Genomic DNA, 57,032 nt, shown 5'->3' on the forward strand with positions numbered 1-57,032 from the left:
TGCGGAGACGCGACGCCATGCTGCGGCCGTTTCTGGCGTGTGACCCCCATGGATACGATCCTCGTCGTCAACGCCGGATCGTCCAGCCTGAAATTCGAGGTGTTCGCCATCGAAGGAGGTTTGAGAAAGCTGCTCCGGGGGCAGATGGACGGCATCGACACGACGCCGCGGCTACGCATCAAGGGTAGCGATGGTAAAGTGCTGGCAGACCAAGGTTATCTGCCGGCGGATGTGCCCGATCTGCCCTCGGCCATGCGAATTGTCGGTGCTTGGCTACGAGAGAGGCATGAGGGCCGGCTTGTTGCAGTTGGCCACCGCGTCGTTCATGGCGGCCCCGACTATGACCAGCCGGTGCGGATCAATGCAGAAGTCCTTAGCGACCTGGAACGCTACGTGCCGCTCGCTCCACTGCATCAACCGAACAATCTTGCACCGATCCAGGCGGTGCTGGATCGACGGCCGGACCTGCCCCAGGTTGCGTGCTTCGATACGTCGTTCCATCGTGGGCACAGCCTGGTAACAAACCACTATGCAATTCCCGAGCACTTCTTCGCCGAGGGCGTGCGGCGCTACGGCTTTCACGGCTTGTCTTACCAGTATGTCTCGGGGCGTCTCTGCGAAATAGCCCCGGAGATTGCGAACGGACGGGTTATCGTCGCGCATCTCGGCAGCGGCGCGTCCTTGTGTGCCATTTCGCAAGGTCGCAGCATCGAAAGCACACTCGGCTTCACCGCGCTCGACGGCTTGCCGATGGGCACGCGATGCGGGCAGATCGATCCGGGCGTGATCCTGTACTTGCTAGAGCAGCGGGGTATGACGCCGCACGAGGTACAGGACCTGCTTTACAAACAGTCCGGCCTGAAAGGCCTTTCCGGCGTCAGCAATGATGTACGCGACCTCCTGGCAGCCTCAGACCCTCGCGCGGCATTTGCCCTCGACCATTTCGTCCATCGCATCGGTCTTCATGCCGGCGCGCTCGCCGCGGCTCTCGGCGGCCTTGATGCATTCGTCTTCACCGCTGGTATTGGCGAGAATTCACCCGCAATGCGGGCGCGGATCGCGGCGAGACTAGAATGGCTCGGCACCAGATTGGACGCTAAAAGGAACGCCAGGGGCGAATTGTTGATATCCACGCCGGATAGCAAAACGAGGCTATATGTCGTGTCGACTGACGAAGAACTCATGATTGCACGCCATACGCTCAAGCTGATCGGCGGATAGAAACCAGTTCGACTTGTGCCTGCTGCCAACCGCATTGATAGCCAACGATCGCTCATCAGGGGACCACTGCTGCCGAACTGGGCGAGGCCTCCGAAAATGAGCCCGCGGACCATAGGCGCCGGGGCCCTGTTTGGTTGGCGGCATCGGTATCGTTCGCGAGAACATGGATCGAGAACCAGCCATCGCTGTCTGTCCAGACTTTGATGGGCCGCCAACCGGCCTCACGGGCGAGCGCCCGGAAGGCCTCCACGGTATATTTGTAGCTGTTCTCCGTGTGGATCGTCTCGCCTTCCGCGAAATCAAACGAATGGCCGTCGATCTTCACGCGCTGAGCTGCGCGGCTTACCAGATGCATCTCGATGCGCGAGTGGCCGCGGTCGAAAAACGCCCGATGCTCGAATGAACCGAGATCGAAATGGCCGTCGAGCTCCCGGTTGATACGGGCAAGCAGGTTGAGGTTGAAACGGGCGGTCACGCCGGCAGCATCGTTATAGGCAGCATGGAGGACGGCCTCGTTCTTTACGAGGTCAACGCCTACGACCATCACCGCATCCTTGCCGAGGCTCTGGCCGGCATGATGAAGGAAACCAGCGGCATCAGGCGGTTCGAAATTGCCGATCGTCGAGCCTGGAAAGAAGCCGACCCGCGGCATCGTCCGAACGCTCGTCGGCAGGTCGAAGGCTCTCGTGAAGTCGGCGGCAACGGGCAGCACATTCAGGGACGGAAATTCGAGCCGCAGGGCTTCGGCCTGTTCCTTCAGAAACTCGGCGGCGATATCGACGGGCACATAGGCCGAGAGCTCTCTTGCCGCACGCAGAACAATGCGCGTCTTGGCACTCGAACCATTGCCGAATTCAACGAGCGCCTTGCCTGCCGGCAACAACTTGGCAATTGCCTCGGCATTCTCGGCGAGGATGCCGCGCTCCACTCGGGTGGGGTAATACTCCGGGAGCTGCGTGATCTCCTCGAAAAGACGCGAGCCGGCTATGTCATAGAAATATTTCGAGGGGATGCGCTTCGGCCTTGCCTGAAGGCCCGCCACGACATCGGCCGCGAAATCGAAGGCCGCCCCGTCCTCCATTTCGGCAGGGCGGGCCTTTCGTGCGGGGCTCGCTATCATTGCGGCATTATCAGGGTGATCGACGAGGCGCAGTCCGGTGAATTGCCAGCGCGCCTGGGGGGAGAAGAAGTTGCGGTAGCTATATCGGGCGTGACCTTCCGGCGTGGCAAGCGAGCTGCCGCGCAGTACCATCTGATTGACCATGAACTTGCCGTTATATTCACCGAGTGCACCGGGCGCCGCACGATAGCCGGGATAGGGCAGGTAGGCGCTGCGCGTCCATTGCCACACGTGGCCGAAGGCATCGTCGAGCATGCCGCTCCGCGCCGCCACTTCCCATTCCGCTTCGCTCGGGAGATGCTTGCCGGCCCAGCGGGCAAAGGCGTCCGCTTCATAGTAGCTGATGTGGCAGACCGGCAGGTCGGGATCGACGGGCTCGAGACCGGCGAACGTCAATCTGAACCAGGCGCCGTCGACCTGGCGCCAGTAGCCGGGCGCTTTCCACCCTTCCGCCTGGACCGTCGTCCAGCCGTCCGAGAGCCAGAGCGTCGGCGTCTCATAGCCGCCATCGGCCATAAAATGCATCCACTCCCCATTTGTGACAAGCCCACGGGCGATCCCTATCGGACCGACCAGCACCCGATGCGCAGGACCTTCATTGTCATAGGAAAAGCCGTCGGCATCATATCCGATTGCGTGGACGCCTTCCCCGAGTTCGGCGAACGCGCGGGCCTTGCCGGCAGTCACCGGCCAGCACCAGCCGGATTCATATGCTGGGAGCACCGGATTTTGCGCAAACGCGTGCAGGATGTCGGTCAGCATCAGTTCCTGATGCTGCTGCTCATGATGAAGCCCGATCTCCAGAATCGGACATACCATTGCAAACAGCTCACTATCGGCCGCGGTGATGAGGGCGCGGACAGCCGCGTCGACATGCTGTCGGTAAGCGGTGACCGTCTCGACATCCGGGCGGGTGATCAGTCCCCGTCTCGGCCGCTCGTGACGCGGCCCGGCGCTGACGTAATAGGAATTGAACAGGAAGGGGAAGCGCTCATCGAAAACGCAGTAATTTGCCGCGTATGGCACGAGCAGAAACTGCTCGAAGAACCAGGTGACATGGGCGCGATGCCATTTGATCGGGCTTGCATCGGGCATGGACTGGACGATTTGGTCCTCGGCGGAAAGCGGCGCGGCGCGCCGCTCGGTCTCGGCCCGAACGGCCTCATAGGCCGCTATCCAGTCGGCGCGTGACGCGGAGGCTGATAGCTGCAGGATAGGCGCCGATGTGCTCGGCGGATCGGATCGCTTCAATACGCGAGATGTGGCGGCAGGCATCAGCACCTCCGGGTCGGGTGAACGCTTCGGCGGTCAGCAGGATTACAATGGCTCCCAAAAACATCTTGTCAGGAGATGGCCCGGCTGCCGGTGCATGCGGCTACGCTAGCGGGGATCGTATTAAGCTAAGGCAGCCGGCCAATCTGTCCAGCAATGTGTGCGTTCTCCTCACGAGAGCGTGAGAGGTGAGGTGATCTGCGCTGATCAGCTTGAAGTTGGGCGCCGGGCCACGGCGATCTCCTCCCGGGCGACCGCGCCACTTTTCGGCCTTCTGCACCGTAGCAAAAGCACGTGTCCCTTCTCCTCAGGCCTTAGAGCTTGGCGTTTCCCAAGCTAAAAACTTAACCGCCGGCTTATCTGGCGTCACCGATTTCATCAGTAAACAACAGAACCGGAAGCCGCCTGGCAGCGCCCGGTCGAACACGAAGCGGCAAAACTCATGCTGCGGGTCGGAAACGAGTTTCGAAAAGGGTTCATCGGGGAGCAGCGCCTGCGGTGCCGCAGAAGCGTCCTGACGAGGGAAACACGGGCGCGCTGACCGCCCGACAGCGTCGCAAGATCTCGGTTCTCGATGCCTGAAAGGCCGGCCTCAGCCAATGCCTCGGCAATCCGCGCCCGCCGGTCAATCGAGGCGCCATAGGGCGATACAAGACGTTGACCGGCGCCGCCACAGAGCGCGCCATCGGCCGCCGGGCGCGCAGCCTTTTGGATGCATCCCGGCTCTTGCGCGGTCCGGCGCAGCCGGCTGGGCCGGTCAGTAGCCTATCGCGGCGCCCGCGACCGCACGGCTGTCGATTGCACCGTAGTAATGCGCGCCGGTGCCGGATTCGATCTCCTTGAGGTCCTTGCCGCCGACGAGGATGCCGGCCGCCTCACCCCAGACCGTCCAATCAGGGTCGACGCCGACATGGTAGCCCATCCCGGCAAGCAGGCGCAGCGTGTCGGGCGACAGCGCATGCGGCTCCATGTAGACCTTGTCCGGCAGCCATTGATGGTGGATGCGCGGCGCGTCGATCGCCTCCTGCAGGTCCATGCCATGGTCGATCACGTTCATGATGGCTTCGAGCGTGATGGTAATGATGCGCGAGCCGCCGGGGCTGCCGATCACCATGAACGGCTTGCCGTCCTTCGACACGATGGTCGGGCTCATCGAAGACAGCGGCGACTTGCGCGGCGCAATCGCATTGGCCTCACCCTGCACCAGGCCGTAGAGGTTCGGCACCCCAGGCTTGACGGTGAAGTCGTCCATCTCGTTGTTGAGCAGGATGCCGGTGCCCTCGGCCACCTTGCCCGTGCCAAATGAGCCGTTCAGCGTGTAGGTGACGGCGACGGCGTTGCCGTCCTTGTCGATGATCGAATAGTGCGTCGTCTCCGTGGACTCAGACCCGCCCTTGACCTTCAGCTCCTTGCTGACGCCAGCCCGGTACGGGTCGATGCGGGAGCGGATTTCCGCAGCATAGGCTTTGCTGGTCAGCTTGGTGACGGGATTGTCGACAAAATCCGGATCGCCAAGGGCGGTGTTGCGGTCGACATAGGCATGGCGCATGGCCTCGACCATCAGCCGCGCGGTCTCGGCCGATCCGTAGCCGAGATAGGCAATCGGGTAGCCCTCGAGCACGTTCAAAATTTCGCAGATGATCAGCCCGCCGGAGGACGGTGGCGGCGAGGAGACGATGTCGTAGCCCCGATAGGTGCATTCCACCGGTTTCAGCTCGCGCACCTTGTATTGCTCGAAATCCTCCTTCGCCAGGATGCCGCCATTGGTCATGCTGGCCTTGACGATCAGATCGGCGATCTCGCCGTTGTAGAAGGCGTCCGTGCCCTTGTCGGAAATCGCCGTGAGCGATTTCGCCAGATCGGCCTGCACCAGCGTGGCGCCCATCTCGAAGGGCTTGCCATCCTTCAGGAAAATCCTTGATGCCGCCGGGTCCCTCGCCAGCATGTCGTTGCCTTCGGCAAAGGAGGCGATGTCGCCCTGTTCGAGCACAAAGCCGTCCTCGGCCAGCCTGATCGCGGGCGCCAGCAATTCCTCGCGCTTCTTCGAACCGTATTTCTCGCGCGCGGTCTCGAAACCGGCAACGGAACCCGGAACGCCGACCGCCAGATAGCCGTCCGTGCTGGCACCGGGGATCGGATTGCCAGCCTTGTCGAGATACATGGTCTTGGTGGCGGCGAGCGGCGCGCGCTCGCGGAAGTCCAGGAAGGTGGTCGTTCCGTCCTTGAGGCGGATGGTCATGAAGCCGCCACCGCCGAGATTGCCGGCGGTCGGATAGACGACGGCCAGTGCGTAGCCCACCGCAACGGCGGCATCGACGGCGTTGCCGCCGCTCTTCAGCACGTCGATGCCGACTTGCGACGCCAGATGCTGGGCTGTCACCACCATGCCGTTCTGGCCCTCCACCGGCGCGGGCGATGCCCCGAATGCCGGCGCAAGTTGCGCTGCACCCAGAAAGAACACGACGGTGAAGGAAAGCTGCTTCAGTCTGAACTGCTGCATGACGTCCCCCGGTCCGGAGTCCTAGACAGACATTTCGAAATCTATTCTAGCGGACAAGCAGACGAATTTCCATGATGACTTTCTCGATCTTCCAGGAGCAGCCAGCCTGGTGCTCAATTGAGACGTACAAACCACCTGTGATAAAACTTAGCTTCCATGGCCAATCATGGCGAATTGGGCAGCCGCGACAACTCTTGTTCCGCCTTGGCGCGGTCGGGATCGTAGACGAAGCCATGTCTGCGGCCGATTTCCTTGCGCGCCTCCAGAAAGATCCGGCCGATCTCGAAGAGGCGCTGGGTCGGCATCAAGAGCAACCGCCGACGATCCTTGGCGTCTGGCGTGCGGACGAGCGTACCGGATGCAACCATGTCGTCGATGTGTCGGGTAATGGTGACATTGCTGGTGAAGGCCTCGAAATAGGTCGCCACCTCCTTCACCGTCAATATTTCGCCCTGCAGCCATTTGTGGCCGATAAGGGTGAAGATCATGTCCGCCTCGAAGATGCTGCGCCATGGATGCTTGAGGAAGCCGCCCTTGATCATCTGTTTGCGAAACTCGGCGCGGTATTCAAGCCATGACACATCCGAAGCGAGCACGGCGCGGTGCTCCTTGTCGAGCGCTACCTCCGAATGCAGTTCGATTGACAGCACTTCATCAAATACTTCTTTCGGTGGCAGTGGTGCTTTCCTATTCCCCATAAGACGATTTCCTCGTTACGGCCTGGAACTGTGTCTATGCTTCAAAATCCAGGCACGGCAACTGCCCGTCGGTGCGTTTCGCCATCCACGTGCGTGATGAAAAACACTTGCGTGTGGTTGGCTGTTTGGACCCCGATCTCGCTGGCGCTGTATCGGCGCGCGGCTTAACGCCTCCCAAATTAGCAGAAGAATTGTAACTAATCGCCCCTTCGGCCTCTCTGCCAGGCCCGCTATAGCTCGATGAGATCAGTCTTCGTTGCGAGCCTTGCTGTGGCTCAAAAGAAGGGCCGTCAAGGGATCTTGTGGGACATCTGCTTCGCACCTGCGCCGTGGGCAGGACGACGAACATCATCAGATATTTCAAACCGCGTCATGGGATGAGTTGCAATGAATACCAGATGGCTTTTCGCTGCTGTGCTCTGTCTGCCTGCTATGGGTTGCAGCAGCAGCGATGCACGGATGACTGCGCTGCGGACCGACATGGCCAGTCGCCAGGCGGCTGCCGAAATGGCGGCCCGCCGTCCCGATGCCACGCCAGAAGATATGGAACGCGCCAAGGGTTATGCCTCTGCGCAATCGTGCATCGACAAGCTTCAGGCGCATTCGCGAGCCGTGCAGGCGCAGGAAATGGCAACGAGGGGCGCACTGGCTGCCGTCAGCTTCGCTGGGCCAGGTGGCGCACTGGCCGCTCGCGCGATGGGCCCAGCAAACAGCATGGCGATACGTGGCCAGGGCCAATACAGAGTTGCCTGCTATTAGGCGACACTCGAAGTGAGGTGGGTTTAGATCATGTGTTGGAACGGTCTCATCACTCGTGTTGTCCTCGTATCACTAGCAGTATTTGAGCTGAATGCATGTCAGAGTTCCCAATCCAGTTTCCAGGGTTCGAATTTTTCTGACGAAACGAGAACATTGGAAAAACAACTCGATGCGGAAGCCTCGGCCCTTGGCGCGGCCCAAGGCGCAACAAGCCTGGCCGCATCTGTCGATCCGACCGGCATATCCAGCTTTATCAAAGCTCCAGTTGGACTTGCTGCACGAAACGCATTGGCGAAAAGTGCTGACGCGCGCATGGATGCCCAACTGGCACGCGATGAGCAGGCTCTCTACCGCCTGTACGGCATGAACCCTGATGGCACACCTTCTGGTAAGAAGCCTGGCGCCAGCGACTGAAACAGGATCCGCTGCTTGGTCGGCATCTTCGCCAGGGCGACCATCTCCACGATGTAGGTCGTCATGGTTTGGCCGCTCGAGCTACTGTGGCGCCTTGGCGCTGGGCCGGACACGGATTCAGCGCTAGGATTGAATGTCTGAGCCAGGGGCTTGTCCGCGCATCGAGACCATGCCGCTGGAGCGGATCGCAGAGGCCTGTGGCCGCATGAAGTAGAGAGACGTGAAATTCCTCATGGTACTGACGATGAAATGGCCTGAGCATGCGCATCAATGACGATCTGACCAAACCGGTTTTCGTCGACACGGCGAAGCTAGAGTGGGTTCCAAGCCCTGCCGCGGGGGTGGAGCGTCGCATGCTGTTTCGGGTCGGTGATGAGGTGGCGCGCGCCACGTCCATCGTTCGCTACGCGCCGGAGTCGGCCTTTCCGCGACACGTCCATGGCGGTGGCGAGGAAATCCTCGTGCTGGAAGGGACGTTCCAGGATGAGCATGGTGACTACCCGGCAGGAACCTATTTCCGCAATCCGCCGGGAACCTCGCATGTCCCGGCCGCGAAGGATGGCTGCACGATCTTCGTTCGCCTGTGGCAGTTCCGCGAGGGCGACGACATGCAGATCGTGCGAAGGCCAGGAGACGGCGAGCGTGACGGTCAGCGTCTTGGCGCATCACAGGCTGTCATCCTCTTCGACGACGGCCACGAAGAGGTCCGGATCGAGACCTGGCAGCCCGGCGCGACCGCTTCCATTGGGAACGAACGGGGGTTGGAGTTCCTCGTCCTCGCAGGCACCGCAACGATCAACGGTGAGACGCTGGGCCCTCAGAGCTGGGGCCGTTTGCCGGCAGGCATGGACCTGACCGCCAAAGTCGGCCCCGAGGCAGTACGGATCTGGCTGAAGCACGCTCCGCTGCTCCATCCGGACGTGCTTGAAATGCCCGCACCAGCGTAAAGGTAGGCTTTCTAAGGCGTAAAGTCCGCAAGCTGCCGGTCCCTTCCGGCCCCCGACACTTCTTTTGGCGAGTTGCAGAAGGAGCGTCGATCGAGGCTGAGTAACAATTGGGTCTGAAGTTCGAATTCGTTGATCAAGGCAGGCGCAGGACGTTTCATCTTGCCATGAAATTCGCTCGCCCCTGAATCAGGGCGCCCCGCCGAGGAACTGTTGCAACGAGACGGACAAAAAGGCGCATCCATGATCGCTCTCACGGCGAAGCTGCTATGAAAGACATTTCCATGATTCTCCGTGCTGCCGCTGATGACCGCCACCGCCCTCGAAATCCTCAAGACCGTTTTCGGCTATGATGCGTTCAGGGGACCCCAAGCGCGGATCGTCGAGCATGTTATTGCTGGCAATAACGCCTTCGTGCTGATGCCGACGGGCGGCGGCAAATCGCTTTGCTACCAGATTCCTGCGATCGTCCGTCCCGGCATGGGGCTCGTCGTTTCGCCGCTGCTGGCGCTAATGGCCGATCAGGTGACGGCGCTGCGGCAGGCAGGGGTGCGCGCGGCCGGGCTCAACTCCGACCTTGCGCCCGACGATCGCCGCACCCTGTGGCGCGACATCCGCGCCGGCGAGCTCGACCTGCTCTATGTCGCACCCGAAACCTTGCTGCGGCCGGACGTGCTGGAGTTGCTGGACGGTGTGAAGCTGTCGCTGATCGCCATCGACGAGGCGCACTGCCTGTCGCAATGGGGACACGATTTCCGTCCTTCCTATCGTCAGCTCGACGCGGTCGTGTCGCGCTTTGCCGGCACCCCGCGGATGGCGCTGACGGCAACCGCAGACGAGCCGACGCGCGCGGAAATCCTGTCGCATCTCGAAATCGACGAGACCGACGCCTTTATCGCCGGTTTCGACCGGCCCAACATTCGCTACGCCATCGAGGAAAAGGACAATCCGCGCGCGCAGCTCAAGGAGTTCCTCAAGCGCTACGAGGGCGAGAGCGGTATCGTCTACTGCCTGTCGAAACGCCGGACTGAGGAAACCGCCGCCTGGCTCCGGGGCCTCGGCTACGATGCGCTCGCCTATCACGCGGGCATGGACAAGTCGGCGCGCGAAGCCAACCAGATGCGCTTCCAGCATGGCGAGGCGGTCATCATGGTCGCCACCGTCGCCTTCGGCATGGGCATCGACAAACCGGACGTGCGCTTCGTCGCCCATATCGACCTGCCTGGTAGCATCGAGGCCTATTATCAGGAGACCGGTCGCGCTGGGCGCGACGGCCTGCCGTCCGATACGCTGATGCTCTACGGGCACGAAGATATCGCGCTGCGCAGCCGTTTCATCGAGGAGTCGGAGGCGCCCGACCAGCGCAAGCGCATGGAGCGGCAGAAACTCGATGCGCTGCTGGGACTGGCAGAGACGGCGGGCTGCCGCCGACAAGTTCTGCTGTCCTATTTCGGCGACGATTGCGAACCGTGCGGCAATTGCGACACCTGCTCGGAGCCGCCAAAATTGTTCGACGGCGCCATTGCAGCGCAAAAGGCGTTGTCATGCATCTACCGCACCGGCGAGCGTTTCGGGCAAGCCTATGTTGTCGACGTGCTGCTGGGCGTGGAAAACGAGCGCATCGCCCAGTTCGGCCATGACCGCATCTCCACCTTCGGCATCGGCACCGAGCACGACAACCGCACCTGGCGGGCGATCCTTCGCCAGCTGATCGCGCTACGCTTCGTCGACGTCGACCTCGCCGGCCATGGCGGCCTGTCGATCGCGCCCGCCGGCCGCGAATTCCTGCGCGACAAGCCTGTGCTGATGCTGCGTGTGCCGGCGCCGACGCGCGCCAAACGTGGCAAGGTCGTGCGCAGTGCGGCGCAGCCTGTCGTCGCCGATGCGGACAACGACCTGTTCCAGGCACTGCGGCGGAAACGCACGGAAATAGCGCGCCTGCAGAACGTGCCGCCCTATGTGATTTTCCACGACAAGACCCTGATCGAGCTGGCAGCAGTGCGACCTGCGTCGCGCACCGAGTTGGCGAACGTGCCGGGTGTCGGTGAAGCCAAGTTAGAACGCTACGGCCCCGCCTTCCTCGCAGTGATCGCCGAGCACGCATGACGAGGTGGGGGGAGGGTGAGGCGCTAGGCAGCCACGAACGGGTAGCTAGCTTTGTTCACATGCTGGCGCATTGAACCGCGCCAGCTTTGTCGGAGACCCTAACTCGTGAGAAGGTAGGGTCCATGACAAGCAAGACAACCAGCAAATTTTCGCCCGAAGTCCGTTCCCGCGCCGCGCGGATGGTGCTGGAGCATGAAGCCGAGCATCCGTCGCGATGGGCAGCGGTTTCCTCAATCGCGGCGAAGCCGATCCGTATCCCCTAAAACACATTTCAACCGGCACAAAGATTTGTGGCGCAGCCTGCGCTTACAGCCAGGACAGGCGATCCGTGAGGTGTCGAAAAAGCTCTTCGGCCTTGCAGTCGGTCACGACAAGGCAATTTGCCTTCCGGCCATCGAGATGGCGTTTGCTTACGGCGGCGACGACCGAACCTCGTGTCTCCAGCGGATGGTTCAGCACCTGGACATGGGCTTCGACGCCTGAAAACAACTCGGGCGCAAAGTAGTAGAGCACCGCGCAGGGATCATGCAGGCAGGGGTCATTGCTTCCGTAGGCCCGCAGCATTGCTGCGGTCGTTGTTGAAGCAATGTTCCCCGCACGCTCCAGAGCGGCGATGTGTTGTTCCTGAATTTGCACCTTGTTGGTTACATCGAGCCCGAGCATGACGAGTGGAATGCCGGCGGACATGACTATCTCGGCAGCCTCCGGATCGACGATGAAATTGAACTCTGCGCGGGGGCTGGAGTTGCCAGGACAGAAGGCGGCGCCGCCCATGAACACGATCGAGCGGATATGCGGAACGATGTCCGGCGCCTTGACAATGGCAAGCCCGACATTCGTCATCGGGCCAATCACGCAAAGGCTGATCTCACCGGGCGACGACCGCACCTGACGGATAATGAAATCCACCCCATGCTCGTCGGCCAGGGCTCCCGACGCGCCCGGTAAATCGAGATCGCACAAGCCGTCGGCGCCGTGAACGGATGGCCATTTGCGATGATAAGGACCCATCATCGGGCGGGGACAGCCGGCATGAACAGGGACGTCGGAACGGTCGGCGATCGCACATACCCGCAGCGCATTTGGTGCGGTGAGCGAGAGGTCCTTGTTGCCGGCGACGCAAGTGATGCCAATCAGTTCGATCTCGGGAGACGCCAGAGCCAACAGGATGGCAATGGCGTCATCGACGCCTGGGTCGCAATCGAGGATGACGCGTTGACGGTCTTTCATGGAACCTCTCATATGGAGCTGTGCCGCCATCAATGGCGAAGCTGTGCCGCCAGTGCCGTCTCTATGCGTTGGGCATAGCGCGACACCGAAAAGCACATGGTGAAGTAGATGAGGGCAGCGAAGACATAGGCCTCGCGGTAAAAGCCAAGCCAGTCCGGATCGGATAGAGACTGCCTGGACGCGCCGAGCAGGTCGACCAAGCCGATGATGGCAACGAGCGACGAATCCTTGATCAGCCCGATAAAGGTGTTGGTAAGCGGCGGGACGCTGATACGGAGTGCTTGCGGCAGGATTATCAAGCGCATGCTCGCCCAGTAACCGAGCCCGAGCGCGTCCGCTGCCTCGCCTTGCCCCTTGGGGATGGCCTGGAGGCCGCCGCGGATGACTTCCGCAAAATATGCAGCAATGAACAGGATGATCCCGACCTGCGCCCGTATCACCGCGTCGATTTCAAAGCCGCGCGGCATGAACAGTGGCAACATCACCGACGCCATGAACAGGACCGTTATCAGCGGCACACCGCGCACGAGTTCTATGTAGCCGGTGCAAATCCAGCGAATGAGCGGCATGTCCGAGGTTCGTCCCAGTGCCAGTATCATGCCGAATGGAAGGGCGAAGGCGGAGCCAATGACGGCAAGCAGCAGCGTCAGCGGCAGGCCGCCCCAACGGGCTGTCAGCACTGGCGTCAGCCCGGCAAAGCCGCCGGCCATGATTGCCAGGACGGCGGCGATGGTGGCTGCCCAGATCGCGGCCAGCCATGATCGCCAGAAGCGCCGGTTGGTGCTTACCAGCAACAGTCCCACCATCAGCACCACAGCCAGGAACGGCCGCCACTGTTCATTGTAGTCATAGTAGCCGAACAGGATGAAGCGTGATTTCTCACGCACGAATGCCCAGCAGGCGCCCTCGGCGGTTCTGCACAATTCGGCTGTCGGAGCACTCCAGACCGCGTCGAACACCAGCCATTGCGCCAGCGGAGGGACCGCCTTGTACGCAGCGAACAGAAGGATCACCGTGATCAGCGTATTCTGCCATGTGCTGAACATCGAATGCAGCAGGCTGTCCCGACGGCCGCGATCAGCGGCCGGGCGTGGTGCCGAAGCCGCGCTCATCGGATCACCAACGCCATGCGGCGGTTGTACCAGTTCATGAAGGCGGATATCGCCAAGCTTATCGAGAGATAGACGATCATGAAGATCGAGACGACTTCGATCGCCTGTCCGGTCTGGTTCATCGTGATGTTGCCGATCGCGACCAGGTCGGGATAAGCAATGGCGACACCGAGCGAACTGTTCTTGATCATGTTGAGGTACTGGCTGGTGATCGGCGGAATGATGACGCGCAATGCCTGAGGCAGCACGATGAGCCGCATGAGCAGGCCGGGCCGCAGCCCGAGCGAACGACCAGCCTCGGATTGCCCTTTTTTGACCGCAAGAATGCCGCCACGCACGGTTTCGGCGATAAATGTCGCGCTGTAGGCGGTCAAACCGAACAACAGTGCCGCATATTCCGGCGAAAGGCGCATGCCGCCCACGAAATTGAACCCCTGCAACCGCGGAATGTCGAATGCGGTGGGCGCGCCGCTGAAGAACCACACCGCGAGCGCGGGGCACGTCAGCAGTAGCAGGATCGGAACGGCGGTTTTCGGCCTTTGGCCACTGGCTTGCTGTCGGGAGGATGCTTTTCTCCTCACGATGAAAGCGCCGATCAAGCCTGCCGCGAAAGCCAGTGCTGCCCAGCCGAATGCTGCATGCGGCACAAGCGCCGGCAGGATGATGCCGCGGTTGCTCAGAAACACGCCGTCCAGGGGATTGAGCGCGACGCGGGGGTGCGGCAGAGTGATGGTGAGCAACCCGTACCAGAACGAAAGCTGCAAAAGCAGCGGTATGTTGCGCAGTGCCTCTACATATCCGCCGGCAACCGCCGCCAGCAGTCGGTTGCTGGATAGTCGCGCTATCCCGACGGCGGTTCCTATGATCGTTGCCAGGACGATGGCGACAAGCGCAACCTTGAGCGTGTTGAAGAAGCCGATCAGCAGTGCGGCGCCATAGCTGTCGGCGGCGGAATAGGCGATCACGCTTTCACTGATCTCGAAGCGAGCTTCGCGCCCAAGGAAGCCAAAGCCGGTCGCTATTCCCTGTTTCGCGAGATTGCCAGCCGCGATGTAGGCGAGGAAGCCTATGAAGGAGACGAGAGACACTGCAACGACGATCTGGAAAATCCATCGCCGCAGAGTCCGGTCACTCAATCGCAGGGTCAAGCCTGATGCGGGGGGCAAGGTTGCGCGCGGAATAGCCGCTTCTGATGACATGTCCGGCCACCTTGCCTGTTCAGGTTTAGCGAGCAGGCGGTGAGTAAATCAGGCCGCCCTGGTTCCAGAGCGCATTCATGCCGCGCTGCAAGCCAACGGCCGTGCCGGCGCCGACATTGCGCTCGAAAATCTCACCGTAGTTGCCGACTGCCTTGATGGCGTTCAGAGCCCAGGTCTCGTCCAGGCCAAGCGCCTGGCCATTGCCCGGGGAAACGCCGAGCAGGGCCTGGATCGTCGGATCCGGGCTCTCCTTCATCTGATCCGCGTTGGCCTGCGTGACGCCTTTTTCCTCGGCCTCGATCAACGCATTGCCGACCCAGCGGACAATATCGCCAAACTGCTGATCACCGTGCCGAACCGCTGCGGCCAGCGGCTCCTTGGAAATCAGCTCCGGCAGAATGATGTAGTCGGCCTGGTTCTTGGCCAGCGATGAACGCCAGGCGGCCATGCCGGACGTATCGCCGGTGTAGACGTCACAACGACCGCTGGTAAAGAACGCGTTGTTCAGTTCGTTGACGTCCTCGATGGCCAGCGGGCTGAACTTCTTGCCGATCGAGCGAAAGAAGTCCGCAACGTTCAATTCGTTCGTCGTGCCGGTCTGCATGCAGATCGTCGCGCCATCGAGATCCTTGGCCGAGCTGATGCCCATCGTGGCCGGAACCATGAAGCCTTGCCCGTCGTAGAAAAGTATGGCGCCAAAATCCAGGCCAAGCGATGTGTCTCGCGACAGCGTGTAGGTGGTTACGCGCGACAGCACGTCCACTTCCCCAGACTGCAGCGCCGTGAACCGGTTCTGCGCGGTGAGCGCCTTGTACGTGACCTTATTGGCGTCACCGAGTACGGCAGCCGCGAGCGCCTTGCAAAAATCGACGTCCATACCTGACCAGACGCCTTTGCTGTCAGGCGCCGAGAAACCCGCAATGCCCTCGCTGACACCGCAGACGAGCGAACCGCGCGCCTTGATCTGGTCCAGCGTCGCGCCTGCCATGGCAGCGGAACACAGTGCGGTGGAAACCGCAAGCGTCGTTAAAAATAGCCTCATCGTCATCCCCTCCTGAAAACCGGGTCAATTCCCGGGTCGATGCTCGCATTGAAGATTACTTGAGTTTGAGTGGCCCTCTTTCGCCCTGATCTTTCCGGGAAATTCATTTCCGGACACGTGGCCATCGCATTGCCGTCGAGACTGCAGCTTCCCAGCAGGTCGTGCTCGAAGACAGGCTGTGCCGGAGCCCGTCGTCGTGCGACATCTGAGACCGCCAAGCTACATACTGGCGCTCCTGTCGCATTAGGAATGGTAATCATTCACCAGGTCAAGCGACCATGACATGGCTTTCTATTTAGTTTTTCTGATGTATTTTACCGCAACACGGAGTTCCGCCATGTCTACTCGTCTTCCGGCGTTGCGTGCCTTGCAGGCCTTTGAAGCCATCGGGAGATTTGGCAGCGTGGCGGCGGCCGCGCGTGACCTTGGCGTGTCGCCGGGAGCCATAAGCCAGCACATCCATCGCCTCGAAGAGGACGTGGGCGTTTCCCTTTTCGAAAGGAAGGGGCGAAGTCTGGTGCTCACATCCTGGGGGCGTCTCTATCTAGAGAAGGTCAGCGCTGGATTCGACCGCTTGCGCTCGGCGCACGATGTGCTGCAGAGAGCACGCCTGAAATCGGGAATTGTCGTAAGCGCGCCTCCGTCTCTCACGATACGCTGGCTTCGTCCGCTCATGCTTGACTGGCAACGACATTCACCGGGCATGAGTGTCCGGCTGATCGGGGAGGACGACGAACCCGTCTTTGAGGAAGAGCAAGTCGACTTTCGGATTTCCTACGGCACAGCGCGCCATCGTTATACCCACTTCACCGACCTGTTTCATGACTGGGTGGTTCCAGCCTGCTCTCCTTCCTTCCTGGCCCTGCACCCGGTACGGACCCCGGCCGATGTGTTGAAGGGGCCGCTTATCGGCATCGAGTGGGAAAACCCCTACCAATCGCCGCCATCGTGGTCGGAATGGGCCAGTCAGTTCGGCCTTGCCCCACCGCAACAAGACTGTGAGCTGTCCTTTTCGCTGTCGAGCGCTGCGATCGACGCGGCGATACACGAGGGCGGTTTTGTCCTCGGGCAAGCATCGATGATTGCGGACGAACTGGCCAAGGGAAAGCTGGTCGTACCGTTTGATCGCTCATTGGCACTTTCGGAACCGTACGCCTTGGCGTGGAACCCCGCATCGCTTGACCGGCCATTCGGCCGGGAGTTTCGGAGCTTCATCATTCAGGCGGGGCACAGGTTGGCAAGGGCGACGCGATAGCGAACTTCCGCCGATTTCTAGGCGCCACATCAACGATGGCGTTCCCGTGAGTCGAAGGCTCGAAGGACGACCTGACCTGCTGCCAGTTCTGTCGACGCCTTCCAGACGGCGCTGGAAATCGGAATTGTACTTGCCGAGATCGTGAAACAGGCCAGAAATGTAGGCGGCGCGCTCTTGCCGCATCATTGGCCTGGGACCAGGCCTCTATGCGCTTTCGGTCAGCCGTTGCGAAAAACCCATATAAATGCTTCCCGGCGGGATGGCAGATTTTCCCAATGTCCAGCGCCTGCATAACAGACTTGCCGCAGATCCTACTGTCCAGAAGGTTTTGGCCGTCGAAGCCGGCAAGCGCTAATGCCACGTAGCGCCTTTAACCTCGATCCTTCCAACCGTGCATTGGTCATGTAGTGCCAAACGACAAATCCGGCTGCAACTCTCTTCAGTAGACAGAATGTGCATTGCCTGCTCGTCACATGTCGTCATGGTAACTTGACATGGCCGTTCCAAATAAAATAGGCCGCAATGACTGTTTTCTGTCGTTAGCAGCTATTTTTTTGTTGCCGACGGTGCCACCTTCATTAAGGTAGTACCTTGGAGTTTGAGTTGCTATCGATAAAAAAGCGGCACGCTCGGACATATCTTTATGAGAATTGTCTAATTTGCCGTGCAGTGTTGTATGGGGCGAGCGTCAACTGCGTTTCTCTAGCGCTGGAGGACGATATCGGGAGGGGGCGAATTTAGTTCGCCTTGATGTGCAGTGGCAGATGATCATCCGGTGACGAGCGCTGATCTGCGTTGTTATTTCGAATTGCAGCCCCGATGAGGATTGCGCTCAGGTCCCAGCTGGCGGGTCGCCCGCCCAGGACGGTGTCCAGCTTCGCGTCCTGCACCGTTGGACCTATTCGCCCGCTTCTCAAGAGTTTGATATTTATCGGTTTGCTCGCCGGTTGCACAAGCACCACCGACGTGCTCGACGAATTCAGTCTCGACGTCCAGCCGCGCCTGCAGAACGGCGAGGCCGAACGACGGGTAGCGGCCATCAACGACGCCGCGTTCAATCGGACGGCGATGAGTGCGACGATCGCGCCTTACCAGGGGTTCGTGGGCTCGCTACGGGTGACCCACAACGGCGACCGGACGGAAATCGCGAACGACCTGCGTACGCTTGGCAGCGTCGTTCCGGTCAACTTCGACCCCAACGAACGCGTAACGATTGAATTCACTGATGCGTCTCTGAACGATATTCTGACGCAGCTTCTCGAGGGGGCGCTGGGGATCAATTACGTTGCTCCCAGCGGCCTGCCGACCGGCATCTCATTCCGTACGGAACAACCTGTCCCGAAGAGCCGTGTGCTTCAGATCGTGAGGGATGTACTGGCCCGCAATGGTCTGATGATGCGGTTTTCCAACGGCGTCTACCAGGTCGGGTCCCCGGCCGAGATGGCTGCCCTGCAGGACGGCACGGCCGTCGGCAGGACCGGCGAGGAGGTGACCCGGGTCGTCAGGCTCGAACGCGCGAATGCTACCGACGTTATCGAGCTTGCGACGCAACTCGTGCCTGCAAACGTGCGTGTCTTGGCCACAAGCACGGCCGATAGTGTGGTCATCCAGGCCAATCCGAACGACATAGGAGCCGTCGAGCAGATGGTGCTGACACTGTCGCAGTCGACGGTTGGCAGCGACAAGATTGCGATCATTCCGCTCCTGCGCAGTGCGCCGGAGGCCGCCGCTACCCAACTCAACCAACTCTATGCGCCGTCCCTGCGGCCCGGTGAGGGCACGGTAACGGTGGTTCCCTTGCAGAACCAGCAGGCGATTCTCGTGCGGACCTCCGATCCGTCCCTGATGGCTGGTATCCAGCAGGTCGCGCGTCAGATCGACCGCTCCGTGACGGATGTCGCAGATTTGCGCGCCATCGCGCTAACCAATCTGCGAGCGGTCGACCTTGCGCCGCAACTTGCGCAGATATTCGGTTCCGTTCCGACATACGCGGAGGCGTCCCCGGAAGCCTCTGCCGAGGATGTCCAGGCTTCGCTGGGTGTCCGATCGCGCCTGCGAGCTCCAAAAGTGAATACGCCATCCGACAACGAGGACGGCACGGAACTGATGGTTGGCGCTACGCCAATAGCCGCGGCGCCCGGCGACGACTTGTCTAAGGGGAACGCGGGGGCGCCCGTCCTTGCCGCGCCTCAAGATGGGGAAACCCGCATTGTTGCCGATGCACGATCCAACGCCATCCTGGTTCACTCTACCTACACGGTCTACAAGAGGATGCGCGAGGTCATTCAGACGCTGGACGTCGCCCAGGCTCAGGTCATCATCGAGGCGACGGTCCTTGAGGTCAAACTCAACGATCGGCTTGAGACAGGGGTTCAGTTCTTCCTGCAGAGCAACGGGATTGTTGTCGGCTCGGGGATCCCCGCCGGCAACCAAGTGCCCCATGCCGGTGGCGTACTCGGCGTCAGCACCAGCATCGGCACGGTAACGGTCGATGCCTTGGTCAAGGTGCTACGCGGCGTGACTGCGGTGAAGGTTGTTTCGTCGCCCTACCTCACCGTTCTCGATGGCGAGACGGCACGCCTGATGGTTGGCGACCAGATTCCCTTCGTGACGACGTCTCAGACGTCGGACAATGGCGGCAATGTCACGGTGACCCAGAACGTGGATATTCTCGACACGGGCGTCGTTCTCCAGATCACGCCGCGCATCCATGCCAATAATTCGGTCGACCTCAACATCGTCCAGTCAGTTTCCACGCCCGTGCCCCAGTTAGGCAAGGACAACCTGACCCCGACCATCGCCACGCGTGACATGGCCTCGCGAATACTGGCTCAGTCGGGACGCACGCTTCTCCTGGGTGGTCTGATCCAGGACCGGGTCGAAAAGAGCGAGACTGGCGTGCCGGGTGTGTCGCGGTTGCCTGTCGTCGGCAGGCTGTTCAAGCAGAACACCGCTTCCGCCCAGCGCACCGAGCTTCTGGTCCTGATCACCCCGCGCGTCGTGCGCAGTTCATCCGAGATCGAGGGGATCACGCGCATGTTGCAGGGCGCGAAAACTCACATGCAAGTCATGAATTCGCTGCCAGATCTGAAGTCTCCATAGAGCGCCCGTCTGATTGCGAGGCGCCGCCCGCGGGGCAGGTTCGTGGCCGCTTTGGTGGCGGAGCCGCCGCCGCCGTCATTCGACGATCGTTCATGCTGGACGTCAGGGCATTTGCTCGGCGTTGACGCCAGGCGTCCATTGTCATCGCAACAGTGCAGAAGCCGCGCCCGGTAGGCGCAAGCATACCTTGTCATCTTTGCGACATTTGCCGCGCTGGTTACCGCTTAAGCTCGCTACCGACACTACAATATGGTCGCAAGCGAGGATTGAGGGGTTCAAATGAACATGCCTGACATGGATGCACTGATGTCTGAAGTTGGTGCACTGGACGATACCATCGTCGCCTGCATCAAGACTCCCAACCACGACTATGCCATCCGCTTTGACGACCTGGACGTTCTTGTCGAGGTCGAGGCCGATCGCGGCCGCGTCGTTCTTTCCTGCGAGATTGGCACGCCACTTCATGCGCGTGCCGCTGAAGTCTACGAGACGATGCTGAGCTACAACCTTCTGTGGCGCGCTACCGGCGGTCTCCGCCTGGCCTTGACCGGGCGCGGCGGGGCCGCATTGCAGCTTGCGGATCTGGCGGGCGAGGAAATCAACGCAAGGCAAATCGCGACCGTCGCGGTCAATCTGGCGGGCCTCACGCGCATCTGGCAGGCCTATCTCGACGGCGAAGCAGACGACAGGAGCCTGCCGCTGCCATACGACCTTGCCACCGCAATCCGGGCGTGACGGAGCGAGATCATGAGCATCACGATCAACCAAAACACCAGATTGCAAGACCTGACGCAGCTGACCCAGAATGCGGCCGATGCCGGCAAGACGCTGCGTGCGAAGCACAACGCGCAGGGCGATCTGGTCCTTTATGCGAAAGACGGCAAGTCCAGCGTCCTGGACAAGCTTCTCGGTCGCGCCGGGCGTCGGGAAGAGCGCGCCAAGGAGGCTGTGAAAACCGTCTTCGGCAACGAACTCAAGGCACTGGGCGGCGTCAAGGATAGCCTGGGCTTAAAAGGCCTCGGGAGATACGTGGATTCCCAATCCATCTTGAGCGCTCAGGGAGCCCTGACCGTCGGTCACATTGCAACACTCAAACAAGGGGTCGAAGGGGTTGCCCAAAGACTACCCGATTCCAATCGATCAAACCCTGGCAACTCGCCAGACAACCGATCTGGCGTTTTGGGCCCGAGTTTGAGGGACGTCGGGCTTTCACCGGTAGGCATCGAAATTTCCCGCACGGCACATGGCATCATCAATGCGTCCGAGAACAATGGCCTTGATACAAGCAAAGGCACGATCGCTGACAAGCTGGGCGATGACATCGTTGCCAGCTTCAAGGGCAAGCAAGGCACGGGAAAAGACGATTGGGAGGCGCTGGGCCGGTCGGGAGCAATGAGGCTCAGAGACGAGTTGACTGCGGCCATCACGACTGAACTCGGCGCATCCGGATCGTCAATTCCCGGAAACCTTCGCGAGATTGTCGATCAGGGGGTCAATCGCGCACTGTCGCAAATGCTGCCGGACAAGGTGGTCCCTGACTCATTCAAGACGGTTCCCTTTTCCAAGCAGAGCCTGCCCAACCTCATGATCGGCGGAAAGGAGTATTCGCCATCGAAGTTGCTTGGGGAAGGAGGTTTTGGCGTCGCATTCGAATACAAGGCTGCCGATGGCGACAAAATCGCGGTCAAGTTGCCGAAAGACGAGCAATCGGCTGAAAAACTCGCCACGACAGTCGCCGATTTTGCGGCGGAAGCTGCCATCCAAAAGCGCGCGGCAGGGAAGGGCTGCGATCAGGTTCTAGGCATCAAGGGAGAAGTCCGCTTTCCGGACGGACGACTGGCAATCGCTATGGAAATCGCACCGAATGGCGATGCAGATAAACTTTCTGTTGGCATTCGGGATTTGGTCAAGAATGGGACGCTGTCCGAGGGTCAGGCGAATGTACTCCGCCTGACCATGATAAAGGACATGGCGCTCGGCTTACAGCAATTGGCCGACCAGAATATGCTTCATCTTGATTTCAAGGCGCCGAATTGCTTCGTTGGCTCTGATGGCACTGTAAAAATTGCGGACTTCGGCACGGGAAAAGTGTCTGGCAAGGCTCATCTGCATGACGTGGATGGAAATCTCAACGCGTATTTTCTGTCCCCAGAAATTCATGCTGCCAGGCATGTACTCGAAAATATAGAAACTGAAGAAACCACAAAAGCCAAGGCGACACTCAAAGAACATCTGCCGCAAGCTAAGGCAGGTACTCTGAATGTTCTTTCAACGAGCGTGATGGCTCCCACGAGGGACGGGCTCGAGGCGGTTAAAGAATTTCCATTCATTGGGAGATCTGCCGATGTGTGGGGGCTTGGAACTGCAGCGCTTGAGATGTTTACAGGAAAATTGCCGGGTGAGATATCAACGTTTCAGTCAGATGCCGGCAACCTCCTGGCAAGTTTTGCCACGAGAGGTGGCGAGCCGTTGGCCGACCGGGCTGACGACAAGGGAATTCCGCTGAACGGGGCTATCGGCGTGAAAACCGGCCATAGAGAAATTGACAGTCTGTTGACGGATTTGCTTCGCGCTGACCCGAAAGAGCGCGCCAAACCTCGGGATGTGCTGGACAGTCAGGCGTTGAAGGCTCCGGGTGTAGGCAGCGCCGAAGCGAAAGCATTGATCGCTGCCATAGGCAGCGGCGATCCTCAGAGAATTGACGACGCAAAACGCGATCTTGTTGCTTTGGCGGCTCGGATGGCACTGTAAAGATATCGCATTTCGGCGCGGGAAGGTCATTTGGAGACGGTGATCTGCAAGACTTGCGCGGAAATGCAAATATATTGCTTTTGACACCAGCTAGGCGCTGCGATCTCCGGGTGCAGGCAGCGCTGAAGCGAAAGCATTGAGCACTGTCAGACAGGCTGGTCATCCGCGGTCAGCCCGTTTGCAAGGCTTGTTGTATTGACGTAGCGCAGTATGTCGCAACAACAACGTTGCCTGTCGTCCACTTCGGCCCGGCAGGCTGCCGCGGTGCCAAATCTCCTCACACCTGGAGGACCACCACTGGCGCCCCGATGGGGACGCGTGAATACAGATCGATCACGTCTTCGTTCAGCATCCTGATGCAGCCGCTGGATGACGCTGTCCCCACCGTCTCCGGCTGGTTGGTGCCATGGATGCGGAATAGAGTGTCCTTGCCATCACGGTAAAGGTAGAGTGCGCGCGCACCGAGAGGGCTCTCGGGGCCGCCTGGAATGCCGGCGAGATGCGGTCGATAGCGTTCGGGATCGCGGCGGATCATATCGGCGGTGGGATACCAGGCCGGCCATTCGGCCTTGCGGCCAACGACCGCGTAGCCTTCAAAGGTAAGACCCTCCTTGCCAACGCCGATCGGGTAGCGCGCTGCTCGTCCATTGCCAAGGACGTGGAAAAGGTACCGACCTGCGGTATCGACGACGACGGTTCCCGGTTCAAAGGCTTGGGAAAAGTCGACTTCCTGGCGGCCGCGTATCGTACTCGACTGCCGATCCGGCCGGTTCGCCCAGAAGGGAAAGGGATCGTATGGACCGACGCCCGCGCTTGGGGCGAAATAGGGCTCCGGCTTGCAGCCAGCCAACAATAGCGGCAAGCCAATCATGAGATCGCGGCGGTTCACCATACTGTCCTGATCACTCCGGTTGGGGACGAGCCGGTGCCTGATGCACTGCTCATTGCAGATTGCAGCTATTGCGTCAGCCAGTTCAGTGTGTCGTCGAAGATGAGCGATGCGTAGCCAGACGGCTGCTCAAATGCCATGCCGAGCTCCCCGACAGTCAGGATGCGGCTGCGTTCGTCCGGTGCGGCACCTTGCTTGAGCTTCAAGCCCTTGCGGGTCTGGACGTAGCGGTCGCCTGTCAAGCTGGCCCCGGTCACGTCGAGCGAGAAGCTAGTCGTGTCCCGCAAGACGTGACGGACAAAAGCGGGATTTTTCTGCACCTCGCGGAGGTAGACCGAAGGAGGAGGCGTTCCGCTTTTTTGCTCGACGCACCGGCTCGTCATTTCCGGATTGAGCGCAGCTTCCAGCATCAGTTCCTGGAAATGCACATCGAACCAGGTCAGAGACAGCTCGTTGCTCACGCTCAGCAGGTCCAAAAAGAACAATGTCGCCAAGGCATCATCGAACGTCAGCCGCGATCCTTTCCAGCACGACTGCCCATCCGACGGCCTGCCGCGCAGGCTGGCCAGCATGCGATCATAGTGTGCAGGCACAGATGCGGGATCGTCCGATCGGTCGTCGAGGCGCTCGTTTGCAAGTGTTTGCATCCCTTTCATCAGGGGCGCTACACCGTTCACCTTGTCGTCGAGAGTGCCTTTGCCCCAGTTCTCGATTAGCCGTTGCGCCATTGTGGTGACCGGACCATGGGAGGGGGGAGTGCCTGTAAACTCTTGGCCACCGACTGCGCGGCTATCGGCTACACGCGGCGCGCCTCCCAGTGCCGGAAGGTCAGTGGCCTGGATGCCGCCGCTACCCGCGCCAGCGTCAAGGTCGATGACGCGGACCTCGCGGACTGGATGGAGTTCCGGTTGGAGGTTGCCGTTGTTGCCGCCTAGAATTGTCGCCAAATCAATGATGCCGTTAGAGCTGCTTGCACCGGGACGCGTGAACCCGACAGCCGGATCGGATGCGGGATTTCGCGCCATCGGCACCGAAAGACCATCGGCACGTGCCTGGTTCGGCTGGCCAACGAAAATGTCCGAGAGGTCGAAACTGCCGGCCCTCAGTCTGCTCACGTCCACGTTCAAATCGTCGCCCTGCGCTTCAGTGGAGCCAAGGAGCAGCGCCTTGCCGCCCCCGTCAACAACCCCTTGCGGTTGAGACGGATCCTGGAGAACAACGAGGGAGCGCAGGGCAATAATGGGCGCGAGCTGGGTGGAATAGGCTTGCAGGAACCCTGCCCAGGCGTCGATCTTGTCTATCGGAATCACGCCGCTGGCCTCGATCAGCTCGCCGTCACGGCGCAGCAGGACCAGGGGCAAGATTTGCGCGCGCTCGGCCAGCGCTTGGACATCACGCAGCAGGCTCGGTCCTGTCCGCACTTGCGATGTGATCGATGCGATGCCGATGATGCGCTCACGAATGGTTTCGGTCAGTTGATCGTGGCGGTCGGCATCAAGCATGGTTCCGGTCAGGGTCAAGTCACCCGTTTCAGAAAGATCGAAGCTGAGGTTTGTGCCCTCGGAATCCAGAAAATTCGAGATTTCGTTTCTGATCAACTCGGTCACTGATATCCGGATTTTCGCCGGGACCCCAGTGTCACGGATTGCCGCGAGCACAGCGCGGCGTTCAACCGGCGTGGTGACGTAACCTGTCACGAACACGATTCCGTCAATCTCTTTCCGGCTCGACAGGCGATTTGAAAAAGCCAGCTTGCGCAGCGATGCGTCGACGAGTTCAAGATCGGTCTTGACCGACTCCTGCGTTTCCGGCTGCTGGTGGATGCTGAACCGGTAACTCACGGCAAATATCGCGACGGCAAGAAGAAGAACGATTGCGACCGGAAGCACCGTTCTTCTGTCAGTCAGCGCGACCACCCTGGCGAGACTGTCAAACCTGTTTGATCTTGGAGGCGCGGCGGGAAACGGCTGCGACAAGCCGCCAACATCCACGATAGAGGTCCAGTTCGCCGTCATCGGGCCGAGTGCAAAACGCGAGGCGCCGGCCGTGACGATATCCAGGGGCTCGATTTCCTGGAAGTCAGTGCCAGCGTCCAACGCGATGCCGTTGCCCGTTCTGAGCGAACCCGCCCCGCCTGCGACCTCGATTTTGCCTTGCCTGATTGCGATCCGCATATGGGCGGGGGAAAGGCCGACGTCGAAGAGCTGAATATCGTCATCGTCGCCAGAGCCAAGCGCATACTCGCCCTCGGCCAGGACGATATCAACGCCTGACTGGACACCGCTCAGTATCTTGAGAACGATGTCAGCAGATCCATTCGCGGCCATGTCCAGCCCCCCCCTGGGCAACCGGTTGCCATCTTCCGCAAGGGTCACTTCCGTCCGGCAACCAGGCTTTATTTAGCTGTATCTAATAGAATTATTTCACCACAAAGTATAGCTTCATCCGATAGTTACCAGCTTCGAGAGGAGCCGGATAGTGATAATACGCGAATACATGGCGCTTATTCGATTTATGACCTACTGCAGTTGTAGACACAGTAGTCCATAATATGTACGATTGCGCCGCAGACTCCAAGCCGTGCAAAATCGGTGATGTTGCTGCGATGACTGTCTAGTTCCTGAGTTATCCTCGAATGGGATCGGGTTCTGGAAGCAAAATTCGAGAACCAGATGCATCTTGATTTCGGAGGTCCGCGCCGTGTCCTTTTTGGTGGCTGTAGAATAGGCCCATGTTTCAGGCTGCTGCATCGGTGATGCCGAACCGCCTCAGGCTGCTGCCACATTTTTCAGCGTCTGCCTTTGGCTCGCTGGGTGATGATGTTTGCCTGGCGCTTGAAAATGCGGCGTCCTATCGGATGCTGGCCGCGAACGAATTCATCTATCTTCAGGAGGACGACGCCGACTTTCTTTATTTCGTGCGCTCCGGCCATGTACGCCTCTCCTATCTCCTTGAAGACGGCTCCCCGATCCTTTTCGGCGTGCTGCCGCCCGGTGAGAGCTTCGGAGAGCTGGGCGTGTTTGAAGGCGGACAGCACTACGACATGGCAACGGCCATCGGCGCCGGCTCAATATATTGTATTCCCGCCACGGTGTTCCACGCCCTTTCCCAGCGTTATCCCGACCTCAATCTCGCGCTCGCGCGGACGATTGCGCAACGTTACCGCTCCTATATTTCCCTTACCCGTATTTTGGGGCTCAAGACGCTTCAGTCGCGCTTGTCACAATGCCTGTTGCGGGTTGCCGACGGTCTCGGCGACCGGACGGAATACTTGAACCGTACAGTTTTGCGCGTGCGCGCATTCATTACCCAGTCCGACCTTGGGCTAATCGCGCGCGGTGCGCGCGGCAATGTCAACCGGGCCTTGAAGGGGTGGGAGCGTGACGGGCTCATTGCGATCCAGGATCGCAACATTCTTATTCTCGACCGTTCAAGTCTCGAGGCCATCGCTCTCGAGGATGATCTGTCACGTTTGAGACACGGCTGATGAAATGGATGCATAATTATGACATTTGAGACCGACGCGGAATTCAGCTTCACCGATCTGTCAGACAGGCTTTCTGGAAAAGGCGGGGCAGAATTCGCGGACAGCGCTCTCCAGCGCCTCGCCGCTCTGAAAGAGCAGGTCGAGCGCAGCATTGGCGGGGGGCTTTCCAAGGAGGACTACGAGCGTTTCAGCGCGGTTTCGGAAGCACTTGGGTCTGCGGCGACGGTCATGACGCTGCTTGTAAAATCACGCGCATCCGCCATGCATAGAGAATTTTAAGCTGAATACAACAGGAGGAAATAGTGGCAGGTACATCAAGCATATACGTCGATACAGTAGACGGCACTGTAAAGACGCCTGGTGCGTCTACCTATTCTTTTGACCCGCAAAACTATGTAAACAAGAATGGCTTCGACCTGATTTGGCGCCAGCAGAAATTGCAGGAACAAATGGGCGCCATCGAGGAAGACATCCGTAAGATCGAGCAAAACGCAAATCTATCGGATACCGAAAAAATGTTCTCGATGCAGATGGCGATGAACACATGGTCGGCGGTCAGCAACCTTCGCACCAACATGCTGAAGACGGTTGCAGACACCCTCAAGAGCATAGCGCGCAACGTTTCCTGAAGCCGATTTGCCGCGGCTATCGATATGCCGGCATGGGTCATGCATTCGATGTGTTGGGTGCCGGGGGTGAGATCACGCCTGGCCAAAAGGGCGTTGCCAGCGCCGTCGTGCGTCCAATTGGACGCACGAAATGCTTTCCAACAGTTTCATAAGGTATCAAACGAGACCGCTGCCCGGGTTCATTTTTCGGCCTGATCCTCTCGCAGTAAGCTTTGAACAAGTTGTCCGTTCGAAGGTTGCGGAGGAGGGACCGAAAGTACCGGGGTCCAGCTTTCCTGCAGCGCCCCACATGAACAAGCACCGGGATGCATGTCTGACCATGCTCTGGTCAGGCGTATGATCGGACCAGGCCAAGCCATTGGGCCTTTCACCGGTGATTCCTGTCACATTCATGACTTTGCCCACGCTGCCGGATGATAGGTTCGTTGAACTGAAGCTTACTGGAGCCGTCAAGATGTCCGGAGCGATTGAAACGCTAAGACAGAATCTGGCAGCATTGAACGTGACATCGCCTGTAGGCGCCGAGGTCGCTCGAGAGCGCCAAGGCAACTACCGCGGCGAAGCCGTTGCATCCTCGTCAGCGCAATCGCAACTCCAAGATGCCGCTGAAGAGCTCGGGATGTCGGTGGCCCATCGCGCGGACAAGCGAAGCCTCGACCGCCGTGAGGTGCGCCAAGGACAATCCGCCAGCCTGGCGGCTTTGGCACGCATCGCAGATTATTACGACAAACTGCCGGATATGCCCAATGAGGATCAGCTCCGCAATCTTGTCGAAGGCTTTCAGTCCTACGAACGGCTGATGGAAAAAGGTGGTCATGGTCGCAGCACCATCACCAAGGACGACATCCTCGCGATGTTGCAGAAGTTCGATCCTGATGTAACCCACCAGTTCGCGGCTCTCGACATCGCGCGCGAGTTTTTCTCCGCCACGCATGCCGGCGAAAATTTCCAGATGCTGCTGGGAGAGGCCCATGCGGAGTACGACAAGGGCGATCTCGCGCGCGAGGTTCGCGCCGGCTTCGTCGGGTCCGAGGCCGCGATGTCTCTTGACACCGACCCGGCCGCGGCCCGCGAAGCCTATCGGTCCATGCTGCGTGAATCGCATAACATGGGCCAACTGTTCGCGACGTTCCGTAAATTCGACATCCTCAGCAATTTCAATGATACCGTGGGCACCTTCATGGCTGCTGCCGGCCGCGATCTGGCCAGTACAGGCCCTTCGACTGACCCTGCGTATCTGCACGCTTTGATCAGCGAGTTGGCGCAACTCAAGAAGATGCAGAGCGTGGTCGAGGTGTCGCTGACCCTGATGCAGACCACCGACCGCCTGTTGCAGAAAGGCGAACAGCCGACAGGCGACGCGATCGATCTCGCAGGAAGCGTCTTGACCTTCGCCTCCAACGCCGCCGCCGGCCCGATGGATGCGCGCGCCATGCTGTCACGCTATGACCAGTGCACGATGGCAACCCAGCTTGCCTTTGCAAACGGTTTGAGGGCGCTGCACAGCGAGATTCCGGACGGGATTGTCCCGTCACCGCAGGCGCGCCTTCAGCAGGGCGCCGCCATAGTCGGCATGCTGGATACGCTTGTTCGCGCGGAAGAGCGAGAATTCGAAAACAGGTCGGTTCATTGAACTGAACGGATTGACGGCAGGACCTGGTGGCCAGCCCGTGCGCTGGTCAGCATGATCGAACAGGACAGGGGCAGCAGGCGTGGCATTCTCGCGGCAAACGGTCAGTACCATCGATGAATTTGCAGCGAGCATGAACGTTGTGGCGCGCCCCGCTGTCGACGGAAGCTATAGCTTCGTCTTCGAGCGTTCGGGGACATTGACCTTCACGTCATCGCCGTCGGGCGATGCGACGCTGCTCAGCCTCCATGTGCCACTACGCGCTCTCAATGAGGACATGGAACTTCGACTTGTACGGTTGGCCGGCCCCGAAATTTCGACCGACCGTTTCTTGTCGGTGGGCGTCACTCGCGACGGCGGCGCCATGCTGGTCGTGAAAATCGGCGATGATGAGATGAGCCTGCCTCAGTTGGAGACCTGTCTGCAGCAACTGCTTGCAGCACGGGCGGCGCTCCCTTGAGTGCAGTGGGTCGATCAATTCGGATACGCCTGCGGATCTTCACGCGTTCAATCGAACGTACGTAGGAGCATCCAGATTGAATGATCCGATAGTCGGATCCCGGTTTTCGATCTGACGCACCGGTCTAAAATTGTGTCTTGTCGTTGGGTTGCGTGTACACGCTGTTGGCAACGATATCGCCCGCAGGATCGAACTCGGCGCTCCGCTGCGCCTTTTCAAGCGTAGAGATGCTCGCCTGATTGAGGTAGTCCTCGAACCTGTCCGCGCCGGCTTCGGTGTTCGCCGACTTGACCTTGTCATCCACCTTGCGATGCTCCGCAGGCGAATTGAGCGGCAGCGGGGACTGTGTTCCCCTCGCTGTCACGAAATCAGGGACAGGAAGGCTGCTTGTGCGCTGAACAGAGTCAACCATTGGCCATCTCCAGCTTTGGCGCGACCTGTTCGGCCGCAGGGCTTCGTTGTGGGCGCTTGGCAGGCGCCAGCGTCCTCGTCACATTAGGACGGCCTGAGTGCGTCATCTGTCACGTATGGCACCGAACCGACTTCTCTCGATCCATGCAACGCAGGCCAATCCAGCTATCGGAAAGAAAAGCTGGCTGAAGTGCTTCATCCATTCCCTAATCCGCTCGACAACGCCCGGTGGCTCGGCGTCCACAGTGGATTGTCTTGTCGGCGCAGCCTGAGCGCCGGGTATCGGGTCGGCGGTGCCTTGGAGCAAAGCGGCAAGCCCGATACGGAATGCCCTTGGGTCGCTGGCTGTTTCGCCAAGCTGCAAAAAGGCAGGGGCCCAGGCCAGATCTGGCCTGTCCGGATCGCGCATGGCCGCTGCGACAGTCAGTTCGGTGAATTCGGTTCCGCTGTTTTCGAGCTGACCGACCAACTGATTGTAGAGCGCATTGGAAAACACTTGTAAGCGGATCGGGACGTTGGTGCGCGCAAGACCAGCGGCCACGGCAGAGAGGTCGTTGGCTGAAAGGCGGCGCGACTGTCCGCCGCCAGGCTCTCGGACCTCGATCCGATCGGCAAACAGGTCGATACTGATGCCCTGGCTGGCCTTGCCGTGCACAAACAGCTGGTCGATCATGGCCGACGGCCCTAGCGCACGCTGCCGGGTCAGTGCGAACGCCCGCGTGGCCTCGATCGGAGGCGGTTCCGCTGGAGTCGTGTCATGCCTTTGGACAAGGCTAAGGAAAACCAGCAGGATCATGAAACAGGCCGCGAACATGCTTGCGGACAAGTCCGTCAGCACGGTCATGCTTATGCGCCATGAGATCATGGCCCGATCACTCGCGGCCTCGCGCCCCGGCATGAGCGGGCAAGCACGGCGTCACGGACATACGTGCATCCCGCGTCAATGCGGAGCTGGTAGAAATGGTCGACCCCGAGCGACCCCGCGAGCGACGAGAACAGGAACGCGCTCTCTTGCCCCTCCGGTTGGATGACCAGCAGGATGTTCCCACTCTGTGCCGCTGCTCGAAGGCCTTCCGACAGGTCCCGATTTCGCAGGATCTCGTCGAGCCCGATCCGGGCATCGTTTTCAACGACCAGGATATTGGTGTCGGCTGCGACGTAGAGCGCGGGTGTCTTGCCCTCGATGACGACGTTGCTCCAGTTGAGCTCAGCCGCCTGCGGTGACGCAAGCCCGCCCGGCGTTCGGATCGCTGGAAGCAGCGAAAGCAACATCAGAATGACGACAGCAACAAGTGCGAGGAAGATATCCGCCATCGATGCCGGCAGATCCAGCGGGCCGCTGTCGTGATCAGACTGATGGTGGCTCATCAGGAAGCATCTCGACCAGATGGAAACATTCGGCTGCGATTTCGCCTTCGCGCTTTTCCAGCAATGCCAGCAGCAGAGAGGCCACAAGGGCTCCAGCCAGCCCAAGCAAGGTCGTTTCGAATTTCACTGCGAGACCAAGCAAGCTTGCACCGATGTCAATATCGCCATTTCCAGACGCCTGTAATTCTCCGGGCAATCCGCCGACTGCTGCCGTCAGGCCGATCACCGTGCCGAGAAAGCCCAAGAGCGGGATGAACGCGAGAAGTGCACGGATCAAGTGTCGCGATGCCGCGTGGAACGCCACAAGCGAACGCGCGGCTGTTGGGTCGACCCGATTGCGAACGGCTTCGCGCACGAAATACATGGTGCGGGTATGCGCGTATTGCGGCAGAGCCGCGTTTGCTGACCGCTCGAGTTGCGCTTTGCTGACGTCACCTTCATCCGCCAACTGAGCGCGACATATATCGCGCAGCTTTCGAAGCACCGCGCTGTCCTGATGGGCGAGCAGGGCGGCATCGAGCGTGGCCGCGACAACGACGAAGAACAGCAGCACGATTGCCACATGGATGATGGTGGTGCCGGTAAAGGCGCGGACAATGATGGCCAAAGCATCCAGTCGCTCAGGTGCAACCGCGATGCTCCCGGTCAACTGATAAAAGAGGAGCGTGAAGCAGCTTCCAAGCAGCACGGCGGAACTCATCGACTGCGTGCGTGCATTCCCGCTTCCGAGCGGATTTCGCCAGAGCGCTCCGAAACGCTGTTCACAGGATTCGGCAAGCACGCGCGCGGCGAACAGTAAAACCAGAATTTGCGGCCAGACCGGTCCTTCGTGCACAGCGACAGCCAACGCCTTGCCGGCCAGCACCTCGCCGGCGAGAGGAACCACGATAGCCATGATCCCGGCACACATTGCGGACAGGCGCACGAGAAGATGCAACCGGCCATCCATAGGCGCCAGGATGAGGGCTGCCAGCAATCCCACGAGGATCAGCACGCAAAGCCCGAAAAATCGGACGTCCTGAGTGAAGGCGTTGGCGATGCAGTAAATGGCGAAGGCCACGACTAAGAACAGAAGATATGCCCGCAGCCTGCCGTTGTCGGTGTCCGGTTGCGTCTGCTTGGCGCCGTGTTCCGAGCTTGGCGACCAAACTCCAGTCATTCGGCAGCGGCCAGCTGACCCTGCTGTGCCATCCGGATCCGTTCAAGCGGCTGGATATTGGCACTTGGCGTCAGCTCCTGGTAGGAGAGTACCGCAAGCTTCGGAAAGTCCCGCTCCACGATCTTGCGCATGAAGCGCCGAATGTCCATCGGCGCAAGAATGACAGGTATGGAACCGGATGTGGCGCTCTCACGTATCCCCACCACGTTTTTGATGCTGGCCACCAGCTCGCGGTGAATATCGGGTGACAAGGCCAGATAGGATCCTCCGCTCGTCTGCCGGATGGCGCCACGTACGGCGTCTTCGATCTCCTTGGAGAGCAGATATGCCGGAAGGATGTTCTGTCCGCCCGAGAATTTGTGTGTGATGTAGCGGCTCAGCGCGCCCCTGACATGCTCGGAGAGGATGATCGCGTCCTTCTCGCGCTGCCCCCAGGTAACGAGCGCTTCCAGAACCGTGCGCAAATCCCGGATGGATATTTCCTCGCTGACCAGGCGCTGCATGACATCGGTAATCGTGGTGATCGGCAGGAGGCGGGTCGCCTCGCGGACCAGTTCGGCAAAATTCTTTTGCATCTGATCCATCAGGAACATTGTTTCCTGGACACCGATAAAGTCCGGCGCATGCGACTTCAGGATATGCGCCAGATGGTAGGTCAACATGCTGGACAGGGTCATGACCTGCATCCCAGCTTTCTCCAGAATAGGAAGGTGCTTCGTCGACACCCAAAGACTTGGCGTGTTGGGCAGGAAATCCTGACCGCGCTCGAACGGGATGTTGAACATAGCAAGATTGCTCTCGGTCTCCCGCACGATGACAAAGCCCGGACGGGCAAGGCCTGCGGCGACCGGGACCTCGTTGACGAGGATGCGATATTCGCCGTCCTTCAGGTTCTCGTTCAGGCGTAGGTGGATTCCTGGGAACGGAACTCCCAGATCGAAATAAAGGGCTCGCCTGACCCGGGCGACCTCGCGGTCGAGCTTGTCCGGACGGATCGAATTGCGCACGGTCGCCGCGATGTCGACGATCAATGGCACCGTCAGAGCAAAACTGACCGTTTCGATCGGCGTTGTGTCCTCCTTGTCATCCGGCAGGGTAGGGGGTGCCGACATGGCCGCAAGGTCGCTGGCGAGCGAGGGCATTTCCGTAGATCTGCGGCTGCTGTTTTCGCGGGTCTGCTTGCGCGACAGATAATATCCGCCGAATCCAACGATCGCCGAGAGGATCAAGAAGACGTGCCAAGGGAAGCCCGGAACAACCGCGAAGATTGCAAGGATTGCGGAGGTGATCATCAGTGCCTTCGGCTGATTGACCAACTGGCTCGTGATATCGCTTCCGAGATCGCCATTGTCGTCGGAGGCAACGCGCGTGACGATAAACCCGGCGGTAATTGAAACAAAAAGAGCAGGGATCTGTGCGATCAGGCCGTCGCCGATGGTCAGCAAGGCGTAGAGGTTCAGGGCTTCGCCCCCTTCAAGACCACGCTGGAATACGCCTATGCTTATGCCGCCGATCAGGTTGACGAAGATGATGATGATGCCGGCGATCGCATCACCTTTGACGAACTTCATGGCGCCATCCATGGCGCCGTAGAGTTGGCTTTCTTGTTCCAGCTTGTTGCGGCGGCGCTTTGCTTCGTCCAGTTCGATCAGGCCGGCGCGCATATCAGAGTCGATCGACATCTGCTTGCCCGGCATCGAATCCAGCGAAAACCGCGCCGACACTTCCGCGACGCGCTCCGAACCCTTGGTGATGACGAGGAAGTTCACGATCGTCAGAATGAGGAAAACAACCATGCCGACGACGAGGTTGCCACCGACAACGAAATTGCCGAAGGTCTCGACGATATGCCCCGCATCACCCTGCAAAAGGATGAGGCGTGTAGTGGTGATCGACAGCGCGAGGCGGAACAGGGTGGACAGCAGCAAAATCGAAGGGAAAGCCGAAAGCTGCGTAACGTCGGTCAGGTAGACCGCCGCCATCAGCAGAATGACGGTAAATGTGAGATTTATGGCAATCAACACGTCTACTAGCGCTGTCGGCAGCGGCAAGATCATCATGAAGATGATACTGACCAGCAGGAACGCCAGTAACAGGTCGTTGCGCTTGGACAGTTTTAGCAAAAAGCGCTGCATTCGGCACCTTAAACATCGCCCCTATGCTAAGGGCCGAACCGGAGGATCCTGACAATCAGAAACAGATAATCACGTCGTCTGCAATTCTTACGCCCGGATATTCTTGGAAAACCTATGTGCAGCTCTTCGCGGACAGGCGCGCAGCCCCGGTTCGCGACCGATTGAGACCTAGATATCGATGCGGAAGCGATTGGCGACGGTCGGCACGGTTGGGGCGTCAGTATCAATTCCGGACATCACGCCGACGATTGTGGCGAGGGCGCCGAGCAGGGCAAGCGCCGATTGCGCGATGTTGCGGCTTCGATGCTCGTCTTTCAGGTCTGCAAGGCGCAGGCGCGTCGCTTCCAAAGCTGCGTTTGCCTTCTCGCCGACAACCCCCAATTCGCGCGTCAGGGATTCGAATATCTGGTCGATAGCCTTGTCGTGACCGGCTTCGTCGACGTCCTGCTGTTGGCGGTTGGCTTGGTAGGCGGCGGTCAGGTTTGCCGCGACGGCCGCCGCCTGCAGGGTCATTTCTTCAAGCTCCCGGATCTCTGTGGCAAAGGATTGCTTGTGCTGATCAACGCGGGTCGCCAGTGCGCTGGTGGCGCTCTGGAGCGCGGCAGCATTGGAGTTGGAGAAACTGTTGCGTATGGCCTCGGTCTTTGGCCCGTCGATGAACGTTGAGCGCTGGCTCTGCGCGGCAGCGAGTTGATTGCGCAGCGAGGCAAGCAGCGCCTCTTGCTCTTCGGCCTTTGAAGAGCCAGGTTTCATTTTTTTCAACATGGCCTCGGCGTCCGAGACTTGCTGTTCCAGGCTTTCAATCCGGGCATTTGCGAGTTTGATGTCGATCGTCTCGCGGCTTGCTAATGCCGTGCTCAGGCCGTCACGCGCGGTGCTGAGTTGGGCCTGCAGTTGCGTTCGCTCCGCTCCGACGACTGTCGGGTCGGCTAGCCGTGCTTCAAGCTGTGAAATCTGGCCCTTGAAGGTGTCTATCCTGGCATTTTCGGTGTTGCGGGCAGACACGAGCGGATCTGTCTTCTCGCGAACGTCAGCCAGCGACTTGGCCGATGTGTCCCTTGCCTCGCGCTCATTTTCCGCGGCCTCGCGCTTTGCCTCCAATCCAAAGGCAGAGAGCGCGGCTGCAAGGCTTGCCAGGCTGGCCAGCGTATTTTGCTTCCGGCCTTCCTCCATGGTGAGTTCGAGGGTCAGCGACACCCTGGAAAGAAGCGCGGCGATATCACCGGGGGCGTTGGGCGTGCGGATGCCGAGATGCTGAAAAGCGTTCTGGCTTGTGGTGCTGCCGATCAGCCATAGGGGTGTATAGCTCTGCTGCGTCGCGGGCGCGATCGTCTCGGCAGCGGGTTGCACGGCACCGGGCAGCTGACCGGAAGCTGGTTGAAGTGATGGGACGATCGTCGACATTTAGCCTCGATTTCCGCGTTGCGAATATTCGTCGATGGCAACCTTTACCGAACATTGCGGGTGCAGCTGTGTCGAAGATGACTGACACATGCAGCCGAGAAGACGACGCCGGCTAGCTGAGATCGATGCGCCGTCGGTTGCCTGGCGCCGGTTTGGTCTGCAACTGTCCTTCGACTGATATATCAGCGATGAACGACTCCAGTTCTGCGCTCAGCGCCCGCACGGCCGCACTGAGATTGCCCAGCAAACAGGCCAGCGCCTGCGCCAAGCCCGGACCGTCTCCGGCCCGTTTAAGGGCCTTAATCAGCTTTTCTAGATGCTGGAGGCTTACGCCGAAATTTGCCAGGTAGGTCAACATCTCCACCTCGCTCCTGCTCAGCGTCTTGTCGAGCGCGACGACCTCGACGAATGCCTTGGCCTCCGGGTTCGCGAACGGGCGCGCGGGCGGCCAGCCAGGCAGGAAGTGTGCGTTCAGCACAAAGGACGCGATGACACCTGCCCGCTCCGGCGCAGCAGTGATCACGCCGGCGGCCATCGAGGTGAGGTCGAGCTCCACCAGACCCCTTCTGATCATCTCCGCCTGGACGGAGGCGTCGGCGACCTCGCCAGGCAAGGTCATGATCGGTGCGGCGTTAGCCAATGTCGCTTTTTCTCCGGCGCTGATGCGCGGTGTTTCGGCACGAGCCTCGGCAAAGGAGGGACGTTCCCAGTTCACCTCGGAACGTTGCGGTTCCGGGCGCAGGACGAGCGAAACATCCATGCCGACAGGCTGCCGAGCGCCGGGGCGCTGTTCGTTGCCGGGTCCAAAGAATTCTGCAACCGACCCTTCAAAACCTGAGGCCGGGCTGTCGACAGTGGCTACGCCGAGCGTCGGCTTGGCCCCACCCGCGCCTGCCGTGACAAAGTCCGCCAATGGTTGCGCGAGCGTCGGCTTAACCCCGCCCGTGCCTGCCGTGACAAAGTCCGCCAACGATTGCGCGAGCGTCGCTGCCCATTCCTGGCCAACACGCTGCGCTGGACCGGCGAGTGGGGCACGGAGCGCCTCCATCATGGACGAAAGTGCCGCCGCGCGCAGGCGTTCGGGGCTATCGGTCGGCAGGCTCGAACGATCGGCAGGCGGCGGCGGGATACCCTGGCTGAGCGGGTCGGGGAGCGTCAACGACGCAGGCTTGCCAGCTGACCTCTCCACGGCAATAGGCGTCGCAGCGATGTTGCGGCCGATTTCTCGGATGAGGTCCCATTTTTCAGCGAGAAAGCCGCCGCCAATGGGGTCGACGCTCATCTGGCTATCACACTTGGTTTTGCATTGCTTGCGGATGCGGTGTGGCGTCCCAGCGCAACTGCCATGCGGGCGGCTTCCTGCCGCATCCGCTCCGGGATATCTTGATCTGGCGCTTCGTGGAATCGGGCGAGATAGCCGCGCGCACCGCCGTAGTCGCCAGTTTGGATCGCCAGTTCGGCCGCGTGGAATGCGGGAACGGCCCAGTGCGGCCGCAGCCGCGCGGCGGTGCTGAAGGCGAGGGCGGCCGCGTCCAGACTGCCGCGCAGGCGCAGGCATATGCCGAGCCCGATCCAGTAGTCCGCGCTCTGACCGTCAAGCACGCACAAGGCGCGAAACAACGGTTCTGCCCGATCGACCCGGTCGACCATGAACCACCGGTGTGCGCGCGCATACAAAAATTCCGTCAGTTCCGAGGGAAGACCGAGTGCCGCCCCGACGTCGTCACCTTGCTCAAGCCGCGCAAGGAACTGGTCGCCACTTATACCAACTTCCTGCAAAAGGCCGCTGCAAAGGGCGACCATCATCAAGGCATCCTGCCCTTTCAGCCCGAATCGTGCGCCGATCGTCGAAATGTCTTTATCTTCGGGCACTTCTTTCGTCCCTGTAGGGCTCATTGGTGTCCCTGCCTGCTCTCGGCTCTGGGGCCTTAGCCCAACGCCGGCATCGAAATGCGGTCCAGCAGGAGCCCAACCTCCTTGACCACGGCACCATTGCCATTCGCATGTTTCAGCGCGTCATTGAGGTCTTCTGTGGCTTCGTCCATCTGGCCCAACATGATGCAACTCCGGCCAGAAAGGAGATATCCACGCGGGTCGGAAGGCGCCAGCATGATGACGGCTGATGCGGCTTGCAGGGCGACGCAGTGTTCTCCCATCAGATTGGCGCAGTTTGCAAGACCGACCTGGAAGTCGACATTCATAGGCTCACACAGAACAAGACCGACATAGACACGCATCGCCTCGCCATACGCGCCCCGCAAAAGGTGGTTGGAAGCTACTGTCAGGCCGATACGAAGCGCCTCGGTTGAGAGCCCAAGTTCAGCGCCAAGCTGACCCGACAGAAATGGGACGCTTGTGTCACTCGAAACCGGTTCTTTCGCCTCCTTCAAGGATGCGTAACTACTAAGTTCTCCCAATGCGCTCATCGATGTGCCCCCTCCCGTAGCACGGTCATTCTTTTGTTATCATGGCTTGAATATTACCGGAGCATCAGCTCCGTCGAATTTTGGTGCGGCAGGTCTTATCGTCGCATATTCTGTTTTGAATTCCGACGAGTAGTACTCTGTAAGTCGGACAACGTCTTCAATTTTTTTGACTAGTATCGCCGTCGAGTGCGATTTGTAGAGGAATCGCGCTTGCACCAACAGTGATATGCCCTGATTTTTCAGGGATTTTACGTATACTGACGCATCGCTATCGAGGAGAAATCCGAGATTTGTTTGAAGAATCTTGCGGATTTGCGCGGCTCTGGTGGTTTGTTCCGTCGCCACCGTCCCCGCCACACCCTCGACGATGAGGGCGCCGCGTCCGTTGTCGAGCAGGTTGAGGGAGATGCTCTCGACACGCAGTTGGATATGCCCGGGCTCGGTAAACTTCGGCGCGGGCAACCCCAAGGATTGCCACAGCGCCTCGATAGCTGACCTGAATTCCGGCAGAACGGATTGCATCACTGTCCTCAGACCCGTGTCAGCGCACGCATTGCTTCGACTTCTGCATCTTTCAACTCCTTGATGAAGTTGATGATCTGCTTGATCATGTCATTCATCGTGTCCTGAACTTCCTTCTTGAGCTCGGCTGTCTGCTGCGCGAACTGTGCGTCTGCGGCGTCGCGCATACCCTGCGCTTCTTGCCGCTTGGCATCCGCCTGGAGTCTCGCGTCCGTGGTGGATCCGGCAGTCTTGACGATTTCACCCGACGAAGTGGCCAATTGGCCTATGCCCGCATAGACTTGCGTTGCCGACTGCGCTTTCGCAAAGGCATTGCTCGCAAGCGAAGTCGCCGCCTCCTGGGGGGTCATACCCTTCATGCTCTGTATCGCAGTCGACATCTTGGAGAGCTGGCTCAGGCCGGAAACGGCGGTGCCCAGGGATCCGGCGATCGAGATCGCACCGCCGATCACGCCCGCGATCAGCGCCGTGAGCGCGCCTTCCGTCATTTTATCGGCAGCCTTGTCCATGCTGTCGGCCTGGTTCATCAATTCGGCTTTCGCGGTTTCGCGAGCGTTCATCCGGTCGGCGAGGGCGTTCTGGCGCTGCTCCCCTGCCATTTCGATCATGGCTCGCGCTAGGAACTTCGCAATATTCCCCACGAAGGCGGTGGTCTCCGGCGGCAGGTCGGCCAACAGTTTGGCTGCATTTTGCAGTGAGGTAAGTTTGGCCTCGAGTGCGCCGGGGGCGGAGACATCGCCCGGCGCGAGATTGTACACCGCCGCAAGGAGCGCTTCCTTCTGAGCCTGCGGAATGGTCTCCAGCCTTGCCTGCACGCCAAGCTGCACCTTGTCGGCAAGAGCCTTGTCCACCGTCAGTGTCTTCTGACCATCGACTTCCGTGTAGAAGGACTTCGGGAGCATATTGAAATTGGTATCGATCATTTCATTCTCCTGCGTCTAGGCGATCGAATTCGGGAAGGGTTTGTCACCCAGCGAACCGTGCTCGGCTGAGGGTGTTGCTGCGGTCGTTCATAGCCGAGGTGATTTCATCCAGGATGGCGTTGAAGCGCTCGCTCGATGCCTGAAGGCGCGACAGGGCCTGGTCGATCATGTCGTCGAGGGCCTGCATGAAGGCTTCGTTGACCTTGGCCTGAGCCTCGAGTCGCTTCGCCTCGGCGCGGAGGGTGGTCGCCTCGCTCTTTGCAACGGTGGCGGCGACACCCACGGTGGCGGTGCCGGCGGTGGTCACGGCTTGGGTGACCCCTGCGGCGTTTTGGGCCAACTGCGCACTTTGGCCAAGGGTGCTCGCCGAAGCCTGCATCGAAGCCGAGAAGCCCTGTTTGGCAGCGGAAGCGATACTCTTTGCCATGTGTGCGATGCTCTCTCCCGCCTTGTATGCGGTCTCACCGGCCCTGGCGCCGGCACCAACCGCCGATGACATGGCCGAACCGACACCGGCTCCACCTGCGGCAACCGCAAAAACGACCCCCAAAACGGCAACGCCGATCTTGAAGCCCATATCCGCCTTGGCGATTTGCTCCTCAGAGGCGCCGGCGGCCTTTGCGATATTGCCGGCAATGCCAAGGCCCGTTGCCGCCGTGATGGTGGAATCAATGGCCATCACAAGGGCCGTAACAGCGGCCGCGAGCAGCAACACGCCCACGGCTGTACCGACGCCCGTTGCGATCAGCACGGCAGCGACCGCCGCCGCGATGAGCGCTCCTAGCCATTCGAATGCGAGCTTGATCTTGTCCCAGATACTGCCGTTCTGAGCTTTTTCCAGCTTCTTGGCGGATTCCTCGAGCTTGGCCTCCTTCTCCTTCATCTGGGCCTTTTTGGTCTCCTGGTCCGTATTGATCTTGCTTTTCTGCGTGGTCGCTTCCGTATCGCGCATGGCGACGGCGACCTGAACAAGCAGGACCTCGGTATCGACGGAACCTGTGCCAGTCATGAAGGCGGCGAGACTTTTTAGCGCCTTGGCAAGATCGGGTTTTTCACCGCCGTTGTCGCTAGGTGGCACGATCCCATTTGCAAGGGCACCTTTGCCGGTAGCGCTGGCGCGTGGGTCCTGTGTTCCATTGATGTTGGACAGATCGGTAGTGTTGGGAATGACCTGTGATATTCCAATGGTTGACATGATCGAGTTCCCCAGGCCCAAAATGGGCTTTCATTTGTGTTGTGAGCAGTAATCAAGACTTGGACGGTTTGCCGGCTGCGGCGACTTCCGGTATCGCGAGCATCGCGAGCGCTTCCTGGAGCGCTTCCGGATCACCGGCGCCCTCCTGTGCGAAATTCCGTGCCGCTTCGAACGCGACGTAGGCGTCCGAATATTCCCTAGCGGCCATCAGGCATTCGCCAAGACGCAGGTACCCAGCCGGGTTGGTGGCATCCAGGGCGAGGAACTGCAGGTACATGTGGGCGGCTTTCTGAAGCTCGCCGCGGGTCTGGCAGGCAACGCCAAGCGCGTAATACGCGCGCTCTTCAAGCGGATCGAGCTGGTTCAGGCGCATCAGGACGTCGATGGCCTTGTCAGTTTCTCCGACCTGCAACAGACGGCAGCCCATGTCGAGGAGGGCAGCTTTCTGATCCTTGGTGATGCCAAGGGCATCTCCCAGCGAACTGCCATCGCTGGTCAGCTCGATGATATGCCGCGTTTTGGCATCGAGATGGGGCATGGCTTCGCGCGTCATGTTCTGCGCGAAACTCATTGCATCTTCCATAGCCTTCTTGTTGCTGAAAACGCCATCGAGGATGGACATGAAAAACCCCTCTTCGCTTTGTGCTGAAACCATTCATAGCGACTTCAGCGGAAGGGTTTGTACTGTAGATGACAGCTGCCGATACTTGGCGGCATCTGTCTATTCCGGCTGTTCGATCCCTTCTTCTCCGTGGCGCAGATAGGCGTCAAGCGCGTCGCGCGCGCGCGCGGTATCACCCAGTTCAGACAGGCACTTCGTCTTGATGTAGCGCCGCGCGCGCTGCTGGGCGTTGAGCCGATACGTTCCGAACCGCTCGATCGGGCTGAAGCGGTCCAGCACGTCAAGAACGTTCAGCGCCCCCTGCCAGTCCTGTGACGCGAAACCCAGAACCGCGCGCGCCAGATGTACGCTCGCACTGTCGTCGCCGAGTCGGTGCAAGGCTTCCGCAAGCGCTCGCGCCCGTTCGACATAGCCATGGCGCAGAAGCACGAAGATGTTGAGCAGAAGGAAATCCCTCTGACGCTTGGTCAAGGGTGGTTCCGCCTTGGCGAGCGCAAGCGCACGGCGCGATCGGCGGTCGTCATCAGCGCTCGTCATCCGCGTAAAAGCATCGCGAGGGCGGCCCGCGTTTCGCGGTCGAAAAACGCGTCGACGCCGAGCAGGTCGGCGGCCGACTGGAAAAGTACGGCCGTCTCGCCGTCATGCGCGGCCGCGTGTTGCGCAAAAATCTGCTGGAGCTCGGTGCGGGTCTGGGACATGACAGAAGGATCAAGAAGGCCGGGATCCAGATTGGTTGGCTGCAAGACTTCAGGCAGGCGCTCGTCAAGCGAGGGTCTTCGCAGCACCTCGTCGAGCGCGGCTTGCTGGGGAAGAAAAACGGGGAGGCCGGTTCCTTCGCGTGGCAGTTGCAGGTCGTCGCCGAGGTTCCAGCGTGTAACCCGCTCGACGCCAATGTCCAGATTTCTGATACGCATCGTGCCTTTACCCGTGCCGGCCGCGGCCTATGTTCGACTGATGTTCGCCAGTATTTCGTTCATCTTGGCAAGCGCGTTGTTGGCGAGTTCGAAGTGACGGTTGCGCTGCTTGTCGAGCGAATTGATGTCGTTCATCTTGATCTGACTGTTCTGGTTGATCAGCGTCACGGTTTCAGAGAGACGGGTCCCGATCGTGCTCCACTGAGGATGTGTCATCCTCACCAAGTCGTAGTTTTGACCGCTCTCATCATTTTTGTCCTGATGAAAAAAATTGCTCAATGGCCTGCTGATGCCGCGGAGCCGTTCAAGCGGATGCTTTTGACGGCTGCCCAGGACGTCTTCGAACATCGCGATCATCATCTTTTGTTCGGTGGACAAGGAGGGATAGTCGTCAAACTCCGTCTTGCCGAGAATGAACTTTCCTCCCTCGTCGGCTTTCCCGAAGAGTTGCAGCGTCCGGTTGATGATGTCCTGCATTGCCGCATAGGTCTTCAGCAGGGCGTTCTGCTGATTGATCTCTTCGGTTTCCATGACGACATGGGCTTCCAGCGTCAGGTTGTACAAGCTCTGCAATTTGTAGACGAGGTAGGGGACGTCAAGCTTTTTGCCAAACAAGGAACCGTCATTGGCCGCGACCGCATTGCGCGCCTCGGCGAGTTCGGCGATGCGCTTTTCCTGGGCAATGAAGATTGCATAGCCCTTGTTGATTCCAGACATGTCTCCATTTGGTGAGATTACATCGTAATAAACAGTGATAGGATCGCTGTATTTACCTCCATTCTTGTCGCTGTTGTTCATATATGCTGTCGCTTCTTGGGGGGCTTTCACGTCAAAAAATTCAAATGCTCTTTGGTATCTTTCCCGTAATTCCTGGACTTTGTTACCGACATCTGCTGGCGAGACTAGGCCGGAATTTTCTATTTGGCCTTTCAGTATCTCAAGTTGTGTCAGGAAGGGTTTTTGATCGTCTGCGGGTAATAGCGAAGCAGGTGTTTTGTTTTTTGTCTTATTTGCCGCGATTGAATCATCCGAAATACGATCGATGACACTCTGCACTTGGGCGACGAGGGTGGCTGTATTACTGCTCAGTCCAAGCGCTTTGACCAAAGCACCGCTCACGTCCAATCGGACAACTTCGTCCTGATCGGCCTTCGACAAGGTTGCGATCGCATTCTTGTCGAGCGATTGAAGAATGTGGTGTTCATTTGGATTTGATTTGGAGATGAAGGCCGTCAGCAATGGGTTGCCCGATGCATCGGCGATGCTCAGCGCGCCGCCCGTGCCGTGGGTCTTGATGTACTCCAACTGGTAGGCGGAGTGCCACGTCGAGAAGCTCGCCAGGAATGCTCTCTTTGCGGCATCGGTGGTCAGTGCGCTGGGAGGCGTGTTGAAGTCTTCCGGGCGGAACTCCACGGGCATGATGTTGTTGACGCCGTCAAGCGAGGGGAACAGAGCCTCGGCACTCGCCGCGATGATCGACGATGGAGACCCGGCCGCGCCTCCGTTCAGATAGTAATAGGGAATCGGCTGATCGTCCCCTGACGTTCTCTGGATGACGCCGGCGCCTGATTGCACGTCGGGCACCGCGCTGGCGAAGATTTTGCTTTGCCCGCCGCCGATCGTGACGGGTTGAGTTTTGCCTTGAAGATAAGCGACCTGGTCCTGCTTTTTCCAGGAGAGGAAGACGTCGGGGGCGAGCAGAGCGGGACTGGTCGCAAGTTCGGCTGGCGTGGCGTCGCGTCCCGTGCCGTTGACCGCAAATTCCTTCCCGGGGAGGGCGCCTCCGGGCGTTGCCGGCAGTTGCAGAAGGACCGTCTTGGTGTCTGCAATGGAAACCCGCATTCCGTTCGGTGGTGTGCCGAGTTCGAGTGATTTCGGAGTGCCGGCACCATGCTCGTTGATATAGGCAACCTGGTTGGCGCGAGGCCAAGCGAGGAACGTGGCCGAGGCAAGGGCAGCGGGCGCTATGTCGAGATAGCTGCCGACGGGAGCGTTCCAGCCGGGTTGGTTTGATGACAGTCCCAGCGCGCCGCCCCAGAAATTCGAGATGACCATGACGTTGCCCCCCTACAGCCTGATCAAAGTGCGCACCGCGCGCGGTCGCTGCTCAAGCGACGACATGTTCCCACCCGTGTCCGCACCCGATTTGCCCTCTGTCGCTCGAATATGGTCTGCAAGACGGGAGAGTTGCCGTACGATGTCTTCCATGGAGCCGCTGCGACCGATCTCGTCGATGATCTGCGCGGCGAGCGGCGAGCGGGAGCGCCATGCGTGCTCGACCTTTTGCATCTGCAGGCGCAGCGTCTCGAACACGGCTTCATGGTCCTGTGTTTCCGGCAGCCGCGCCGCGAGCCATTGGTCGATATGCAGGGCGGCCTGACGCCCGTCCATGCCCACATTGCCATTTGCGACATGGTTGCCTTCGCGGTTGAAGAGCATTCGCCACCTTTGGATTCATCCGACTGGACGCTCTTTCACTATAGCCACCACAGAAGGCTCCACTGTGCCGTTCGATACAGTCGTGCGGGCGCATTTATGTGAGGTTCCCGCAACAGCTGCGCTGCCAAGGGTTTGGGTGGGGCGAAAAAGGGTTTGAGTCGATGCGGGTGCTGAGCCCCAGGGAAGAAATTTCACGGACGCTTCCCTTCATACCTGCCGGTCCGGCCGGAACGCAGGCTGCAATGAGCGACGATGATGATGCGCGGCGGCAGCTTGTGGAGCTTGGCCTGACGACGCTTCGCCGGCGGGCGGTTGAGAGGGATAAATTGGCGGCGGCGGTCCTAGCGATCGCCGGAGATGACATGGATGCAGCACACAAGGCGTTTGAACGGATACCCGGCGCAACCGGCTCATCGCCGGGTAGCGACACCCTTGCATTGTCCTGCATGGATGACGTGGGGCCGATCGGCGGCCTCTACGGCGCCGCTGTGGTTGCTGATTCTGAATTACGGGAACAGCATTCGGCTCTGCTGCTTGCTGTGCGGGCGGGCACCGATGAAAGCGCGCACGAAGCGCTTCTCGGCCTCGCCGTCCTGGCATTGCGGCGCAACCTATTTAAGGAAGCGGACGCACTGGTCACAGCCTGTCTCTCGGACGAACCGATGCATCCGCGCGCGGGTAGCATCTTCGCCATATGCGAGTTGGAACGCGGACATTCCGCTTCGGGGCAGGCGTATCTGGCCGCGGCATGTCGGCACGCACGACGGGCACGCTATTTCCGCAACGAATTGCAGATCGCCCAGCGGGCGCTTCTCTTGATACATCTGCAGTAAGGAATTGGGCCTGCTCGCCCGTCACCATGTGACGACAGGCGAGGCGGCAGTCGGGGACGGATAGATGGTGGAGTTGATTGAGGCCGACGATGTTCGGCTGCTTGTGGAATTGGGGTTCATCGCGCTGTCAGCGGGCCTGAACCAGGAATCGGAGCGGATTTTCGCAGGGGTCACTGCCGCACGACCAGATGCGGAAGCCGGCTTTCTGGGGCAGGCGCTTGTCCAGATTGCGCGCAACGATCTCGATGAGGCGATTTCGACGTTGAGGGCGCTGCCACCTAGCGATGCTGCAATGACTTATTTGGGACTGGCGCTTGCGCGGGTTGGAGACAGGAACGAAGCGCAACGCGTTTTCAAGCTCGTTGTGGAGACGGCTCCCTCCACCCCGTTTGCGGCGCTGGCAGCGGCTGGATTAAAAACCCTTGAAGGTTAAGTTTCTTGCGAAAAAATTGGCCAGATGATTATGTGCGATACCGTTTGCAAATAACATCCACGAATCGCGATGCGCCCCGTTTCGGGTTACGTGAACTGCAAAATGTATAGCATTCAGAATCTTGCTTGATTGCGGCGTCGCGCGTTCAATATTGAAGCTCATCTGATGCGGCTGGAGATGCGGACATGATAACTGGAATTCCTCTTGCGGCAGCCGGCACGATTCCAGCTTCCGACGCTGCTCGCACTATTCCTGCTCAACAGGTAGACGCCTTCAAGGACGCGCTTCAGCGCCAGGCGGTTGATCAGCCGGCTGCGACCCAACAGTCTGGGCCAGTGGCTGTATCCGCATCCCCGCCAGCCCAGGCCGAGCTTGATGCCCAGGCGCGCGCGCGCCGCGGGCTCGGTCTTGAAGGCGTGGAAGGCGCGTCCCGATCCGAGCCCGGAGACATGATCCTTGACGGTCTTCAGAAGCTGCGTGGTGTCTTCGATGCGCGGGAAGCGCGGGTGTCGGAGCTGATGAAGAGCTCCAGCGTCGATGCGTCCATGCTGATGGCAGTGCAGATGGAAATCACGAATTTCACCCTTCTGGTGGATATCTCGTCAAAGCTGACAGGTAAGTCCACACAGGCGCTCGACACGCTCATGAAGGGGCAGTGACGGTTGTGGGGCCAATTTCTGAACGTCGCATTTTCGATCATGACCGCTGGTGCAGGCCGATGCGTGCGCTCGGATTGACCCTTGTCCTACTTTGCGTTTTCGCTCTGAGCGCATGCAAGGTGGACCTCTATTCCAATCTCAGCGAAAGCGAGGCCAACGAGATGCTTGCCATCTTGATGTCCAACGGCGTCGCCGCGGAGAAGACCTCGTTCAACGAAGCGTTTGTCCTGCGTGTCGAAGAAGGTGAGATGGTGCGGGCGATCACGATCTTGACCGGCAAGGGTTACCCCAAGATCACTCGGCAATCGATCGGGTCGGTATTCCAGAAAGGGGGCATCATATCCTCGCCCTTTGAGGAGCGTGTTCGTTACATCTACGCACTTGGCGAAGAAGTTGCGCAGACGCTCAGCCAGATCGATGGCGTCTTGACGGCGCGCGTACACGTGGTTCTGCCCGATCAGCCGCAGCTTGGCCAACCGGTCAAGCCGTCATCGGCGGCGGTCTTCATCAAGCACGAGCCGAATGTAGATCTTGAGTTCTTTGTACCCCAGATCCGTCGTCTCGTTAGCAGTTCGATTGAAGGAATGGACTATGCCGCCGTCACTGTCGTGCTGACTGAAGCGCTGCCGTCGGAGCTTTCGGCAACCGCTGTCGACGCGCAGATGGTCAGCGTCATCGAAGGTCTCGCAGTAAAACAATCCGACGCGTCCTATTTCTGGCAGCTCGTATATGGCGCCTTGGCGTTTATCGTCGTTCTGCTTGCAGCCACGGTGGCAAGTTTGATTGCGTTGATTGTGGTGAAGCGTCGGTCGCGTACCCGCAATGTCGCGCCGTTGGGTAGCGGGGAGACGATCCTCGAGCCGTCCTGAGGTGCGGCTACGCGTGTCTCCGGCGTGCCGGACGCGGTTTTTAAGTCTGGATTGGCGAGGGGGACCGCTGTGCCGGCGTGGTACGAGGGGCTCGCAGGGGGAGAATGATGGAGGAGGCCAGGAGCGGACCCGCGAACGGGCGTGCTTTCGGTGAAATTGCTCGTGTAGCGAGTGCGCTCGCGCACGTGCTTGACGGTTTCGATGAAAGTGCGTGGATCGACGCGACGCTCGTCCCGGCGGAGATGCGCAAGCTGTCGGTTTCGCCGCATTTCGGGCGCTCGATCCGCGCCATCGCGACACGCGCGGTGACTGGAGCGGACTTCAACGTCTCGGCCACCCAGTTTTTTGCACTCGCCGCAGATCCCAGGGGGCGGCTTGCACTGAAACTCGTCAGCGCCCCCGCTGAGGAACTGGAGCAGGTCTCTCTGCTGGTCGCTGCCGCCATCCTGCACCGCGCCATACTTCATACGACGGCGAAAGCCGAGCGCCAACGCGTGCGACTTGCGCTGGGCCCTGCTGCTTTCATGCTCGCAACCCAGGAAGCGCCCGTGCTCTATGCGGGACTTATGACGCCCGATGGCGACAACCTCCTCCTTTCGATCCTCTCTGCAGGCGCGGACGAGAAAGACGTGCAGCGCGGTTTCGTGCGCTTCGGCCTGGCAGCACTCCTGCGACTGACGGAGGCGGTGGCGCCGGGCATCGAACGACTGCTTGAACGCCGCCTGCCACCCGATCTGCGGCCTTCTTTGAACGGAGCACCCCCTGAACTCGATTGCAGCCTGTTCGTGAAACTCATTCGCCGGAGGATGCCGTCATGGTCGGCTACTATCGGATAAGGGAACTTGGTTTCCGACTTGCCTCCGGGGCGCACATCATTCCGAAGGCAACTTTTGAGCCGGTTGCGGAATCCAGTGCGATTGTCGACGCAGCTCGCCAACTCGCCGCCACCATCATCGAAGATTCGCAGCGGACTTTCGAGGAGATGAAGCAGCGCGGCTATGCAGAAGGCACGGCACGCGCAAGGGTGGAAGCTGTCGAGCGGCTCATCGAAGAACAACGTGTGCTGGACGCCAGCATCGCAGCGCTTGAAACTGACGTCTCCGAGCTTGTCATTGCCGCTGTGCGGTCACTGGTCGACACGTTCGACGACAACGCCAAGGCCGAGATTCTGGTGCGCGCATCGGTGCGCCAAATGCGCCGTGAGAAGAAAGCGGAGTTGCGCGTTTCGCGTGAACAATACGAGTATCTACGCAAGATCATCGGCACGATCGTCGCCGATTTCCCCGAAGTGGAACTGGTCGATGTCGTCGCGGACGATGGACTTGTCTCCCCCCAGATCATCGTCGAGACCGCCATTGGCCGCGTAGAGGGCGATATGGGGCGCAATATGGATGATCTGGCGCTCGCCATCCGGAACGCGGCAGGTGCGCGGCAAGTGACCGACTCCGTACCGGAGAGGGCAGTGGCGGCCAGTGGAGACGCCGGATGACCGTCAATCCGTCGGACCTTGCTGCCACCAATATTGCCGCGCTGGTTGAAGGCCGTTCAACACTCATCGCGCAGCGCTTCGACCAGTTGCACGGACGGCTCAAGACGTCGATCTCTGGGTTCGTACCGTTCGGACTGACAGGGCGTGTACGCAAGGTGATCGGTACAATTATCCACGCAGCGGTGCCCGATGTGCAGGTCGGCGAGATCGTCGAACTCTTCAATCGTACCACCAAGGCACGGATGCTGGCCGAGTGCGTGGGATTCATCTCCGAAGAGGCACTGCTGTCTCCGATCGGCGACACGCAGGGCATAAGTCCGCAGACGGAAGTGCGACGCACCGGCCGCGTGCAGCAGATCGCCGTCGGGCGTGGCCTGATGGGGCGCGTGCTCGATGGTCTCGGCAATTTCGTCGACGGCAAGGACGATCCCTTCGTCCCGGAAACATACTATCCGGTCTATCAGGATCCGCCGGCACCGATGACCCGCCGCATAATCGACAGCCCGTTGCCGCTTGGCACGCGGGCCATTGATGCCATGCTGACCTGCGGCGAGGGGCAGCGCATGGGGGTCTTTGCTGCCGCTGGCGGCGGCAAGTCGACGCTTCTCTCGATGCTGGTGAAGGGTGCTGCTGTCGATGTCACCGTGCTGGCGCTGATCGGCGAGCGCGGACGCGAGGTGCGCGAGTTCATCGAGCACGACCTTGGACCTGAAGGAATGAAGCGTGCGGTGGTGGTGGTTGCGACCTCCGACAAGAGTTCTATGGAACGTGCCAAGGCAGCCTTTGCGGCGACCGCGATCGCCGAGTTCTATCGCGATCAGGGCATGAAGGTGTTGTTCCTGATGGATTCGGTGACGCGCTTTGCCCGCGCGCAACGCGAGATCGGCCTTGCTGCAGGCGAGCCCCCGACGCGTCGCGGTTTTCCGCCGTCGGTCTTTGCGACCTTGCCAAAGCTGATGGAACGCGTCGGCATGAACGACAAGGGTTCGATCACCGCCCTCTACACCGTTCTGGTCGAGGGCGACGACATGAACGAACCGGTCGCCGACGAGACGCGCTCCATTCTCGATGGCCATATCGTGCTGTCGCGCAAGCTAGCCAGTGCCAACCACTACCCCGCTATCGACATTCTCAACTCCAAGAGCCGTGTCATGACGGCCATCAGCACGCCTGAACACCAGGAGATGGCAGGCAAGATCAATAGCTGGCTCGCCGCGTATGCCGAAGTCGAGTTGCTGGTCAAAGTTGGCGAGTACAAACCCGGCAGTGATGCGCAGTCCGATCTCGCCATCGCCAAATACAAGGATATCAATGCCTTTCTGCGGCAGCGCACGGATGAGTTCGACGACTTCGACACAATGCTATCCAAGTTGCGGGTGCTGACGCGATGATCCGGCAGATGAAGATGCTGCTACGCGTCAAGGAGCTCAAGGAAGAACAGGCTATGCGCGCCATGCAAGCCAAGCGCCAGCAATTCGATTCCGCGCAGCGCCAACGCGTCAGCGCCGAGGCCGACGTCACCGAGAGTGCGGCCACTTTGCCAAGCCGCGAGAACGCCATCTACGCTGAAATTCTCGGCAAGATCGTCGATCAGGACGAGATCGACCAAACCAAGGGGCGTGTCGTCCAGCTCGAGAAGGAACACGGTGCGCTCAAGGACATCGCTGAACGCTGCCGCCACGTCGAGCATCGCCTCGAAGGCGAGCTTGAAAGCGCCACGCTGGCCTATCGGTACGCGCAAAAGAAGCGCGACAAATTCCAGATCGTTACCGATGATCTTGTGTCCGCAGCCGCCGTCGAAGCCGAGCACCGGGAAGAAGTCGAAGTTGAAGACCTGTTTTCTCGACCCAGAGCGAGGATGGCATGACACGCATTGGCGGCAGCCGGGCAGAAGGCAATGGCGACACCCGCAACGAACTGTTGCAACAGATGCATGATCCGGCGTTTGGAAAGGCCGGGCATCGCGACAAAGGGTACGGCCTGCACAGCCGCTTCGGCGGATCTGATTTCAGGGACGGCGTCACGGACGAGCGCGAAAACGCATTTCTGGAAAAGATGCGGCGCATCGCTGGTGATCGCGACGCCGATTCCCCCGCGGAGGTCAGCCCGAAAGAGCCACGCCTCCTGGCGATGGCTGTTAACCCTGCAATGGTGCCGTTTTCCACTGCGCCCGTCGTGACCAGCTGCGCGATGACAACTTCCCTTATGCCGGATATCGAAGCCGCAAAGCGCGTGCAGGCCTTGGGCGACCGCATCGAGCAAGCCATCCGCGCAGAGATGCGCGTTGATCCTGCAGCCGGCATGACGGTCAAGCTAGATTTGCCCGGCAGTGAAAGCGGCCTGGCAGCCATTTCTGTCGTGGTGAGCCGCGATAACATCGAGGTGGTGCTCCGCCATGGCGGCCTTGGCGATCTGGCCGGCCTGGCGCAGGCGGCGCAAATGCTCGCCGAACGCCTCCAGACTCGGTTCTCGCGCCGCGGGGTGCAGATTTTGGAAGTCGAGATACCGGCCACTACGGAACCGTCGCGAAGCATGGACGAAATTTCGGCACTGCTTTCCAGGCAGGGAGAGCGATCTTGACCAAGCCCTGGCTGCCCCCGCAGGTCGGTCTTGACCGTACGGGCCTCTGGAACGCGCTGGTTGCGCTGAGCGATCAGGCGATCGCGCTGGAAGGAGCTTCGCTCGCCTTTACGCTCACTGACGCGCCGCGTGGCGATGCCTGGTGTCTAGCGTTTCACCCGCGCAGTCTCGACGCCCCCTTTCTCGTCCACGTTCGCAACTTCCCGTTTCGGGAACGCCTTGGGCTTGAACTCGATGTTGCAGACTTCCCGTCCCTGCCTGCCGGCCTGCACGAAGCCATGTATCAGGGCATCGCACTGGCACTGGCAGAAACGGTCTTGCCGGGGCAACCCGACATGCTCCGTCTTGAAAAGCAGAATGTTCTGGCGGCATTCAAGGACTTCGCCGGCAGTAACGTCCAATGGTTTGCGGTTCAGGTCACCGGTGAGGATGGACTGGCGATCGATCTTGATCTGGGCGCAGACCGTAAATCTCTTTTGCGTCTCGTCGGGGATCGCCTGCCGTTGGGTTCGGTCGCCCAGAGGCAGCTCGCCCAGCAGATCCATGTCCCCGCCTACATCACGCTGGGTTCAATTTCACTGACGTTCGGCGAACTGGCGCTTCTGGAGTCGGGGGCGGTCGTGGTGATGGCCAAGCGTTCACCCTCGACAATGCTGGTGCGCATCCAGGACCATTTGCTCGATGTGGCAATGGTCGATGATGGCTGGCGCTGTGTCGACATGCAGCCGTTGAACGATTTTCCGGCACGCGTGAGGCATTACGCACATGATGGGGGACGAGGTATGAGCGACGACGCCACCGAGGAGGAACTGGGCCATGCCCCCGATCCCGACGCGACAGAAGTGGAAACGCAGCGAGTCCCGGGCGGTACCGAAGGTATCTCTGTTGAAACGCTGCGCCTGACGATCGACTTCGACATAGGCCGAAAATCAGTACCGTTGGCAGATTTCTCGCAGTGGCAGATGGGGACCATCGTCGATCTGGATATGCCGGTCCTTTCCGACGGTGTCGCTGTAACGATCCGCGCCAACGGTGATGTCGTGGGAACGGGTGACCTCGTGCGCATCGACGATCGCATTGCGGTGCGTATTACCCGCTTCCTCCTGGACTAGAGCATAGGCCCATGGTCGATCCACTTAGCCTAATTTTTATTGTCGGCGCCGCTGCGTTGTTTCCTTTCATCGCTGTGGTGGCAACCAGCTTCATCAAGATTTCCGTCGTGTTCCTGCTCGTGCGCAACGCCATCGGCGTGCAGAACATCCCGCCCAACATGGCGCTCAACGCACTCGCGATCATCCTGTCCGGATACATCATGGCGCCGGTCATTGTTGCCACCTACAACATCATCTCGGCGGGCAACTTCCAGTTTGACAACACCGAGGGGCTGCGCGCCGCCTATGAAGCAGGCAAGGGACCGCTCATCGAATTCCTCGACCGCCACGCTTCGGAACGCGAGAAAGCATTCTTCTTGGAAGCTGCACGGTCGCTTTGGCCGCCTGACCTCGCCGCGACGTTGGACACGCGCAGCATTGCGGTAGTGCTTCCATCCTTCACCGTGACGCAGCTGCGCGAAGCTTTCGAGATCGGGTTCCTGCTCTATCTGCCCTTTATTGCCATCGATCTGATCATCTCCAACATCCTGCTCGCGATGGGCATGATGATGGTCAGCCCCCTGACGATTTCGCTGCCCTTCAAGTTGTTTCTGTTCGTCATGATCGATGGCTGGTCGCGGCTTATCCTCGGCCTTGTGAAGAGTTACGTGTGATGCGTGGATCGTCACACCTCGGCAGCCTTGAGAAGCTCAACCCGGGAAGTTTGCATGTCACCTGATGTCGCCCTGCAGCAGATTACCGAGTCGATGGTCCTTGTGATGGTCCTGTCGTTGCCCCCCATCCTTGTGGCGGCGGTCGTCGGTATCGCTGTGAGCCTGATCCAGGCGCTGACGCAGGTTCAGGAACAGACGGTCTCCTTTGCCATCAAGCTCATCGCTGTTGCGATCACGATAGCTGCCATGTCTGGTCTGCTCGGTAGCGAACTGGTCAATTTCACCACGAAACTGTTCAACGACTTTCCGAGCATGACGTGAGCGACATCCAGCAGGTCATCAAGCTCTATCTCGGTCTTTTTGACCGGGAAATTCTTGCGATGCTGCTGACGCTGCCGCGCATCTACGCCTTCATGGCAACATCGCAACTGATCGCACCGACGGCTGTTCCGCGCCTTGCACGCAGCGTCGTCATCCTGACATTGGCCATTGTCGCCGCACCCATCAACTACGCCCACCTCGACAGTTTCGACCGGACGATCCCATCCTACGCGCTGGTCTTCGCGAAGGAATATGCCATTGGTTTTGTCCTTGGCTACATCGTCGGCTGGATATTCTGGGCCGTCCAGTCGGCTGGCGCCTTGATCGACAACCAGCGCGGCGCGGCCATTGCCGCCTCGATCGACCCCCTGCAGGGACATGAGACCTCGCCGCTAGGCATCCTCTTCAGCCAGGCCTTCGTGACCTTTGTATTCAGCACCGGGGCGGTGCTGCCGATCATAGGCCTGCTCTACCAATCCTTCGCACTATGGCCCGCGACGCACGGCATTCCGATCATTACGGAAGAGTTCCCATTGCTGGCCCTGACGATTGCCGACCAGGCCATGCGCATCGTCATCATCATCGCCGGCCCGATCGTCGCGATCATGTTCCTGGCCGAATTCGCGCTTGCCGTTGTGAGCCGCTTTGCGCCGCAGGTCCAAGTCTTCATTCTAGCCATGCCGATCAAGAGCGCATTGGCCATTTTCATTCTGATCTTCTACTTCTCGCGGCTTCTGCCCTTTGCGACCGACCAGCTTCGGGTCTTCGAGCCGCATATGAACCGCTTTTACGAGGTGATGCGGTTTTCGTCGGGCGCCGGTACAGCACCGCCCGTTCCTATCCGCCAGGAGGGTAGCCCATGAGCGGCGGATCGTCGGGCGAGAAGACCGAACTTCCTACACCCAAGAAGGAACGCGACTCTCGCCAGAAAGGGCAGGTCGCCAAGAGCCAGGAGGTGGTTACCACCATCTCGTTGCTGTCGGTGATCGTCTATATCTGGGCGACATGGGGAATGACGAACGCCCGTTTGACGGCGCTTTTCGATGCGATGGCCAAGCTCGCGACAGGCGATTTCACAACCAACGCCCTGCCTGGCATCTACAGCGCCGCGTGGGACAGCACCGTGATCCTGCTGCCGATCCTCGGCGTAGTGATTTTCGCTGGAATCGCGGCCAATTATATACAGATCGGCAGTCTCTTCACTTTTGAAACGGTGATGCCGAAGGGCGAAAAGATCAGCCCGGCGGCCGGTTTCAAACGCATCTTTTCAATGAAGCAGGTGGTCGAGCTGCTCAAATCGGTGCTCAAGATCTCCATTCTCTCGACGCTGCTTTATTTCATCATTCGCGATTCCATTTCGCCCTACATGAACTCGCTGGCTTGCGGGGTTCCCTGCATCCTCGACATCACGGTGAGCGCCCTCAGCCAGACACTGATCTATTCCGCATTGGCCTTCATTGTCGTGGCTCTGGCCGATTTCGCCTACCAGAAGCATACGCACACCAAGAGCCTGATGATGTCAAAGGACGAGGTGAAGCGCGAATACAAGGAAAGTGAAGGCGATCCGCATATCAAGGGCAAACGCAAGCAGCTCGCACAGGAGATGGCGATGGGCGACGGCGGTTTTGCCGCGCGCAAGGGGACGGCAGTTGTCGTCAACCCGACGCATTTCGCGGTGGTCATCGACTATTCACCCGCGCGCATGCCCTTGCCCATGGTCACGGCCAAAGGCCGCAACCTGCATGCGCACTACCTGCGCACCCAGGCTGAAGAGGCGGGCGTGCCGGTCTTCAGGAATGTCACGCTGGCGCGCGCGCTTTTCGCGGATGCCGATCTTCATGAGCCGATCCCGGACGAGCTCTTTGATGCGGTGGCAGAGGTGCTCGCCTGGGTCGCCAAAAACCGCGCCACACTCTACCAGGGGCGCCTCGACCATGGCGTCATCGACATGGACGCATCGGATCACCGGCGCAGTCCATCGTCGTGACTTTGCGCCGCGGCTTGCGCATCATCTGCATCGCAGCCGCCGTCATCTTTTGGCTACGATCAATGAGTCCTGACCCTAGTTTGCGACACAGCCAGCACATCCCACAGGCGATGAACGCCTTCAACTTCCTTGCTTTGTAAGTTAAGTATGGGACAATTTTTACTTCTTCAGTGGCTGGCCGACAGCAATATTACGGTCAGTTTTTCTTACGTGCTTCGATAGACAGTCAATCCATTGGTCCATCCACCCTGGTTGGGCAAGACTGTCCAGCTTTCTGAAAGGCAGTACCACACCGCTGTTGGCGTCCCACTGGCAAGTCACGGCGATGGTGCGCGTTCCAGCCAAGCGACGAAATGTTTTTTTACCTTTCTGGCTCGTCATAAAAGCTTGCGACAGACCCGCTGGCACAGCATGCAAGATATGCGTTCACGATGAAGCATCGGCCGATTTGTCGAATTTGGCCCCGTAGCGGATTCGGCGCTTGAGGTGGCGAAGGCCAAAGATCGCATCGGCCGAAAACTGGCCCAGGGTCGACGTCCATCGGTCGTATTCGCCTTCCATGGTGACGGTCTGCCCTGCCTTGCCGACGAACCCCTTCTTGAACTGGCGTAGACCAGGCTCGTGCGCTGCCCCTCCAAGGTCGTAGCATTGGAGGCCATGCTCGTGCAGCCACTGGAATATCCACCAGTGCAACGCATATCCGGCCTTGAGCGGCAGAGCGTCGGCGGAGGTCGCGCCGAACATATAGTATGCAGTAT

The 57,032-nt window shown here is 59.8% G+C and carries 56 protein-coding genes and 2 pseudogenes (2 of these 58 cut by a window edge); 30 read left to right on the top strand and 28 right to left on the bottom strand.

Annotation, left to right across the window (positions count from 1 at the left end):
• Both ABSY17_RS00630 and ABSY17_RS00635 read left to right on the top strand, forming a co-directional pair.
• Positions 1-43: pseudogene (locus ABSY17_RS00630) on the top strand (phosphate acetyltransferase); its annotated part reaches 161 nt to the left of the window's first position; the annotation flags it as partial.
• A gap of 5 nt (positions 44-48) precedes the next feature.
• Positions 49-1,221: an acetate/propionate family kinase gene (locus ABSY17_RS00635; RefSeq protein ID WP_378941072.1), complete on the top strand. Its 1,173-nt coding sequence runs from the start codon at positions 49-51 to the stop codon at positions 1,219-1,221.
• A gap of 55 nt (positions 1,222-1,276) precedes the next feature.
• Here the strand turns inward: ABSY17_RS00635 and egtB are convergent, their stop codons facing one another.
• From egtB to ABSY17_RS00655, 4 genes are all read right to left on the bottom strand, one after another.
• Positions 1,277-3,616 carry an ergothioneine biosynthesis protein EgtB gene (egtB, locus tag ABSY17_RS00640; protein ID WP_378941074.1) on the bottom strand — a complete coding sequence of 780 codons (2,340 nt, stop codon included), beginning with the start codon at positions 3,614-3,616 and terminating at the stop codon, positions 1,277-1,279.
• A 375-nt stretch (positions 3,617-3,991) separates the two neighbouring features.
• A complete protein-coding gene (locus ABSY17_RS00645; protein ID WP_378941076.1) occupies positions 3,992-4,213 on the bottom strand; it encodes a hypothetical protein in 222 nt (73 codons plus the stop codon).
• 157 nt (positions 4,214-4,370) lie between these two features.
• Entirely contained in the window at positions 4,371-6,113 is a 1,743-nt protein-coding gene (ggt, locus tag ABSY17_RS00650; RefSeq protein WP_378941078.1) for a gamma-glutamyltransferase, read from the bottom strand.
• A 164-nt stretch (positions 6,114-6,277) separates the two neighbouring features.
• Positions 6,278-6,763 carry a MarR family transcriptional regulator gene (locus ABSY17_RS00655; protein ID WP_378941080.1) on the bottom strand — a complete coding sequence of 162 codons (486 nt, stop codon included), beginning with the start codon at positions 6,761-6,763 and terminating at the stop codon, positions 6,278-6,280.
• Between the two features lie 507 nt (positions 6,764-7,270).
• Here ABSY17_RS00655 and ABSY17_RS00660 point away from each other — a divergent pair.
• The 5 genes and pseudogenes from ABSY17_RS00660 to ABSY17_RS00680 form a co-directional block, all read left to right on the top strand.
• Positions 7,271-7,570, top strand: a complete 300-nt coding sequence (locus tag ABSY17_RS00660) for a hypothetical protein (protein ID WP_378941082.1) — start codon at positions 7,271-7,273, stop codon at positions 7,568-7,570.
• A 153-nt stretch (positions 7,571-7,723) separates the two neighbouring features.
• Positions 7,724-7,984 (top strand): hypothetical protein, encoded by a 261-nt coding sequence (locus ABSY17_RS00665; RefSeq protein WP_378941084.1) that lies wholly within the window; start codon positions 7,724-7,726, stop codon positions 7,982-7,984.
• A gap of 260 nt (positions 7,985-8,244) precedes the next feature.
• Complete coding sequence (locus ABSY17_RS00670; protein ID WP_378941086.1) at positions 8,245-8,931, top strand: cupin domain-containing protein; 687 nt, start codon at positions 8,245-8,247, stop codon at positions 8,929-8,931.
• Positions 8,932-9,234: 303 nt separating this feature from the next.
• The gene (gene recQ, locus ABSY17_RS00675) at positions 9,235-11,034 is read left to right on the top strand and encodes a DNA helicase RecQ (RefSeq protein ID WP_378941088.1); all 1,800 of its coding nucleotides are present in this window, start codon (positions 9,235-9,237) and stop codon (positions 11,032-11,034) included.
• A gap of 122 nt (positions 11,035-11,156) precedes the next feature.
• Positions 11,157-11,279: pseudogene (locus ABSY17_RS00680) on the top strand (IS3 family transposase); the annotation flags it as partial.
• Positions 11,280-11,340: 61 nt separating this feature from the next.
• Here the strand turns inward: ABSY17_RS00680 and ABSY17_RS00685 are convergent.
• The 4 genes from ABSY17_RS00685 to ABSY17_RS00700 form a co-directional block, all read right to left on the bottom strand.
• Positions 11,341-12,264 (bottom strand): nucleoside hydrolase, encoded by a 924-nt coding sequence (locus ABSY17_RS00685; RefSeq protein ID WP_378941090.1) that lies wholly within the window; start codon positions 12,262-12,264, stop codon positions 11,341-11,343.
• Positions 12,265-12,293: 29 nt separating this feature from the next.
• On the bottom strand, positions 12,294-13,376 hold the full coding sequence (locus ABSY17_RS00690) for an amino acid ABC transporter permease (protein ID WP_378941092.1): 1,083 nt from the start codon (positions 13,374-13,376) through the stop codon (positions 12,294-12,296).
• A complete protein-coding gene (locus ABSY17_RS00695) occupies positions 13,373-14,512 on the bottom strand; it encodes an amino acid ABC transporter permease (protein WP_378941094.1) in 1,140 nt (379 codons plus the stop codon). The genes ABSY17_RS00690 and ABSY17_RS00695 overlap by 4 nt, the downstream gene beginning before the upstream one ends.
• A gap of 88 nt (positions 14,513-14,600) precedes the next feature.
• A complete protein-coding gene (locus tag ABSY17_RS00700; RefSeq protein ID WP_378941096.1) occupies positions 14,601-15,563 on the bottom strand; it encodes an amino acid ABC transporter substrate-binding protein in 963 nt (320 codons plus the stop codon).
• Between the two features lie 391 nt (positions 15,564-15,954).
• Between ABSY17_RS00700 and ABSY17_RS00705 the strand changes: the two genes are divergently transcribed.
• The 4 genes from ABSY17_RS00705 (at position 15,955) to ABSY17_RS00720 (ending at position 22,725) form a co-directional block, all read left to right on the top strand.
• The gene (locus ABSY17_RS00705) at positions 15,955-16,872 is read left to right on the top strand and encodes a LysR family transcriptional regulator (protein ID WP_378941098.1); all 918 of its coding nucleotides are present in this window, start codon (positions 15,955-15,957) and stop codon (positions 16,870-16,872) included.
• Positions 16,873-17,838: 966 nt separating this feature from the next.
• Positions 17,839-19,974, top strand: coding sequence for a secretin N-terminal domain-containing protein (locus ABSY17_RS00710; protein ID WP_378941100.1), 2,136 nt, complete (start codon positions 17,839-17,841; stop codon positions 19,972-19,974).
• Positions 19,975-20,280: 306 nt separating this feature from the next.
• On the top strand, positions 20,281-20,709 hold the full coding sequence (locus ABSY17_RS00715; RefSeq protein ID WP_378941102.1) for a type III secretion system chaperone: 429 nt from the start codon (positions 20,281-20,283) through the stop codon (positions 20,707-20,709).
• Positions 20,710-20,721: 12 nt separating this feature from the next.
• Positions 20,722-22,725, top strand: coding sequence for a protein kinase (locus tag ABSY17_RS00720; RefSeq protein ID WP_378941104.1), 2,004 nt, complete (start codon positions 20,722-20,724; stop codon positions 22,723-22,725).
• Between the two features lie 277 nt (positions 22,726-23,002).
• Here the strand turns inward: ABSY17_RS00720 and ABSY17_RS00725 are convergent, their stop codons facing one another.
• Both ABSY17_RS00725 and sctD read right to left on the bottom strand, forming a co-directional pair.
• Entirely contained in the window at positions 23,003-23,617 is a 615-nt protein-coding gene (locus tag ABSY17_RS00725; RefSeq protein ID WP_378941106.1) for a L,D-transpeptidase, read from the bottom strand.
• 65 nt (positions 23,618-23,682) lie between these two features.
• Positions 23,683-25,941, bottom strand: coding sequence for a type III secretion system inner membrane ring subunit SctD (gene sctD / locus ABSY17_RS00730; RefSeq protein ID WP_378941108.1), 2,259 nt, complete (start codon positions 25,939-25,941; stop codon positions 23,683-23,685).
• A gap of 404 nt (positions 25,942-26,345) precedes the next feature.
• On the opposite strand from sctD, the gene ABSY17_RS00735 reads away from it, so the two are divergent.
• The 5 genes from ABSY17_RS00735 (at position 26,346) to ABSY17_RS00755 (ending at position 29,820) form a co-directional block, all read left to right on the top strand.
• Complete coding sequence (locus ABSY17_RS00735; protein ID WP_378941110.1) at positions 26,346-27,101, top strand: Crp/Fnr family transcriptional regulator; 756 nt, start codon at positions 26,346-26,348, stop codon at positions 27,099-27,101.
• Positions 27,102-27,119: 18 nt separating this feature from the next.
• On the top strand, positions 27,120-27,380 hold the full coding sequence (locus ABSY17_RS00740) for a hypothetical protein (protein ID WP_378941112.1): 261 nt from the start codon (positions 27,120-27,122) through the stop codon (positions 27,378-27,380).
• Between the two features lie 23 nt (positions 27,381-27,403).
• Positions 27,404-27,730, top strand: a complete 327-nt coding sequence (locus ABSY17_RS00745) for an EscF/YscF/HrpA family type III secretion system needle major subunit (RefSeq protein ID WP_378941114.1) — start codon at positions 27,404-27,406, stop codon at positions 27,728-27,730.
• A gap of 454 nt (positions 27,731-28,184) precedes the next feature.
• Positions 28,185-29,363 carry a hypothetical protein gene (locus ABSY17_RS00750; protein WP_378941116.1) on the top strand — a complete coding sequence of 393 codons (1,179 nt, stop codon included), beginning with the start codon at positions 28,185-28,187 and terminating at the stop codon, positions 29,361-29,363.
• 79 nt (positions 29,364-29,442) lie between these two features.
• Complete coding sequence (locus ABSY17_RS00755; RefSeq protein WP_378941118.1) at positions 29,443-29,820, top strand: hypothetical protein; 378 nt, start codon at positions 29,443-29,445, stop codon at positions 29,818-29,820.
• Positions 29,821-29,944: 124 nt separating this feature from the next.
• Here ABSY17_RS00755 and ABSY17_RS00760 read toward each other — a convergent pair whose 3' ends face one another.
• The 17 genes from ABSY17_RS00760 to ABSY17_RS00840 form a co-directional block, all read right to left on the bottom strand.
• Complete coding sequence (locus ABSY17_RS00760) at positions 29,945-30,232, bottom strand: hypothetical protein (protein WP_378941120.1); 288 nt, start codon at positions 30,230-30,232, stop codon at positions 29,945-29,947.
• A 102-nt stretch (positions 30,233-30,334) separates the two neighbouring features.
• A complete protein-coding gene (locus ABSY17_RS00765) occupies positions 30,335-31,075 on the bottom strand; it encodes a hypothetical protein (protein WP_378941121.1) in 741 nt (246 codons plus the stop codon).
• Between the two features lie 17 nt (positions 31,076-31,092).
• Positions 31,093-31,599, bottom strand: a complete 507-nt coding sequence (locus ABSY17_RS00770; RefSeq protein WP_378941123.1) for a hypothetical protein — start codon at positions 31,597-31,599, stop codon at positions 31,093-31,095.
• Positions 31,580-32,758, bottom strand: a complete 1,179-nt coding sequence (locus tag ABSY17_RS00775; RefSeq protein ID WP_378941125.1) for a MotA/TolQ/ExbB proton channel family protein — start codon at positions 32,756-32,758, stop codon at positions 31,580-31,582. The genes ABSY17_RS00770 and ABSY17_RS00775 overlap by 20 nt, the downstream gene beginning before the upstream one ends.
• Positions 32,755-34,893 carry a type III secretion system export apparatus subunit SctV gene (sctV, locus tag ABSY17_RS00780; protein WP_378941127.1) on the bottom strand — a complete coding sequence of 713 codons (2,139 nt, stop codon included), beginning with the start codon at positions 34,891-34,893 and terminating at the stop codon, positions 32,755-32,757. The genes ABSY17_RS00775 and sctV overlap by 4 nt, the downstream gene beginning before the upstream one ends.
• A 168-nt stretch (positions 34,894-35,061) precedes the next feature.
• Positions 35,062-36,297, bottom strand: coding sequence for a hypothetical protein (locus tag ABSY17_RS00785; protein WP_378941129.1), 1,236 nt, complete (start codon positions 36,295-36,297; stop codon positions 35,062-35,064).
• A gap of 112 nt (positions 36,298-36,409) precedes the next feature.
• Entirely contained in the window at positions 36,410-37,579 is a 1,170-nt protein-coding gene (locus tag ABSY17_RS00790; RefSeq protein WP_378941131.1) for a hypothetical protein, read from the bottom strand.
• Positions 37,576-38,169 (bottom strand): hypothetical protein, encoded by a 594-nt coding sequence (locus tag ABSY17_RS00795; RefSeq protein WP_378940815.1) that lies wholly within the window; start codon positions 38,167-38,169, stop codon positions 37,576-37,578. Before ABSY17_RS00795 ends, ABSY17_RS00790 begins: the two co-directional genes overlap by 4 nt.
• A gap of 56 nt (positions 38,170-38,225) precedes the next feature.
• Positions 38,226-38,723: a hypothetical protein gene (locus ABSY17_RS00800; RefSeq protein ID WP_378940817.1), complete on the bottom strand. Its 498-nt coding sequence runs from the start codon at positions 38,721-38,723 to the stop codon at positions 38,226-38,228.
• A 39-nt stretch (positions 38,724-38,762) separates the two neighbouring features.
• Positions 38,763-39,245 (bottom strand): type III secretion system chaperone, encoded by a 483-nt coding sequence (locus ABSY17_RS00805; protein ID WP_378940819.1) that lies wholly within the window; start codon positions 39,243-39,245, stop codon positions 38,763-38,765.
• Between the two features lie 8 nt (positions 39,246-39,253).
• Positions 39,254-40,168 carry a hypothetical protein gene (locus tag ABSY17_RS00810; protein ID WP_378940821.1) on the bottom strand — a complete coding sequence of 305 codons (915 nt, stop codon included), beginning with the start codon at positions 40,166-40,168 and terminating at the stop codon, positions 39,254-39,256.
• A 43-nt stretch (positions 40,169-40,211) separates the two neighbouring features.
• Positions 40,212-41,384: a type III secretion system translocon subunit SctE gene (gene sctE / locus ABSY17_RS00815; RefSeq protein WP_378940823.1), complete on the bottom strand. Its 1,173-nt coding sequence runs from the start codon at positions 41,382-41,384 to the stop codon at positions 40,212-40,214.
• Positions 41,385-41,415: 31 nt separating this feature from the next.
• Entirely contained in the window at positions 41,416-41,985 is a 570-nt protein-coding gene (locus tag ABSY17_RS00820) for a hypothetical protein (protein ID WP_378940825.1), read from the bottom strand.
• Between the two features lie 99 nt (positions 41,986-42,084).
• Positions 42,085-42,456, bottom strand: a complete 372-nt coding sequence (locus ABSY17_RS00825; protein WP_378940826.1) for a hypothetical protein — start codon at positions 42,454-42,456, stop codon at positions 42,085-42,087.
• Between the two features lie 62 nt (positions 42,457-42,518).
• Positions 42,519-42,899, bottom strand: a complete 381-nt coding sequence (locus ABSY17_RS00830; protein WP_378940828.1) for a hypothetical protein — start codon at positions 42,897-42,899, stop codon at positions 42,519-42,521.
• Positions 42,900-42,926: 27 nt separating this feature from the next.
• On the bottom strand, positions 42,927-44,954 hold the full coding sequence (locus ABSY17_RS00835; RefSeq protein WP_378940830.1) for a hypothetical protein: 2,028 nt from the start codon (positions 44,952-44,954) through the stop codon (positions 42,927-42,929).
• A gap of 12 nt (positions 44,955-44,966) precedes the next feature.
• Positions 44,967-45,338, bottom strand: a complete 372-nt coding sequence (locus ABSY17_RS00840) for a hypothetical protein (RefSeq protein WP_378940832.1) — start codon at positions 45,336-45,338, stop codon at positions 44,967-44,969.
• Between the two features lie 242 nt (positions 45,339-45,580).
• Here ABSY17_RS00840 and ABSY17_RS00845 point away from each other — a divergent pair, with 242 nt between their 5' ends.
• The 14 genes from ABSY17_RS00845 (at position 45,581) to sctU (ending at position 56,274) form a co-directional block, all read left to right on the top strand.
• The gene (locus tag ABSY17_RS00845) at positions 45,581-46,171 is read left to right on the top strand and encodes a hypothetical protein (RefSeq protein WP_378940834.1); all 591 of its coding nucleotides are present in this window, start codon (positions 45,581-45,583) and stop codon (positions 46,169-46,171) included.
• Between the two features lie 64 nt (positions 46,172-46,235).
• Complete coding sequence (locus tag ABSY17_RS00850; protein WP_378940836.1) at positions 46,236-46,604, top strand: tol-pal system YbgF family protein; 369 nt, start codon at positions 46,236-46,238, stop codon at positions 46,602-46,604.
• Between the two features lie 185 nt (positions 46,605-46,789).
• Complete coding sequence (locus ABSY17_RS00855; protein ID WP_378940838.1) at positions 46,790-47,263, top strand: EscI/YscI/HrpB family type III secretion system inner rod protein; 474 nt, start codon at positions 46,790-46,792, stop codon at positions 47,261-47,263.
• Positions 47,264-47,382: 119 nt separating this feature from the next.
• On the top strand, positions 47,383-48,132 hold the full coding sequence (gene sctJ, locus ABSY17_RS00860) for a type III secretion system inner membrane ring lipoprotein SctJ (protein WP_378940840.1): 750 nt from the start codon (positions 47,383-47,385) through the stop codon (positions 48,130-48,132).
• A 104-nt stretch (positions 48,133-48,236) separates the two neighbouring features.
• The gene (locus ABSY17_RS00865) at positions 48,237-48,968 is read left to right on the top strand and encodes a hypothetical protein (protein WP_378940842.1); all 732 of its coding nucleotides are present in this window, start codon (positions 48,237-48,239) and stop codon (positions 48,966-48,968) included.
• Complete coding sequence (gene sctL / locus ABSY17_RS00870; RefSeq protein ID WP_378940844.1) at positions 48,947-49,621, top strand: type III secretion system stator protein SctL; 675 nt, start codon at positions 48,947-48,949, stop codon at positions 49,619-49,621. Before ABSY17_RS00865 ends, sctL begins: the two co-directional genes overlap by 22 nt.
• Positions 49,618-51,012, top strand: a complete 1,395-nt coding sequence (gene sctN, locus ABSY17_RS00875) for a type III secretion system ATPase SctN (RefSeq protein WP_378940846.1) — start codon at positions 49,618-49,620, stop codon at positions 51,010-51,012. The genes sctL and sctN overlap by 4 nt, the downstream gene beginning before the upstream one ends.
• An 8-nt stretch (positions 51,013-51,020) precedes the next feature.
• Positions 51,021-51,488 carry a YscO family type III secretion system apparatus protein gene (locus tag ABSY17_RS00880; protein WP_378940848.1) on the top strand — a complete coding sequence of 156 codons (468 nt, stop codon included), beginning with the start codon at positions 51,021-51,023 and terminating at the stop codon, positions 51,486-51,488.
• Positions 51,485-52,201, top strand: a complete 717-nt coding sequence (locus tag ABSY17_RS00885; RefSeq protein ID WP_378940850.1) for a hypothetical protein — start codon at positions 51,485-51,487, stop codon at positions 52,199-52,201. Before ABSY17_RS00880 ends, ABSY17_RS00885 begins: the two co-directional genes overlap by 4 nt.
• Entirely contained in the window at positions 52,198-53,313 is a 1,116-nt protein-coding gene (locus tag ABSY17_RS00890; protein WP_378940852.1) for a FliM/FliN family flagellar motor switch protein, read from the top strand. Before ABSY17_RS00885 ends, ABSY17_RS00890 begins: the two co-directional genes overlap by 4 nt.
• Positions 53,314-53,324: 11 nt before the next feature.
• Positions 53,325-53,966, top strand: coding sequence for a type III secretion system export apparatus subunit SctR (gene sctR / locus ABSY17_RS00895; protein WP_378940854.1), 642 nt, complete (start codon positions 53,325-53,327; stop codon positions 53,964-53,966).
• 54 nt (positions 53,967-54,020) lie between these two features.
• Positions 54,021-54,287 carry a type III secretion system export apparatus subunit SctS gene (sctS, locus tag ABSY17_RS00900; protein WP_378940856.1) on the top strand — a complete coding sequence of 89 codons (267 nt, stop codon included), beginning with the start codon at positions 54,021-54,023 and terminating at the stop codon, positions 54,285-54,287.
• Positions 54,284-55,150: a type III secretion system export apparatus subunit SctT gene (gene sctT / locus ABSY17_RS00905; RefSeq protein ID WP_378940858.1), complete on the top strand. Its 867-nt coding sequence runs from the start codon at positions 54,284-54,286 to the stop codon at positions 55,148-55,150. The genes sctS and sctT overlap by 4 nt, the downstream gene beginning before the upstream one ends.
• On the top strand, positions 55,147-56,274 hold the full coding sequence (gene sctU, locus ABSY17_RS00910) for a type III secretion system export apparatus subunit SctU (protein ID WP_378940860.1): 1,128 nt from the start codon (positions 55,147-55,149) through the stop codon (positions 56,272-56,274). The genes sctT and sctU overlap by 4 nt, the downstream gene beginning before the upstream one ends.
• A 426-nt stretch (positions 56,275-56,700) precedes the next feature.
• Here sctU and ABSY17_RS00915 read toward each other — a convergent pair whose 3' ends face one another.
• Positions 56,701-57,032: the 3' portion of a lipid II:glycine glycyltransferase FemX gene (locus ABSY17_RS00915; protein ID WP_378940862.1), read on the bottom strand. Its footprint extends 814 nt past the window's final position; only the last 332 of its 1,146 coding nucleotides appear in the window; the start codon falls outside the window, past its right edge; the stop codon is at positions 56,701-56,703.

The sequence above is a fragment of the Mesorhizobium sp. ANAO-SY3R2 genome (genome assembly GCF_042466635.1).
GTDB lineage: Bacteria > Pseudomonadota > Alphaproteobacteria > Rhizobiales > Rhizobiaceae > Aminobacter.

Bases quoted from the DNA above. Each gene is read 5' to 3' on its own strand.
- ABSY17_RS00635 (WP_378941072.1), top strand. From the start codon at position 49: ATGGATACGATCCTCGTCGTCAACGCCGGATCGTCCAGCCTGAAATTC.
- egtB (WP_378941074.1), bottom strand. From the start codon at position 3,616: ATGCCTGCCGCCACATCTCGCGTATTGAAGCGATCCGATCCGCCGAGC.
- ggt (WP_378941078.1), bottom strand. From the start codon at position 6,113: ATGCAGCAGTTCAGACTGAAGCAGCTTTCCTTCACCGTCGTGTTCTTT.
- ABSY17_RS00660 (WP_378941082.1), top strand. From the start codon at position 7,271: ATGACTGCGCTGCGGACCGACATGGCCAGTCGCCAGGCGGCTGCCGAA.
- ABSY17_RS00670 (WP_378941086.1), top strand. From the start codon at position 8,245: ATGCGCATCAATGACGATCTGACCAAACCGGTTTTCGTCGACACGGCG.
- recQ (WP_378941088.1), top strand. From the start codon at position 9,235: ATGACCGCCACCGCCCTCGAAATCCTCAAGACCGTTTTCGGCTATGAT.
- ABSY17_RS00685 (WP_378941090.1), bottom strand. From the start codon at position 12,264: ATGAAAGACCGTCAACGCGTCATCCTCGATTGCGACCCAGGCGTCGAT.
- ABSY17_RS00690 (WP_378941092.1), bottom strand. From the start codon at position 13,376: ATGAGCGCGGCTTCGGCACCACGCCCGGCCGCTGATCGCGGCCGTCGG.
- ABSY17_RS00700 (WP_378941096.1), bottom strand. From the start codon at position 15,563: ATGGCAGGCGCGACGCTGGACCAGATCAAGGCGCGCGGTTCGCTCGTC.
- ABSY17_RS00705 (WP_378941098.1), top strand. From the start codon at position 15,955: ATGTCTACTCGTCTTCCGGCGTTGCGTGCCTTGCAGGCCTTTGAAGCC.
- ABSY17_RS00715 (WP_378941102.1), top strand. From the start codon at position 20,281: ATGTCTGAAGTTGGTGCACTGGACGATACCATCGTCGCCTGCATCAAG.
- ABSY17_RS00720 (WP_378941104.1), top strand. From the start codon at position 20,722: ATGAGCATCACGATCAACCAAAACACCAGATTGCAAGACCTGACGCAG.
- ABSY17_RS00725 (WP_378941106.1), bottom strand. From the start codon at position 23,617: ATGGTGAACCGCCGCGATCTCATGATTGGCTTGCCGCTATTGTTGGCT.
- sctD (WP_378941108.1), bottom strand. From the start codon at position 25,941: ATGGCCGCGAATGGATCTGCTGACATCGTTCTCAAGATACTGAGCGGT.
- ABSY17_RS00735 (WP_378941110.1), top strand. From the start codon at position 26,346: ATGTTTCAGGCTGCTGCATCGGTGATGCCGAACCGCCTCAGGCTGCTG.
- ABSY17_RS00740 (WP_378941112.1), top strand. From the start codon at position 27,120: ATGACATTTGAGACCGACGCGGAATTCAGCTTCACCGATCTGTCAGAC.
- ABSY17_RS00750 (WP_378941116.1), top strand. From the start codon at position 28,185: ATGTCCGGAGCGATTGAAACGCTAAGACAGAATCTGGCAGCATTGAAC.
- ABSY17_RS00760 (WP_378941120.1), bottom strand. From the start codon at position 30,232: ATGGTTGACTCTGTTCAGCGCACAAGCAGCCTTCCTGTCCCTGATTTC.
- ABSY17_RS00765 (WP_378941121.1), bottom strand. From the start codon at position 31,075: ATGACCGTGCTGACGGACTTGTCCGCAAGCATGTTCGCGGCCTGTTTC.
- ABSY17_RS00770 (WP_378941123.1), bottom strand. From the start codon at position 31,599: ATGAGCCACCATCAGTCTGATCACGACAGCGGCCCGCTGGATCTGCCG.
- ABSY17_RS00775 (WP_378941125.1), bottom strand. From the start codon at position 32,758: ATGACTGGAGTTTGGTCGCCAAGCTCGGAACACGGCGCCAAGCAGACG.
- sctV (WP_378941127.1), bottom strand. From the start codon at position 34,893: ATGCAGCGCTTTTTGCTAAAACTGTCCAAGCGCAACGACCTGTTACTG.
- ABSY17_RS00785 (WP_378941129.1), bottom strand. From the start codon at position 36,297: ATGTCGACGATCGTCCCATCACTTCAACCAGCTTCCGGTCAGCTGCCC.
- ABSY17_RS00790 (WP_378941131.1), bottom strand. From the start codon at position 37,579: ATGAGCGTCGACCCCATTGGCGGCGGCTTTCTCGCTGAAAAATGGGAC.
- ABSY17_RS00800 (WP_378940817.1), bottom strand. From the start codon at position 38,723: ATGAGCGCATTGGGAGAACTTAGTAGTTACGCATCCTTGAAGGAGGCG.
- ABSY17_RS00805 (WP_378940819.1), bottom strand. From the start codon at position 39,245: ATGCAATCCGTTCTGCCGGAATTCAGGTCAGCTATCGAGGCGCTGTGG.
- ABSY17_RS00810 (WP_378940821.1), bottom strand. From the start codon at position 40,168: ATGATCGATACCAATTTCAATATGCTCCCGAAGTCCTTCTACACGGAA.
- ABSY17_RS00820 (WP_378940825.1), bottom strand. From the start codon at position 41,985: ATGTCCATCCTCGATGGCGTTTTCAGCAACAAGAAGGCTATGGAAGAT.
- ABSY17_RS00830 (WP_378940828.1), bottom strand. From the start codon at position 42,899: ATGCGTATCAGAAATCTGGACATTGGCGTCGAGCGGGTTACACGCTGG.
- ABSY17_RS00835 (WP_378940830.1), bottom strand. From the start codon at position 44,954: ATGGTCATCTCGAATTTCTGGGGCGGCGCGCTGGGACTGTCATCAAAC.
- ABSY17_RS00840 (WP_378940832.1), bottom strand. From the start codon at position 45,338: ATGCTCTTCAACCGCGAAGGCAACCATGTCGCAAATGGCAATGTGGGC.
- ABSY17_RS00845 (WP_378940834.1), top strand. From the start codon at position 45,581: ATGAGCGACGATGATGATGCGCGGCGGCAGCTTGTGGAGCTTGGCCTG.
- ABSY17_RS00850 (WP_378940836.1), top strand. From the start codon at position 46,236: ATGGTGGAGTTGATTGAGGCCGACGATGTTCGGCTGCTTGTGGAATTG.
- ABSY17_RS00855 (WP_378940838.1), top strand. From the start codon at position 46,790: ATGATAACTGGAATTCCTCTTGCGGCAGCCGGCACGATTCCAGCTTCC.
- ABSY17_RS00865 (WP_378940842.1), top strand. From the start codon at position 48,237: ATGATGGAGGAGGCCAGGAGCGGACCCGCGAACGGGCGTGCTTTCGGT.
- sctL (WP_378940844.1), top strand. From the start codon at position 48,947: ATGGTCGGCTACTATCGGATAAGGGAACTTGGTTTCCGACTTGCCTCC.
- sctN (WP_378940846.1), top strand. From the start codon at position 49,618: ATGACCGTCAATCCGTCGGACCTTGCTGCCACCAATATTGCCGCGCTG.
- ABSY17_RS00880 (WP_378940848.1), top strand. From the start codon at position 51,021: ATGAAGATGCTGCTACGCGTCAAGGAGCTCAAGGAAGAACAGGCTATG.
- ABSY17_RS00885 (WP_378940850.1), top strand. From the start codon at position 51,485: ATGACACGCATTGGCGGCAGCCGGGCAGAAGGCAATGGCGACACCCGC.
- sctR (WP_378940854.1), top strand. From the start codon at position 53,325: ATGGTCGATCCACTTAGCCTAATTTTTATTGTCGGCGCCGCTGCGTTG.
- sctS (WP_378940856.1), top strand. From the start codon at position 54,021: ATGTCACCTGATGTCGCCCTGCAGCAGATTACCGAGTCGATGGTCCTT.
- sctU (WP_378940860.1), top strand. From the start codon at position 55,147: ATGAGCGGCGGATCGTCGGGCGAGAAGACCGAACTTCCTACACCCAAG.